The sequence below is a fragment of the Brevibacillus parabrevis genome (assembly GCF_003710905.1).
Taxonomy (GTDB): domain Bacteria; phylum Bacillota; class Bacilli; order Brevibacillales; family Brevibacillaceae; genus Brevibacillus; species Brevibacillus parabrevis.
The window spans coordinates 458,325-499,363 of the sequence record NZ_RHHV01000006.1; the positions used below are offsets into that span (position 1 = coordinate 458,325).

At 52.6% G+C, this 41,039-nt stretch carries 42 protein-coding genes and 2 pseudogenes (1 of these 44 only partly in view); 9 read left to right on the top strand and 35 right to left on the bottom strand.

Annotated features, from left to right (window positions below; translation table 11 throughout):
• The 4 genes and pseudogenes from ypeB to prsW form a co-directional block, all read right to left on the bottom strand.
• Positions 1-258, bottom strand: partial view of a germination protein YpeB gene (gene ypeB / locus EDM60_RS08650; protein WP_122963600.1) — the start only. It extends 1,110 nt beyond the left edge of the window; only the first 258 of its 1,368 coding nucleotides appear in the window; it begins with the start codon at positions 256-258; the stop codon falls past the left edge of the window.
• A 35-nt stretch (positions 259-293) separates the two neighbouring features.
• Positions 294-891: pseudogene (locus EDM60_RS08655) on the bottom strand (cell wall hydrolase).
• Positions 892-986: 95 nt separating this feature from the next.
• Positions 987-1,145, bottom strand: a complete 159-nt coding sequence (locus EDM60_RS28490) for a hypothetical protein (protein ID WP_005831362.1) — start codon at positions 1,143-1,145, stop codon at positions 987-989.
• Between the two features lie 21 nt (positions 1,146-1,166).
• A complete protein-coding gene (prsW, locus tag EDM60_RS08660; protein WP_063226921.1) occupies positions 1,167-1,841 on the bottom strand; it encodes a glutamic-type intramembrane protease PrsW in 675 nt (224 codons plus the stop codon).
• 82 nt (positions 1,842-1,923) lie between these two features.
• On the opposite strand from prsW, the gene EDM60_RS08665 reads away from it, so the two are divergent.
• Positions 1,924-2,895, top strand: coding sequence for an asparaginase (locus tag EDM60_RS08665; protein WP_122963602.1), 972 nt, complete (start codon positions 1,924-1,926; stop codon positions 2,893-2,895).
• A gap of 145 nt (positions 2,896-3,040) precedes the next feature.
• On the opposite strand, the gene EDM60_RS08670 is transcribed toward EDM60_RS08665, so the two are convergent.
• The gene (locus tag EDM60_RS08670; RefSeq protein ID WP_063226919.1) at positions 3,041-4,330 is read right to left on the bottom strand and encodes a Glu/Leu/Phe/Val family dehydrogenase; all 1,290 of its coding nucleotides are present in this window, start codon (positions 4,328-4,330) and stop codon (positions 3,041-3,043) included.
• Between the two features lie 313 nt (positions 4,331-4,643).
• Between EDM60_RS08670 and EDM60_RS08675 the strand changes: the two genes are divergently transcribed.
• Positions 4,644-5,396: a PIG-L deacetylase family protein gene (locus tag EDM60_RS08675; RefSeq protein WP_122963603.1), complete on the top strand. Its 753-nt coding sequence runs from the start codon at positions 4,644-4,646 to the stop codon at positions 5,394-5,396.
• An 80-nt stretch (positions 5,397-5,476) separates the two neighbouring features.
• Here EDM60_RS08675 and EDM60_RS08680 read toward each other — a convergent pair whose 3' ends face one another.
• From EDM60_RS08680 to EDM60_RS08710, 7 genes are all read right to left on the bottom strand, one after another.
• Positions 5,477-6,076, bottom strand: a complete 600-nt coding sequence (locus EDM60_RS08680) for a genetic competence negative regulator (protein ID WP_122963604.1) — start codon at positions 6,074-6,076, stop codon at positions 5,477-5,479.
• A 288-nt stretch (positions 6,077-6,364) separates the two neighbouring features.
• Complete coding sequence (locus EDM60_RS08685; RefSeq protein ID WP_122963605.1) at positions 6,365-6,730, bottom strand: hypothetical protein; 366 nt, start codon at positions 6,728-6,730, stop codon at positions 6,365-6,367.
• A gap of 185 nt (positions 6,731-6,915) precedes the next feature.
• Complete coding sequence (locus EDM60_RS08690; protein ID WP_122963606.1) at positions 6,916-7,827, bottom strand: NAD(P)/FAD-dependent oxidoreductase; 912 nt, start codon at positions 7,825-7,827, stop codon at positions 6,916-6,918.
• A gap of 60 nt (positions 7,828-7,887) precedes the next feature.
• Positions 7,888-8,595 (bottom strand): LysM peptidoglycan-binding domain-containing protein, encoded by a 708-nt coding sequence (locus EDM60_RS08695; protein WP_122963607.1) that lies wholly within the window; start codon positions 8,593-8,595, stop codon positions 7,888-7,890.
• Positions 8,592-9,173 (bottom strand): CPBP family intramembrane glutamic endopeptidase, encoded by a 582-nt coding sequence (locus EDM60_RS08700; protein ID WP_122963608.1) that lies wholly within the window; start codon positions 9,171-9,173, stop codon positions 8,592-8,594. Before EDM60_RS08700 ends, EDM60_RS08695 begins: the two co-directional genes overlap by 4 nt.
• An 18-nt stretch (positions 9,174-9,191) precedes the next feature.
• On the bottom strand, positions 9,192-10,700 hold the full coding sequence (locus EDM60_RS08705; RefSeq protein ID WP_122963609.1) for a RecQ family ATP-dependent DNA helicase: 1,509 nt from the start codon (positions 10,698-10,700) through the stop codon (positions 9,192-9,194).
• Positions 10,693-11,811, bottom strand: a complete 1,119-nt coding sequence (locus EDM60_RS08710; protein WP_122963610.1) for a YpbB family protein — start codon at positions 11,809-11,811, stop codon at positions 10,693-10,695. Before EDM60_RS08710 ends, EDM60_RS08705 begins: the two co-directional genes overlap by 8 nt.
• An 87-nt stretch (positions 11,812-11,898) precedes the next feature.
• On the opposite strand from EDM60_RS08710, the gene EDM60_RS08715 reads away from it, so the two are divergent.
• From EDM60_RS08715 to EDM60_RS08740, 6 genes are all read left to right on the top strand, one after another.
• A complete protein-coding gene (locus tag EDM60_RS08715; protein WP_122963611.1) occupies positions 11,899-12,816 on the top strand; it encodes a hypothetical protein in 918 nt (305 codons plus the stop codon).
• Positions 12,817-12,919: 103 nt separating this feature from the next.
• Positions 12,920-13,126: a ferredoxin gene (locus EDM60_RS08720; RefSeq protein ID WP_031305339.1), complete on the top strand. Its 207-nt coding sequence runs from the start codon at positions 12,920-12,922 to the stop codon at positions 13,124-13,126.
• Between the two features lie 680 nt (positions 13,127-13,806).
• Positions 13,807-14,961: a pyridoxal-phosphate-dependent aminotransferase family protein gene (locus EDM60_RS08725; protein WP_122963612.1), complete on the top strand. Its 1,155-nt coding sequence runs from the start codon at positions 13,807-13,809 to the stop codon at positions 14,959-14,961.
• Positions 14,954-16,537 carry a phosphoglycerate dehydrogenase gene (serA, locus tag EDM60_RS08730; RefSeq protein ID WP_122963613.1) on the top strand — a complete coding sequence of 528 codons (1,584 nt, stop codon included), beginning with the start codon at positions 14,954-14,956 and terminating at the stop codon, positions 16,535-16,537. The genes EDM60_RS08725 and serA overlap by 8 nt, the downstream gene beginning before the upstream one ends.
• 134 nt (positions 16,538-16,671) lie before the next feature.
• Positions 16,672-17,955, top strand: a complete 1,284-nt coding sequence (locus tag EDM60_RS08735) for an ArsB/NhaD family transporter (RefSeq protein ID WP_122963614.1) — start codon at positions 16,672-16,674, stop codon at positions 17,953-17,955.
• Positions 17,956-17,967: 12 nt separating this feature from the next.
• Positions 17,968-18,243, top strand: coding sequence for a hypothetical protein (locus tag EDM60_RS08740; protein ID WP_122963615.1), 276 nt, complete (start codon positions 17,968-17,970; stop codon positions 18,241-18,243).
• Positions 18,244-18,376: 133 nt separating this feature from the next.
• On the opposite strand, the gene EDM60_RS08745 is transcribed toward EDM60_RS08740, so the two are convergent.
• The 14 genes from EDM60_RS08745 to EDM60_RS08810 form a co-directional block, all read right to left on the bottom strand.
• Positions 18,377-19,516, bottom strand: coding sequence for an HAD family hydrolase (locus EDM60_RS08745; protein ID WP_122963616.1), 1,140 nt, complete (start codon positions 19,514-19,516; stop codon positions 18,377-18,379).
• A 15-nt stretch (positions 19,517-19,531) separates the two neighbouring features.
• Positions 19,532-21,322 carry an ATP-binding protein gene (locus tag EDM60_RS08750; RefSeq protein ID WP_122963617.1) on the bottom strand — a complete coding sequence of 597 codons (1,791 nt, stop codon included), beginning with the start codon at positions 21,320-21,322 and terminating at the stop codon, positions 19,532-19,534.
• A complete protein-coding gene (locus EDM60_RS08755; RefSeq protein ID WP_012686105.1) occupies positions 21,323-22,039 on the bottom strand; it encodes a response regulator transcription factor in 717 nt (238 codons plus the stop codon).
• A gap of 88 nt (positions 22,040-22,127) precedes the next feature.
• Positions 22,128-23,357 (bottom strand): cytochrome c biogenesis protein CcsA, encoded by a 1,230-nt coding sequence (gene ccsA / locus EDM60_RS08760; protein ID WP_122963618.1) that lies wholly within the window; start codon positions 23,355-23,357, stop codon positions 22,128-22,130.
• A 23-nt stretch (positions 23,358-23,380) separates the two neighbouring features.
• Positions 23,381-25,009, bottom strand: a complete 1,629-nt coding sequence (gene resB, locus EDM60_RS08765) for a cytochrome c biogenesis protein ResB (protein ID WP_122963619.1) — start codon at positions 25,007-25,009, stop codon at positions 23,381-23,383.
• 8 nt (positions 25,010-25,017) lie between these two features.
• Positions 25,018-25,545, bottom strand: coding sequence for a thiol-disulfide oxidoreductase ResA (resA, locus tag EDM60_RS08770; RefSeq protein ID WP_122963620.1), 528 nt, complete (start codon positions 25,543-25,545; stop codon positions 25,018-25,020).
• A 109-nt stretch (positions 25,546-25,654) separates the two neighbouring features.
• Entirely contained in the window at positions 25,655-26,404 is a 750-nt protein-coding gene (locus tag EDM60_RS08775) for a pseudouridine synthase (RefSeq protein ID WP_122963621.1), read from the bottom strand.
• Between the two features lie 114 nt (positions 26,405-26,518).
• Positions 26,519-27,052, bottom strand: coding sequence for a spore maturation protein (locus EDM60_RS08780; RefSeq protein WP_122963622.1), 534 nt, complete (start codon positions 27,050-27,052; stop codon positions 26,519-26,521).
• 11 nt (positions 27,053-27,063) lie between these two features.
• Positions 27,064-27,654 (bottom strand): nucleoside recognition domain-containing protein, encoded by a 591-nt coding sequence (locus EDM60_RS08785; RefSeq protein ID WP_122963623.1) that lies wholly within the window; start codon positions 27,652-27,654, stop codon positions 27,064-27,066.
• Positions 27,647-28,819: a D-alanyl-D-alanine carboxypeptidase family protein gene (locus EDM60_RS08790; protein WP_122963624.1), complete on the bottom strand. Its 1,173-nt coding sequence runs from the start codon at positions 28,817-28,819 to the stop codon at positions 27,647-27,649. Before EDM60_RS08790 ends, EDM60_RS08785 begins: the two co-directional genes overlap by 8 nt.
• Positions 28,820-28,916: 97 nt before the next feature.
• A complete protein-coding gene (gene scpB / locus EDM60_RS08795; protein ID WP_063226896.1) occupies positions 28,917-29,501 on the bottom strand; it encodes an SMC-Scp complex subunit ScpB in 585 nt (194 codons plus the stop codon).
• Positions 29,491-30,252, bottom strand: a complete 762-nt coding sequence (locus EDM60_RS08800) for a segregation/condensation protein A (RefSeq protein ID WP_122963625.1) — start codon at positions 30,250-30,252, stop codon at positions 29,491-29,493. The genes scpB and EDM60_RS08800 overlap by 11 nt, the downstream gene beginning before the upstream one ends.
• Before the next feature lie 20 nt (positions 30,253-30,272).
• Positions 30,273-30,941 (bottom strand): site-2 protease family protein, encoded by a 669-nt coding sequence (locus EDM60_RS08805; RefSeq protein ID WP_122963626.1) that lies wholly within the window; start codon positions 30,939-30,941, stop codon positions 30,273-30,275.
• A 278-nt stretch (positions 30,942-31,219) separates the two neighbouring features.
• Positions 31,220-31,642, bottom strand: coding sequence for a hypothetical protein (locus tag EDM60_RS08810; protein WP_122963627.1), 423 nt, complete (start codon positions 31,640-31,642; stop codon positions 31,220-31,222).
• A gap of 188 nt (positions 31,643-31,830) precedes the next feature.
• Here EDM60_RS08810 and EDM60_RS08815 point away from each other — a divergent pair, with 188 nt between their 5' ends.
• On the top strand, positions 31,831-32,265 hold the full coding sequence (locus EDM60_RS08815) for a peptidylprolyl isomerase (protein ID WP_122963628.1): 435 nt from the start codon (positions 31,831-31,833) through the stop codon (positions 32,263-32,265).
• A 62-nt stretch (positions 32,266-32,327) separates the two neighbouring features.
• On the opposite strand, the gene EDM60_RS08820 is transcribed toward EDM60_RS08815, so the two are convergent.
• The 9 genes and pseudogenes from EDM60_RS08820 to EDM60_RS08860 all read right to left on the bottom strand — a co-directional run.
• A complete protein-coding gene (locus EDM60_RS08820) occupies positions 32,328-34,607 on the bottom strand; it encodes a GGDEF domain-containing protein (protein ID WP_122963629.1) in 2,280 nt (759 codons plus the stop codon).
• 131 nt (positions 34,608-34,738) lie between these two features.
• Positions 34,739-36,061: a diaminopimelate decarboxylase gene (gene lysA, locus EDM60_RS08825; RefSeq protein WP_122963630.1), complete on the bottom strand. Its 1,323-nt coding sequence runs from the start codon at positions 36,059-36,061 to the stop codon at positions 34,739-34,741.
• A gap of 174 nt (positions 36,062-36,235) precedes the next feature.
• Positions 36,236-37,705, bottom strand: a complete 1,470-nt coding sequence (locus tag EDM60_RS08830; protein ID WP_122963631.1) for a spore germination protein — start codon at positions 37,703-37,705, stop codon at positions 36,236-36,238.
• Positions 37,659-38,273, bottom strand: coding sequence for a stage V sporulation protein SpoVABEA (gene spoVAEA, locus EDM60_RS08835; protein ID WP_122963632.1), 615 nt, complete (start codon positions 38,271-38,273; stop codon positions 37,659-37,661). Before spoVAEA ends, EDM60_RS08830 begins: the two co-directional genes overlap by 47 nt.
• Positions 38,274-38,304: 31 nt before the next feature.
• Positions 38,305-38,655 (bottom strand): stage V sporulation protein AE, encoded by a 351-nt coding sequence (spoVAE, locus tag EDM60_RS08840; protein ID WP_063226888.1) that lies wholly within the window; start codon positions 38,653-38,655, stop codon positions 38,305-38,307.
• On the bottom strand, positions 38,655-39,680 hold the full coding sequence (gene spoVAD / locus EDM60_RS08845) for a stage V sporulation protein AD (RefSeq protein WP_122963633.1): 1,026 nt from the start codon (positions 39,678-39,680) through the stop codon (positions 38,655-38,657). The genes spoVAE and spoVAD overlap by 1 nt, the downstream gene beginning before the upstream one ends.
• Positions 39,681-39,696: 16 nt before the next feature.
• On the bottom strand, positions 39,697-40,182 hold the full coding sequence (gene spoVAC, locus EDM60_RS08850; protein ID WP_122963634.1) for a stage V sporulation protein AC: 486 nt from the start codon (positions 40,180-40,182) through the stop codon (positions 39,697-39,699).
• Positions 40,183-40,287: 105 nt separating this feature from the next.
• On the bottom strand, positions 40,288-40,707 hold the full coding sequence (locus tag EDM60_RS08855; RefSeq protein WP_122963635.1) for a stage V sporulation protein AB: 420 nt from the start codon (positions 40,705-40,707) through the stop codon (positions 40,288-40,290).
• A pseudogene (locus EDM60_RS08860) lies at positions 40,704-41,039 on the bottom strand (stage V sporulation protein AA); the annotation flags it as partial. The gene EDM60_RS08855 and the pseudogene EDM60_RS08860, both read right to left, overlap by 4 nt.

Consider the following 41,039-nt stretch of genomic DNA (forward strand, 5'->3'; position numbering starts at 1 on the left):
TGCGTAGGCAAGTCGCCAAACGTTGGTCAAGGTCGGCGTCATTTGCCGGCGGGAATTGACGACCAATGACTTGCCCAGTTCGTCATGCAATTTGTCGATATGGTAAGTCAAGTCGTGAAAAGCCCGCTGATACGAGTTTTCCGCTTTGATCAAAACCGAGTTTTTTTCGTTGTGCTCCTGGTACCCCCACATCCCCGCGCCCACCAAGGCAACCAAGGCTATGGGTAACAAGACGCGCGCCGTTGCTCCATATACCATCCCTTGCCACTCCTTCTATTCTGATTGAAAAGCCTTTACCTGCAAAAAATATGCTTCCCGATTTTTTTGACTTGCGGCCTGCTCCAAATCCATTTGGACGTCGCTGTTACCGGGTTGAAGTAGTAGGTGCAGCCTCCCGATGGGTCCCACCCGTTCAATGCATTTTTGACAGCCTTGCGCGCACTCTCGTTCGGGGCCAGCCAGATTTGCCCGTCCGCCACTGCCGTGAATGCTCGCGGCTCAAAAATGACAGCCGATGGCGTATCGGGAAAGGACGGGCTTTTGACGCGGTTTAAAATGACGGCAGCAATCGCCACCTGGCCTTCAAACGGTTCTCCTCTGGCCTCTCCGTACACGGCATTCGCCATCAGCTTGAGGTCGTTCTCCGATATCCGCGAAGGATGAAAGCTCGCTTTGGACTTTGTCTGGCTTTGCTTTGCCGGTGCTGCCATCTGTGTCCCGCGTGCGGCCACCGCGCTGTTTTCATTGGAGAAAATCTCGTACCCGCAAAAGCCTGCCACCACGAACAAGATCAGCACACCTGCGATCCAGATTTTTTGCACGGCATAAGTCCTCCTTGGCATGAATTGAAATCTTTGCATAGTGTTAGTGGAGGAAGAATGGATTATGCATGAAAATGCGAGAGGAATCGCCAATCCAGAGGCTTCCAGCACAAAAAGACCGATACGCTTGGCATCGGTCTTTTTGTCTGGCTTGCTATTTGTTTTTTACGATTCGTCAATGCGAAAATGCTGGTCGTTGTCGCACAAGCATTGCTTGAATCCCGTTTCCACTTGCCCGCCTGGTTCCCTGCGACCGCGGAGGGTAAATTTTTCTCCACATACATTGCATTGAATGGTCACTTTTGCTCGTTCGGATTTCAGCACGTCTCGTCTCCTCCTTATCGTCTATTGTGGACGCGAAGAAAGATTTTTAGAACCGTATTCATGAGCGCGCTGCACCTTTTTCAAGCCTTGCCACCAAAGGATCAGCATGAATGGCACGATGACTACCAGCCAGTTTTGGATCGAAAGAAAAATGGCGTTGTACAAAGCGTGAAGTCCAATCGGCAGGACGATGGACAGCCAGAGAAACGTTTTTTCCTGCTTGCTGTTTTGCGAGAACTTGGCCCGCCCCAAATAATAGCCCATCCATACAGCGAAAAGCGCGTGGCTGGAGACAGGCAAAAAGGCGCGCCAGAAGGCAATATTCATCCCGTTGATGATCAAATAAAACAAGTTTTCCAAAGTGGCAAAACCGAGCGACACGGCGACTGCATACACAATTCCATCGTAAGGCTCATCAAATTCCACATGCTTGTAGACTGTGAAAAAGATGACCATCCATTTGAAAAACTCTTCTACTACAGCGGACTGGATGATTTCCGCGACAATTCCGCTCCGCCAGTTCCATTCATTCTGCATGATGTACTGGAGTACCATAATCGGAATCACCAGCAGCATCCCAAAGATAAACGACCGGATAACCATGGAAATCGGTTCCGGTTCGAGACTGTCACGCAGGTAAAAATAACTCATGATGGCGATACCGGGGGCAATTGCCGCGCCGATCATTGCGATCATCTTTTATTGCTCCTTTACACAAGGCTGTTATTCATCGTACCATGAATAATGGTTGATGAAAACCCGCTACAGGAGAGAGATCATGACAAAAAAAATATTGGTAGTCAATACTGGTGGCACGATCGCCATGTCCGTAGATGACACAGAAGGCGTCAAACCGCTGGATGACCAAGCTGTAAACAAAATCCTTCCTTTTTTAGAGCGTTACGCGGACGTCACCATGAAAAACGTACTGAATTTGCCAAGCCCGCACATGACTCCCAAGATCATGAACGACTTGCGTCTGCAAATCGAAGAAGAATTTCGCCAGGAGCAGTATGATGGGGTCGTCATCACGCACGGAACCGATACATTGGAAGAGACAGCGTATTTCCTTGACCTGACGCTTTCCGTCAATGTTCCGATCGTTGTTACCGGGGCTATGCGCAGCAGCAACGAGCTTGGCGCTGACGGTCCGGTCAATCTGATTTCCTCCGTTCGCGCTGCCGCTGATCCAGCCAGTCTGAACAAAGGCGTGATTGTCGTGTTCAACGATGAAATCCACGCCGCTTGCCATGTGACGAAAACCCATACGAGCAACGTCGCCACATTCCAATCGCCGCAATACGGCCCGATCGGAACAATCGCGAAAAAAAGCGTGCAGTATCATCACGCTCCATTGGATCGCGAGCATTACAACATCACCCACGCCGATGCGAATGTGCCGCTGATCAAGGCCGTTGCCGGCATGGAGCCAGCTTGGCTGCAATTTTTGCTGGAGCAACCGATTGACGGATTGGTCATCGAAGCATTCGGTCTCGGCAATCTGCCGCCAGCGATCATCCCGACGCTGCAGCAACTGCTGGATCGCGGAATCCCGATCGTTCTCGTGTCCCGCTGCTACAATGGACAAGTTCAGGACATTTACGACTACGAAGGCGGCGGCCGCAAGCTGAAAGAAATGGGCATTATTTTCTCTAACGGTCTGAATGGTCAAAAAGCTCGCCTCAAGCTGATCGTCACCTTGCAGACGACGCGCGACTTCCAGGAACTGCAAAAGTTGTTTGATCAATAAAAATGAAATGAACAAACCCCCTCTTTGCTTCGACAAGGAGGGGGTTTTCATTGCTTTTCCGCTTTTGTTCAACCAAAAAACAAAGGCTTCGCCCACATGAGGCGAAGCCTGTTTCTTCTCAATATATGGAGGGTCGTTTGTTTGATTAAACCCAGCCGCGGAAGCGAGAAGCTTCTGCCATTTTGCGTGCACCGACCATGTAAGCGGAAAGGCGCATGTCCACACGGCGCGTTTGCGACAGGGAATAAACACTTTCAAACGAGCGAACCATTACTTTTTCCAATTTCTCTTCTACTTCTTCTTCGCTCCAGTAGTAACCTTGGTTGTTCTGTACCCACTCGAAGTAAGAAACGGTTACACCACCAGCACTTGCCAGTACGTCTGGTACAAGCAGAATGCCGCGCTCAGTCAAAATCTTGGTTGCTTCGAGTGTAGTCGGGCCGTTAGCCGCTTCTACGACGATTTGCGCCTTGATGTTGTGAGCGTTTGCAGCAGTGATTTGGTTTTCGATAGCCGCTGGTACGAGAATGTCGCAATCCAGTTCAAGCAGCTCTTTGTTCGTGATGGTGTTGTTGAACAACTTCGTTACGGTACCGAAGGAATCGCGACGATCGAGCAAATAGTCGATATCCAAACCGTTTGGATCATGCAGAGCGCCGTAAGCATCGGAGATACCTACTACTTTTGCTCCTGCATCGTGCATGAATTTCGCCAGGTAGCTACCAGCGTTACCAAAACCTTGAACGACAACGCGTGCACCTTTTACATCGATGTTGCGGCGTTTTGCTGCTTCGCGAATGCAAATGGTAACCCCTTTGGCTGTTGCTGTTTCACGTCCATGCGAACCACCAAGTGCAATCGGTTTACCGGTAATGAAACCAGGCGAGTCAAATTCACGGATACGGCTATATTCGTCCATCATCCATGCCATGATTTGCGAGTTCGTGAAGACGTCCGGAGCCGGAATGTCTTTCGTTGGACCCACAAGTTGGCTGATTGCGCGAACGTAACCGCGGCTCAGTCTTTCCAGTTCACGGAAGGACATTTCACGCGGGTCGCAAATGATACCGCCTTTACCACCGCCATATGGCAGGTCGACGATACCGGCTTTGAGGCTCATCCAGATAGAAAGTGCTTTAACTTCATCCTCAGTAACTTCCGGGTGGAAACGAATGCCCCCCTTGGTCGGACCAACTGCATCGTTGTGCTGAGCACGATAGCCCGTAAACACCTTTACTTCGCCGTTATCCATGCGAACCGGAATGCGTACGGTCAAAACGCGTAGCGGCTCCTTCAAGAGTTCAAACATCGATTCTTGGTAACCTAGTTTATCCAGTGCTTCCTTGATCACCGTTTGAGTCGAGTGCAGCAAGTTCAATGTTTCTTGCTTTTCTTTCCCTTCGGTGCTTTCGGTTACCACGTCTTGATTACCCATTACTTACCACCTCAAAAATGTTATCGGTCAATGCAGCCTTTAGTATACACGCTTGTATCAGGTATGAGAAGCGAAAAAAAGTTTTTTTTCCATTTCGAAAACGTTTTCTTCTGTTTGCCTGCATATAAATACAACTATTTACCAGCCGCTTGTATCAGCAAACGAATGGCCCGGACGCGGCTTCCTGTCCCTAAAAACGCACACTGCTTGGTCGTTGTAGTGTTCCCAAAGTGCACACTTTCATTACCGAACCCATCGATTTATGTCATAATGGAAACAGTAATTCTGGAAGTTTATTCATGGAGGCGTTTTTATGAAAAAAAATAACATTTTGTTCGTTTACGCTCATCCAGACGACGAAACCTTCGCGTCCGGCATCACGATTTCCAAATACACCCAGGAAAACAAGGCAGAGTGCCACTTGCTTTGCGCCACGAGAGGCCAAGCTGGCAAGCCAGGCGATCCCCCGCTTTGCTCCATCGAACAATTGCCCGCATACCGCGAGCAGGAATTGCGAGAGGCTGCTTCCCTTCTCGGACTTGCGAGCGTGAAGCTGTGGGATTATCAGGATAAGCTGTTGAATACAGTGCCCGTCGACGAGCTGGTCAAGCGCATTCATCAAGCGATCGAGGTATTGCAGCCTGCTGTCCTCGTTACGTTTGCCCCGCATGGCATCTCGGGACACCCGGACCATCAGGCGATTTCCCAAGCCACAACCAAGGCTGTCCAGACGTTGGGTGCTGAGACGAGCGTGCGCAAGCTCTACTACGCGACACGCCCTTCCAATGGACCGTTCGGAGCGATCGAGCCGCCGTTTTCCGATCCGATCGAGAACATTACTACCATCATCAACGCTCCCGAGTACAAACCGCAAGTGGCAGCCGCCCTGCGTGCGCACAAAACGCAGCACCTCTCGGTAGAGCGCGTCTTCCCGGGTGTTCCTTCCGGCGGATTTGACGCGGTTCCGCCAAGCAACCACTACATTTTGGCCTGGCACAATCTGCCTAGCTATTCCGTTTCCGCTGACAAAAAAGAAGCCGACTTGTTCGAGGGCATGGGCGTCTGAAAATAATCGAGACAGCAAAAGCACCTAGTAGCCACTAGGTGCTGTTTATTCTCCCAGGCACTTCACCATTTCCTTGCGTCTCACGTGAAATGTCTGCATATTTCCTTGACAGCATCGTCGGCAACGACAACCTTGCCATATTCCTCCAGGACATAAATCGTTGTCGGCGTCGCTTCCCCGTACTCAGAGAGAATCGCAATCAATTTGTGGTATCGCTCCTGATCCAATTCCACCTCTTCTAACACCAGATGATATTTCCCCTGGTAGAAGTAGGCCGCCCCTCCATTGGTCAGCAAAGCATTGATACGGTGGGCAGCTTCAACCATATGCTCAAAGTCACGGAAGGCGTAAATGATTAGATCGCTTTCCTCTAGGGTGACTTCTAATTCATATACTTCCTCGTCCTCGAATTCTTCTTCTTTTCCGTCCTTTGAGCCTGTTTTGCCGCGAGTAACGATCACGACCATACCCTGAGCTGGCAAGGCGAACACTTCAACTGCAACAGGCCCTGACACTTCAAACCCTAACTCGTGATAAGCCTGCTCCATCATGTCGTTGAACAGTTCATGAACTTTAGGAATGTCACGCCACATGTCTTCTTTTTCTATCCCGCGCTCTGTTAGGTCGTCAAACGTTAAAAAGATTCGTATTTTGTCTTGACCAAGGCGTTCAACACGCATGACTGTCCCTCCTCGCCATCCAGTCGTACTACAAAATATGATGCTGAGCCTGTAAGAGTTCTCCGCATTTTCCGACGAATGCCTGCGCTGCATTCAACCATTTTTTTCGCATTTGGGAAAATCCGGGGTAGTCCTATCATATCACATTTAGTAGCGGGAACATAGCCACCTGACACTCTACGCGGCTCTTCGTGCACTTTCGCACACACGTGTCGATTCGGACGTTTGAAAAGCAAACTTTGTAGCAGCCTGTCATTTCCTGCGCTTTCCCAGGAAAAGCTGCTCGCGTTATCGCCATCCAATCATGAGCGCGACTGTGGCCGCCAGGAAGGTGGGAACGGGCATTTTGACAAATTGGATCAGCAGGACAAAAAAGGAGAAGAAGCATAACGGTCCATGGAGCCAGCCCGTTTGCAGCATGCGGCCGTACAGGTACTGACTGATGTGAAAATGCAACAGACCGAACAGCAAGGCAGTAGCTCCGATGAACAGGAACGCAGACAGAATGATCTCCACAGGCGAAAACAGAAACATCGACACCCAATCCCCGATTCGCTCTGCATGCAAATGTTTCGCAGGAAAAACCTGCTGGGCAGCACTTCCCAATAGCCATGCCAGAAGTCCGACAAACAAGCTCCTCCCCATGACCAGCATGATTTTTCGAAGCCTCCCGATTTTTATCTTCCCCCCATATATATTGAATCCCGCTCGTTCGGGTTCCGGGCGCGCCTAGTCCGAACAGAAAAAAAACGCCGCATGCTTGGGCGTTTGTTCTCGCGCAATCCTTTTTCGCTCTCCTGTTGCCCCTTCGCTTTGCCGTTTGTCTTTCTGCGTCCGCTTCACGCCTTGTTTTCCTGTTCGAGCAGCCGCTTGTGAATCCAGATAGCAGCCTGCGCGCCGTCTCCCATGGCGATTGCAACCTGCTGGGAGTGGCAAGCGATGTCCCCGACTGCCCAAACGTTGGGATGATCCGTCTCCTTTGTGCGCGGGTTCGTTCTTACGTGGCCTTTTTCATCAATATGTACAGAAAAGGCTTGCAACAGTCCGGTCTTGGCCGTCGCACCAGGAAAGGCCAAAAACGCCCGTGACACAGCCAGCTTTTCGCCGGAAGCAAGCTGCACGGTTTGCAGAAGGCCATCGGCTTGCACCAACTGCTCGACCCGCGCTTCATGGTAGTCGATCTTCAGACGGTTGAGGATGGCATGCTCCTGGTCGCTGACCGCGCTGCCCCCATGGTTGATCACGAGCAGACTGCGCGTGTAATACGACAGCTCCTCGGCCATCTGGACAGCGTGCTTGCCATCGCCGATAACCGCTGTTGTTTGCTCGACACATTCATACCCGTCACAATCCGGGCAAATGAATACCGATAGCCCAAGACAGTCGCCCAACTCGGCAATTGCCGGGAAAGGATCGGCCATTCCCGTTGCCATGACCAGCGTTTTCGCCTGCAGTTTATTGGCCTGACCCTTGACTGTCACGAAAAACTCTCCATTCGCAGCAACTGAAAGGTCCGTAACCTCATCCACGATGAACTCGGCACCAAACCGGGCCGCGTGCTTTTGCCCTTCCTGACGAAAAAAATCGCCACTGACCCCTTCGGAAAATCCGAGGATGTTCCGGTAGGCTTTGGCGACTGCTGATCGTCCTCCCGGCGCATCGATCACGACCACGCGCCGCAAGCTTCTGGCGAGCTGAATTGCCGTCTGGAGTCCTGCAATTCCGCCGCCTACAATGATGGTATCGTACATCGCAAGTCCCCCACTGCTCCAACGGTTTGCCATTAGCATAACCGCTGCGCTCCGAAACCATTACGGAGCGAGCGGGACAAGCACGACTTTTCCTTCTACAAGCTGTGCCTGCGTATGAAAGCCGTTATATCTAGCGATGCGCGAAACGTTGGAATTGTTGCCGAAGTACTTGCGAGACAACATGAACAGCGTCTCGCCTTTTTGCACGACATGCTTGACGACTCGCGGTTTTTGCGCCGTCTCTGCCGGCTTCTGCACAGGAGTTGCCGTCGCGGGCGCCGCTGGTGGCTTGGCTTGCGTCTGAACGGGCTTGTTTTCCTTTTTGGGAGTGGTTGCCGGAGTGCTGCTCGCGATCGGAGTGACCGGAGCAGGGGTGGCAGAAACGCCCGAAGTTGGCTCCACAGGGGCAGGAGCAGGCTTGCTGGTCGCTTCCTCTGTCCCTTTTTGCTCGGCTGCTGCTGATGTCTCGGCAGGCGTAGCCGGAAGAACAACCGAAGTCGGTTCGCTCTCTGATGTAGTTGGAGTGCTTTCCGCCTTCGCCACCGTCTCGTCGCTCTCGCTAACCGCTTGTGTCTCTACGGCTTCCGTGTTTCCTTCTGTGCTGCGGGCAACGTTCGCTTTATACAGTTCAAAGCCAATCAATCCGAAAAACAAAATCCCGAATACGAAGAGTCCTGATTTGACCCATGTTTTAAACCGTACCGACGACGTTTTTGTCCGATTATGCCGGGAGCGTCGAGGCGGCAATTGGTTCATTTCCAGATTCACTCTTCCTCCCCCTTTGCCTTTTTGAGTGTCCTTTGCAAATAAAACGCCAGCGAAACATCAATGACAATATGGGCGACAATCGGCGGCCATATTGTCATTTGCTGCTCCATCAGCATCCCCAACAGCCAGCTAGTGCCAAATACGCTTACGATCAGGAGCGGCTTTTTCAAATAGCGCACATGCACGAGCGTAAAAAGAAAGCTCGTCCAGCCATTTCCGGCAAACGGTTGGATCACGCCGCGAAACAGCCACTCCTCAGCAAATCCGACGATCACACAGATCATGACGGTCATGCCCGGAGACATGGCTCCAAAAATCTTCTCGTTCAAGCTGCCATCGTCCTGCCAGCGCTTGGGTAAAAAAATCTCCATGACCAGGTTAAGCACAACGATGCCTACTGCTACACAGCACGCAATCCCTATTCCCGGCCAGCCTTGAAAGCTGAACAGGCCGAGCGTGCCTTTCCATCCGTGGACCCAGAAGCTGCTTATCGCCGCTGCTGCCAAGACCAATCCTTGCGTCAGCCACAGATTCATGCGCAGCGTGGCTTCATCCACCTCTAGCCCACTTTCTTTCACTTGCGTAATCTCTCCTTCTTATTTTTTCGGCAAAAGCATGTCCAACGCCTGCCGCAAGTTCCAACTGTTTTGTACTTCTCTTTGCAAAAGCGCTGTCTGTCTGCCTTCGTAGCTTTCCCGCTGCAAGCCGCAGCGCGAGCAACAAAAGCGGGTAAAGCCGAGGTCGGATTCCCCGAAGTATTGATTCAAATGCTTGCGCAGACAACGATCCGTCAGTACGTACGATCTCATCTCAGCCAACTTTTTCTGTTTGACCGCTTTGCGTTTTTCCGTCTCCTGCCAAATGTCCTGCACAGGATTCGCCATTTCCGTCGTCGTGCTCACCTGCGCCTTGACCAGTGCTCTTTCGGTATAAAACGTGAGCATCGCTGCCATTTCCTCAGACATGTCAATCGAAGCCAGTGCTTTTGGATCGGGAGGCGCTCCCGCACCGTAAAGTTGGCAAAACTGCTGAATCTGCGCGGGTGTGGGATATTCTTTGTCCAGCATGTACTGATGAAGGTGGATATCGTCCTGGGAGTAAAGCAGCATCGCATAGCCAGGCTGGCCATCCCGCCCGATCCTGCCGATTTCCTGCGAATACGCCTCCAAGCTGGCGGGCAGCTGGTAGTGAATGACATAGCGGATGTCCGGCTTGTCAATGCCCATGCCAAAAGCGTTCGTGGCGATGATGACATCCAGCTCTCCCGCCAGAAACTGCGTCTGGATCAGCATTCGCTCCATGCTGTTCATGCCGCCGTGATAGCCGTCTACGTGCCGTTTTCCTTCGAGCTGGTAAGCTGCCACGAGCACCTCTACCGCCTGGCGCGTGCTGCAATAGACGATCCCCGGCCCCGCAAGCCGGTCAATCAGATCAAAAGTCAGCTGGCGGCGCTCGCTCTCGCCGCCGACTTCCGCCAAATCGTAGGCAATGTTGGCGCGGTTGAGCGTTTGCACCACTACATTTTCCCGGTCAATGCCAAACAGGGAGCAAATTTCGTCACGTACCGCAGTGGTAGCTGTCGCGGTCACCGCCAAAACGGGAGGGTTCCCCAGTTGTTTGACCGTATCAGGCAAGCGCAAGTAGTCCGTGCGAAAATCATGGCCCCACGCAGAGATGCAGTGGGCTTCATCGATGGCAAAAAGGGAGACAGTGGCGCGTTTGAGCGCTTGCTGGACATACGGCTGTTGCAGCTTTTCCGGCGAGATATACAACAGCTTGCACTGGCCGGACGCGATCTTTTGCAGCACTTCCCGCGCTTCTGCCGCTTCCTGTGTGCTGTTCAGATAGGCAGCCGGAATTTTTCTTTTCGTTCGCAGCTGCTGCACCTGATCGACCATCAGCGAGATCAACGGGGAAACGACCACCGTGATACCCGGCAACAACAACGCGGGAAGCTGATAGGTCACCGATTTTCCGCCGCCCGTTGCCATCAGGCCAAGCACGCTTTTTCCCGCCAGCACCCTCTTTATGATCGACTCTTGACCGGGTCGAAATTCCCCGTAGCCAAAATGCTGTTGCAACTGCTGCTGCCATTCGTTATTCATTCGACTCCTCCTGCCTGCGGGCCAAAGCCAGCCGGATTTGCAAGTAACTGACAGTCGGGCCGACACGATCCTTGATGAGTCTGAGTCTGCTCGTTTGCAGCTGCTCGCTGGCGGCCATAATCGCCGCGCGCGTTTCCGAAGACAAGTAATCCGCATCGTCCCACTCCGGGCAGTGCAAGGCGATCTCCACCAAATGATCCTCGACGGTGCTCTCTTTCACTTGTCTTTGCGCAGCAATCTCTGCTTTGTGTATTCCTCGCTGGACCAAAGCATACGTGCGGGCCGCGCTGTCGCTCAGCCGTGGATCGAGCTTGTTTTCCTGGACGACGAGCCGTGAAAGCAGGGGAAATGCCTGCTTCTCCTCGCTCAGTCGCAAAATGGAGGCAGCCAGCCCGTACCGAAACAGCAGCGTGAGATACACTTTGGACGATTGCTTTTGCTTCGCCAGCTGTCCGAGCGTCTTCCCCACTTGCGAGACGCCAGATAGCTGAGCGACCAACAATTCCTGCACTTGCGGCTGCAACGGCTCCCACAGGCGGAAAAGCTCCTCTGACAGCCCCGCTTCCCATGCTTCCCGCAACCTCGCTGGCCCGACCTGTTCTTTTACCCACTGCTGGACGGACTTGTCCATCACGACCGGCACGAATCCAAGATCTTTTCCAAGCAATTGCGATACAGTTTGCACAAGCAAGTGCAGCCGCTGCCAGAACGATTCGATGCGGGCTGCCAAATCAAAGCGGGTAAACGGCGCGAACCAGACAGCAAAACCGTACTTCTCATAAGCATGCTCGGCAAACTGGCGTCCGTTCGCCGTGACCAAAAACGTCGGTTTGGGACTTGGTCCCTCCCCTTCGCACGGTTGCAAATAGTCGTTTTGAAACAAAGTTGCAACAATTTTATCCCAATCCTCTTTTGAAAAACCCGGAAACATCCGATAATACGGATAAAGGTTGTACAAATGCACATCCTGAAGAGTCTGGTTTGCTTTTCTGCCGCGAAGGATGTAGTAAGCTGCCTGAAGCGTTCTTTCGTTCGCCAGAGGAAGCATCGCATTCAGAGCGACAGCGCATAAAAGCTCTCGTTCCTCTGCCACACTGTTTTGACTGTTCATGTGTACTCCTTGCTATTGTTCTTTTATTCTTTTTGCGGCCCTAACGACTGCACACTTTTCACTGGATTGGATTTGGAGGATTTCTTTATGACAAAACGATTGAAAAAGTCAGAATTTATGATGGCGTACATGATCATCATAACACTTGCATGTACCGTTGGTGGATTTTTTTTCGGCGCACATTATATGAAGACATCCATTGAGGCCGAGCAAGCGGCAGCTATGGAAGCCAAACAAAAAGAAGCCGAAAAGGAAAAGATGCTGCGCGAACAAAAGCTTTACAGTGAACAGGACTTCATCCGGTTTTATTATGCGGTTTACGCTCCCGTGCTTGAACTGAAGCAGGCGCATTTCGAAACGATGGCGAACTGGGGCAGCCTCGATCAAAAAGCGCGCACGGATGCGCTCAAGCAATTGGAGAAACAAGCCGATCAGACGATCAAAGACCTGGACAAAACCGTGCCGCTCCCGACCTCCCCACTGCTGGCACAAGCCCACACGCAATTTACGAACAGTGTACGGGCTTATTTGGATAGTATGGAGAATATCCGATCCGCTCAGAATAGTAATGCCTCAACGCCTGCCGTCATCGCTTCCGGCTTGACGCTTGCCCAAAACAGCTGGCTGACGGCCCAGGAAATGGTCTACCATTCGGTTGCTGCCTGGGAATCGGCCTACGTCGAGAAAAAGCCGATGCCAAAAGCGGCGCCTGCGACCGTTTCTGTGGAACAGTGGAAGCAGTATCCGTTCCACTACCGGACCTATCTGGCTGCTTTGTTTATGTCGGCGAACAAACAATGGGGCAGCTACAATCCGGAAGACTTGACCGCGCGTCTGGATCTGCTCCTGGCCTCTACTGAGTCGCAAACGCTGGGAATCAAGGACGTGGCCGCGGCAGTGAAGGTTTTGAACGCAACAGATGCTGTCCATGCTGGTGATTTCAAAAAGTTGAATGGCAAGCTTTATTCTGTCCTAAGTACCCCTGAAATTCCGCTTTACAAGTAGTCGTACATTTTTAGACTGATTCAATCTTGAAATCTTGTGAACAAGAGCATACAATGGTCTATGATAGTGGACGTACCACTTCGCAACGGGAGGTGAAACCACGATGACTACATGGGTAGATAAAGACACTTGTATTGCTTGCGGTGCTTGTGGCGCCACGGCTCCTGACGTCTTTGATTACGACGACGAGGGCCTTGCGTTCAACAAGTTGGATGACAACGCAAACAGCGTTGAAATCCCGGATATCCTTCAAGACGACGTTCGCGACGCTGCAGAAGGATGCCCGACCGATTCTATCAAAGTGGAATAGTATTCCAGCAACCAAACCTCTTACGTACTTTGTATGTAAGAGGTTTTTCAGTTTTTTTCCACTACTCCGCCATTCTGAACGGACAGTCGGCATTTTCCCGTTTCTTATTTTTTGATTTTTCGGTAAGATAAAATCATGCAGAAAAACCGAACATTCTCGCGCGTTTTTCCCATTTTTTGTGAGACTAATATCCTAACGTTCGGTTTTAGGTTGTTTTTGTCCATTAACTACACTCCAATCAACTAATATTCACGAACGATAAATCTATTTTTCTTGGCATCGTTCATTTTTTCTTGTTTTTCTGCTTGACGCTGTCATTTTGCCGTGATATCTTAAGTACAAATCTTAGGAAACACCACATCACCAACAGCGATGACGAAGAAATGCTGTGCCAAAGAAATCCTCAGAGAGCCGATGAATTGCTGCGAATCGGCGGTTTCTTCCACAGATAAGCACTTCTGAGCTGCTGCGTCGAACAGGCGATGAAGTCGTCACAAGTAGGCGCGAACGGTAGATCCGTTATCTCTACAGGTCATGTACCTGCCAAGGCTCTTTTTTGAGAAAAGAAGAGCGAATGAGGGTGGCACCGCGAAGCAAGCCTCTCGTCCCTCACTGTTCTGTAATAGGAGCAGTGTGAGAACGGGAGGTTTTTTTATTGATTTATTTAGGAGGAGAGAGACATGTTCACTGACAAATTGATTTTGCGCATTCCAGGCCCTACCCCCATCCCCCCTCGCGTGCAGTTGGCGATGAGCCAGCCGATGATTGGGCACCGCAGCGGCAAATTCTCTGCTCTGTTCGCACGCACGGCGGAAAGACTGAAACCTTATTTCGGCACGACCCAAGACGTGTACATCCTCGCAGGCAGCGGAACCAGCGCGCTGGAGACAGGCGTGGTCAACACGCTGCAACCCGGAGATGAAGCTGCCGTGCTCATCAGCGGCGCTTTCGGCGAACGCTTTGCGAAAATATGCGAACGTTACGGCGTGATTGCCCATCGCCTGGAAGTACCGTGGGGCGAAGCGGTTACACCGGAGCTGGTCGAAGCTTTTCTCAAAGAAAAGCCGCAAGTAAAAGCTGTTTTCGCAACGTACTGTGAGACTTCTACCGGGGTGCAAAATCCGATTGCCGAGCTGGCGAAAACGATCCGCACTCATTCCGATGCCCTGTTTATCGTAGATGCAGTCAGCTGCCTGGGCGCAGTGGCTTGCGAAATGGATGCCTGGGGCGTCGACATCGTCGTAACGGGCTCGCAAAAAGCGTTCATGCTGCCGACAGGTCTCGCCTTCCTCGCTGCAAGCGAACGAGCCTGGAAAGTCATTGAGGCAAACAAGCCGCTCGCTTTCTACCTCGACCTGAAAGCGTACCGGAAAAGCCTCGCCGATCAGACAACACCGTACACTCCGGCCGTTTCCCTGATTTTTGGTCTGGCCGAGGTACTCGATATACTCGATGAGGAAGGGCTGCCTGCGATCATCAAGCGCCACGAGCTGATGCGCGACATGACCCGCGCTGCCATGCGCGCACTGAACGTCAACCTGATGGCCGAAGACGCCTATGCCGCTGCCACCGTCACCTCCTGCGACCCACAGGGCGCTTTTGACGCGGAGGCGCTGCGCAAAGTATTGACGAAGCAGTACAACATCACCATCGCTGGCGGACAACAGCACATGAAGGGGAAAATTTTCCGCATCGGACACATGGGCTACTGCGAACCGCTCGACGTTCTGCAAGTGATCTCTGCCATTGAAATGTCGCTTCACCAAATCGGTGCCCCAGTCGAGCTGGGTGCCGGTGTCAAAGCTGCCCAGGAGGTGCTCATCGCACATGTATAAAGTTCTGATTACTGACCCACTTAGCGAATTTGGTATTCAACAATTGCTGGACGCCGAGGACGTGGAAGTCGTCCGCAAAACCAGCCTCTCCCCTGCCGAGCTTTTGGAAATCATCGGCGATTACGATGCTTTGCTCGTCCGCAGCCAGACACAAGTGACAGCGGAAGTTCTCCAGGCCGGAAAAAATTTGAAGGCGGTAGGACGCGCCGGGGTCGGCGTAGACAACATCGATATCGCCGCAGCTACGCAAGCTGGTATTCCGGTCATCAATGCCCCGGACGGCAATACGATTTCTACGGCGGAGCATTCCTTTGCCATGCTGATGGCGGTCGCCCGCAACATCCCGCAAGCACACAAAAAGCTCGTGGACGGAACATGGGATCGCAAAAGCTTCCAAGGGGTCGAGCTGAACAAAAAAGTGCTCGGCGTAGTCGGAATGGGCCGGATCGGTTCTGAAGTTGCCAAGCGCGCCAAAGCATTCGGCATGAGCGTCATGGGCTTCGACCCGTTCATGACCGAGGAACGCGCGCAAAAAATGGGCGTCATCCACGCCACTGTCGATGACATTTGCCGTCAAGCTGATTTCATCACGGTGCATACCCCATTGACAAAAGAAACCCGCCACATCATCAGCACGCGCGAATTTGCCAAAATGAAAGAAGGCGTCCGCCTGATCAACTGCGCACGCGGCGGGATCATCGACGAAAAGGCGCTGTACGAAGCGATCACAAGCGGCAAAGTTGCCGGAGCCGCCCTGGACGTGTTTGAGGAAGAGCCGCCAGTAGACAACCCGCTCGTAGGTTTGCCGCAAGTCGTTACCACTCCTCACCTGGGAGCATCGACAGTCGAAGCGCAAGAAAACGTGGCGGTCGATGTGTCCGAAGAAATCTTGAAGGTGCTGCGCGGCGAGCCGTTCAAAAACGCGGTGAACTTGCCGTCCATCCCTGCGCACGTCATGGAAAAGGTGCAACCGTACTTCCAACTGGGCGAAAAGCTGGGGCATTTCCTCGCACAAGTCACGGTTGGCTCGATCTCCGAGGTCGCGATCAAGTACAGCGGCGAGCTGACCGATGTGGATACTTCGCCGCTGACCCGCACCGTCTTGAAAGGCGTTTTGTCCTTCCGCCTGGGCGAGGTTGCAAACTACGTGAATGCACCGCTTCTGGCAAAAGTCCGGGACATCACCGTTACGGAGCAAAAAACGGCGCAAAACAAAGGCTTTACCAACCTGCTGACCGTCAGCCTGAAAACGACGCAGGAAACTCGCACCGTTGCTGGTACGCGCCTCAACGGATACGGCGCGCGCATCGTCAAAATCGACGACTTTGCGATCGACGTGGCTCCAGAAGGCTACTTGCTCTACATTCACCACAACGACCGCCCTGGTGTAATCGGACGCGTCGGTTCCATTTTGGGTGAAAACAGCGTGAACATCGCGACGATGCAAGTGGGCCGCCGCGACATTGGCGGAGACGCGATTATGATGCTTTCCGTTGACAAGCCGCTTACGCCTGAGCTGCTCGACACGATGGGCGAGCTGGCTGAAGTGAAAAGCGTTACGCAAATCGAACTGTAGACAGGGGCCCTCCCCTTTTGCTCCTGATCGCCAAAAAGACCTGGCTATTCATCTGCCGGGTCTTTTCCTTTACCCTTATTTTTGTTAGCGCTATAATGGGACGAGATGATTTTACACCAAGAAAGGAGTTTCTTATGACGAACCAGGCGTTGTTCGCCATCGGCATCTTTTTAGTTACCTACGCATTTATTATCAGCGAAAAATTGCACAGGACGATCGTCGCCATGTGCGGCGGTATTTTGATGGTTCTGTTTGGCATCGTCTCGCAGGAGCAAGCGATACATCACATTGATTTCAACACGTTGGGCCTGTTGATCGGGATGATGATCCTCGTGACGGTGACGGCTAAAACCGGGGTGTTCAAATACGTGGCGATTCGCGCCGCCAAGCTGGCAAAAGGCAAGCCCGTTCGCATCCTCGTGTACTTGAGCATCATCACGGCTGTTGCTTCCGCCTTTTTGGACAACGTGACAACCGTGCTGCTGATCGTTCCGGTTACTTTCAGCATCGCCAGACAGCTGGAACTGAATCCGATCCCGTTTTTGATCAGCGAAATTATCGCATCGAACGCGGGTGGTACAGCGACATTGATTGGTGACCCGCCCAATATCATGATCGGCAGTTCGGTTCCAGAACTGGATTTCATGGCGTTTCTCGTCAATTTAAGCCCGGTCATTGTCATCATCATGGCGCTGACGATCTTGTGTCTCGTGTTCATTTATCGCAAGCAACTACATACGTCGCCTGAGTTGAGTGCGCGAATCATGCAGCTCAATGAGCGCGACGAAATCACGGATTCGGTCTTGCTGAAAAAATCGCTGACGGTAATGGCTCTGACGATTGTCGGCTTCATGCTGCACGGCGCGCTCCATCTCGAATCGGCCACGATTGCGCTCACTGGCGCTTTCCTGCTTCTCCTCATCACCGGAGAGCATTACTTGGAGGAAGCGATCAGCAAAGTGGAGTGGAATACGATCTTCTTTTTCATCGGCTTGTTTGTCCTCGTGTCGGGGCTGGTGGAAACAGGCGTGATTGCCAAGCTGGCGAGTCAGGCGATCCAGCTGACAGGCGGCGATTCGTTGAAGACCTCCCTGCTGATTTTGTGGATGAGCGCCATTGCCTCCGCTTTTGTCGACAACATCCCGTTTGTCGCCACGATGATCCCGATGATCAAAGAAATGGGCGCTTTGGGCATCACCAATCTGGAGCCGCTTTGGTGGAGCCTTGCTCTCGGCGCCTGCCTGGGTGGAAACGGAACGCTCATCGGAGCCAGCGCCAACGTCATCGTCGCAGGGCTGGCAGCCAAGGAAGGCCATCACATCGGCTTTGTCAGCTTCATGAAGGTGGCTTTCCCGCTGATGATCATGTCGATCGTCGTCTCGCATTTGTACGTCTACTTGCGCTATTTTATTTGGTGAGGAGGGCTATGCTTGCTCCAATACACATTTGATGAAAAAATGATCAGTATTCAGGAACGTGCCTCGCAGCAGGATACGACTTATGTCATCGAAGTAAAATCGGAAGAAATGCGAGCGCGGCTAAAGCAGGTTCGCCAATTTTTCGATGAGAACCGCGATTATACCGATGTCATGTTTTACTCGCGGGAGGACGGCACTTATGAAGCTATCGTTCGTGAGGATATGAAAAACGCGTTTCTCATCCACGCCTTCCGTTTTCAATGCCTGACATCGTTGCGCTGGGCTTGATTCCTGAGCAATGGCAAAAAGACTCCACCGGGATGAAGTGCGGTGGAGTCTTTTTCTATGGGAACCTTTTGGACGATTGTTGAGAGAGCAACGTTACAACTTGCTTACGCCAAGCCGTCTCAGCCATCCTTATTTACTTTTCGTTCAAGACCGTCAGCAGACCGCGAATGTCATCCAAAATGTAGTCGGCCTTTTCTTCCGCAAACTTGCTGCGCGCCTTTTGACCAGACAATCCCGTCAGCGTGGCGGCGAACTGGCAGCCCATGGAGCGCGCCGCAAGCAGATCGGCCAGGGAATCTCCCACTACCAATACTTCCGCTCCATTCTCGATCGGCAGAGGATGACGAAGCACATCGCTATGCGGCGTCTCCAGACCGAGCAAGCCTTTTACGTACGAAAAAGGATGCGGCTTGGACAAGGGCACATAGTCGGGGTGTGCCTCTTCTGCTTCGAGAACATGCGAGGCTGTCACAACCCGATTCGGATCAAACCATTCCAGCAGGTTCATCGCCCGCAGCGGGACATGCGTCTCAATCGTCGGACGCCCCGTGCCAATTCCCAATGTGTACCCGCGTTCATTCAACACGCGGAACAGCTCCGCCATCTCTGTCGGGGGAACAATGGGAATCTCGTCGGTCAAAAAACCTTTCTTGCCTGGCTGCATCGTCTCACGGCCAATGGAAGCCGCTACGCGCTCATCGCCGAGGTACCATTCTTGAAACGTTTCCTGCACTAGCTGCCACAGCGCGCAGTTTGCCGAAAACTTGTCCGTCTCGACCCCGCAGCGCTCTTTTGCCAATCGATTCACATACAGCAGCAAATCCGCCTTTTGCGCTGAGCTTTTGGCGAAATCAGGGAGAAATGCTGCGTAATCGACTGCAAAATCAGGAGTGTAGTCGTTTGCCCACTGCCGCAGACGGGCAAGCTCTTGCCGACCAAGCTCGTCAGCAAGCAAACTTGCCGCTTCCGGCACATGCGGCACAAGCCTTTCGATCAATCGGACCAACTGGTAGGAAACAGCGAGAAAGACCATATCCCAGTTTGAGTTGATGCCACGAGATTTGATGAAGTTCAGCACTTCATCCTGCACAAACACTTGCTCGCGAACGCGTCGGATAACCGCTTCCGCTGGCGCCGGATGAAACGACTCGCCTTGCAAACCGGCATACTGCGGGCTGAACAAAAGCTCCCAAACCGTGAGAGCGGAAGCATCGAAATAGCGTTCTTCGCTGAGCATAACCCCATCCACATCAAACAAGATCGTTTTGATCATTTTCTCTCTACACTCCTATTTATTTTTCGCCTGCAACGCCAAGGCAATCGTAAATGTCGTGCCCTCTCCCAATTTGCTTTGCACGCCAATCGTACCTCCATGTGCCTCGACGATGTTTCTCGCAATCGCCAGGCCCAGACCTGTGCCGCCGACTCGCCCGCGCGTACGCGCCTTGTCGGCTTTGTAAAACCGCTCGAACACAAACGGCAAGTCCTCTTGCGGGATGCCGCTGCCCGTATCGCTGACCTCGATCAGCAATGTCTTGTCTCCGCGAGCGCGAATCGTGACACTGCCGCCGCTTGGCGTGTGTCTGAGCGCGTTGTCGATCAGGTTGGTAAGCACCTGCTCCATCCGATCCGGATCGATATTCACATCGGTGTGTGTCGTCGTTACTTCCAGCAACAGCGTAATTCCGCGTTCCCGGGCCAATCCGGTAAACTTGCGGTGGATTCGCTCCATGTACGGGCGCAGCTCCAACACTTCCTGGAACAGCTCCACGTGTCCTGCTTCCATCCGCGCCAGACTGAGCAGCTCGTTGACCAGCTTCGTCATGCGCACGGACTCGTCGTAAATGATCTGCGCCAGCTCTTTGTGCTCTTCAGGCGACGTCGCAATATCGTCGACGATCGCTTCGCTGTAGCCTTGCAGCATCGACAGCGGTGTGCGCAGCTCGTGCGAGACATTGGCGACAAAGTCGTTGCGCATTTTGTCCAGCTTGCGCTCCTGGGTAATATCGCGCAGCACCGCAACCGCCCCGCGGATTTGTTCCCGGTCATTCAGCGGCACCATCACCAACGCCCAAATGCGCCCTTGGACAGGAATGTCCTCGATGACCTCCTGCCCTGTCTGCACCACCTGCTGGTAAAACGTAAACAACGGCACAGGCTCGTCCTGGTGTTCATATTCCCAGTCCCGCAAAAAGCGTTCGGCTGGCGGATTCGTCACCGCAACCTTTCCGTTCGCGTCGATCATGACAACCCCGTCCACCATCGAGCGCAATACGCTTGCCAACTGTTCCTTTTCTTTGGACAAGGCATCGACCAGCTGGTTCAGCTTGCTCGCCATCGTATTGAACGATGCGGCCAGCTCACCTGTCTCATCCGCGGTTTTAATCGGAACTTCCGCATGGAAATCGCCTTCCGCGATCCGATGGGCCGTCTCTTTCATTTGCCGCAGCGGAATCGTAATCCGCGACGACAGGAAGAAAGCAAACACGGTGGTAGCAACGAAGGCGATAACTCCGACGACAAAAATTAAAAATCTCACTTCGTTTACGGTATCATCAAAGTCTTCGATGGCCTGGTACATCACGACCGCCCCTTGCTTGCCAGGGCTTTCCTCAAGCGGGACGGCGACTGCGAGCATTTGCACGCTGCTCATGTGATCGTTCGGGTTGTTCGAGGCCACCTGCAAATAAATGCGTTGCGGAGCGGGATGCTTGCCAGCCAATGCATCAGCCAGGTGTAAAGTCTGGTCTTTCAACAGTTGCTCAACCGGAATGTTCGGCAGGCCCGTTCCTTCGCTTTTGCCAATCACCTGGCCTTGGTCGTTCAAGACCAGCATTCCGGTATGGTGAACGAGACTAAACGTCGAAGCCATCTCCAGCGCCCCGCGCTTGTCGGTACTGGCCGCCAGTCCTGTCGACAGCCCTTCCGCCAACTCTTGCAGATTTTTCGTCTGGCGGTTGCTGTAGAAGCTGTCAAAAGACTGCACCAGCAACAGGCTAAATATCGTCAAAACGAGTGCAAACAAAGCAATAATCGTCATCCATAGCTTTCCGACAACGCTGCGAAAAATAACGTCCACTTATTTCGGCACCTCAAGCTTGTAGCCGACTCCCCAGACAGTGGCGATCATGTTGGCCGCTTGCGGAGAAACCCGGTTCAATTTTTCGCGCAGACGCTTGATGTGCGTATCCACCGTGCGCAAATCACCGAAAAATTCGTAGTGCCACACGTCTTTGAGCAGTTCTTCGCGCGTGAACACTTTGTCCGGCGACAGAGCGAGATAGTGCAACAGCTCGTACTCTTTCGGCGTCAGGCTGACTTCCTGTCCGCTCGCAATGACTTTGTGCGCGTCGTGATCAATCGTCAGTTCAGGGAAGACGAGCACAGAATGGCTGTTGAACGTCTCCGTCTTGAGGTAGGCGGTAGCCGAGGAACGACGTAAAATCGCCTTTACCCGATACATGACCTCTCGCGGGCTGAACGGTTTGACCACGTAGTCATCCACGCCTGCTTCAAAGCCATGGACGCGGTTTGTCTCTTCGCCTTTTGCCGTCAGCATGATGATCGGAGTCGCCTTGAACTCGCGCACGCGCTGGCATACCTCAATCCCGTCCATCCCGGGAAGCATCAAGTCGAGCAAAATAATATCGTAATCGCTGCCAACAGCCATTTCTACTGCTTGCTCGCCGTTGTCAGCCTCGTCAATCAGAAAGTTCTCTCTTTCCAGATACATTTTAAGCAAGCGGCGGATGCGCTCCTCATCGTCTACTACCAAAATTCGTGCCATTTTTTCCATTCAAAACACCTCTTGGCCTCATGTTATCGTACTCATTTGAATATAGTCCAAAAAGCTGGCAAAATCACCAGCTTTTTGAAGGGGTATGTTACACGCCTGCATAGGAGTGCAAACCGGCAATGACCAGGTTGACCACGACCAGCGTAATTAAAATGATAACGAATCCGATGACAGACATCCAGGCCGATTTCGCGCCGATCCACCCGCGCGAAAGGCGCAGATGGAGGTACGCGCTGTAAAACAGCCAGACGATCAATGCCCATACCTCTTTCGGGTCCCAGCCCCAGAATCGTCCCCATGCTTCCTGTGCCCAAATCATGGCGAAAATCAAAGCGCCGAGCGTGAAGACAGGATAGCCGATGCTGATCGCCCGGTAGCTGATCTCATCCAGCAAATCCGGCTCGATTCCTTCTACAGAAGGCTGGATCAAGGCACCCAGACGCTTGCGGAAAATCAGGCGCAGTCCGCCGTACAAAATCACACCCGTGATGACCGACCACAGCATCGTATTCAGTTTGCGGGCAGCGTCTTTTCCTTCCATCCAGCTCGGTGCAGCAAACCACGGATTCATCGGTCCGGCTTGCACGATTTTGGAATCGGCAGGAGCGACAATCGCAGGCATCGTGTATTCTACCCGCACTTTTTCCATCGTCCCGACCGGGTTCATCTGCTCTTTGTTCATTTCAAAAATCGTCTTGTGATCCATTCTCGCAAAGGTCGATTCCATCAAAATGAATCCGACAAGCATCAAAACAACCGCGAGTACAAATTCCAGCCACTTGGTGCTGCGTGCCGATACGTGCTGCGGCACAGTGCGGATCAAATACATCAGCCCGGCTGCGAAACCGACTGCCAAAATCCCTTCCCCGAGCGCTGCTGTCGTCACGTGAATGTGCAGCCAGTAGCTTTGCAGCGAAGGAATCAGCGGGGTTACCTCTTTCGGGAAGACGTACGAATACGCCAGCATGATGACCCCGAGCGGAAGCACAAACGCCCCGATTACGTTCAGCTTGTAAATCCGGTAAATGATCAAATAGGCCAGGATAATACAGTAATCCAAAAAGGCCATGAACTCAAACATGTTGCTCGTCGGGCTGTGTCCTCCCCCAACCCAGCGAGCCACGACATAGCCCGTCTGCGCCAAAAAGCCAACCACCGCGAGCCAGTACGCGATCCTGCCGTAACGTTGTTCATGTTGCTTTGGATCGCGTCCCGCCCAGTTTTTCCCCGTCATCGCTACGACAAACACAATCGAAGAGATTACGTACAGCAAAAACGCGATATCTAGTAACCAGTCACTCAATTGTATGAGCTGCACGTCGAGTGTACCCCCTTGGAGCTTTACGCCTTCGTTTTTTCTTCAACCGTTACAGGAAGCTTGAGCTGTTCCACCAGTCCGTCGACCTCCCTGCGAAGCCCGAACCAGTTTTTGTTTGTATGCGCTGCCAGAAGAACCGTTCCTTCCTGCGTCTGCACCCAGACCCGACGGTGCTGCCAGAAGAAGCCCATTACGACCCCGATCATAAAAATGAAGGCTCCGAAGTAGATGAGCGGCACAGCTTTGTCGATCCGTACGTTCAAACCGGAAATATCGATCAGATCAGGCTTTTTGAAAACCAGCCCGAAGCGGCCATCGGATTTTTGCGTCAAAACCGAACCTTGCAGGTAGACCAGCTTCTCGTTCTGGTTCGTGGACTCGTCCGCAATTTCCAGTGCGACCATCGGATTTTTCGGCAAATTGGTTTGCGTAGCAGGCTTGCCGTCTTTGCCCATGACGAAATCCGGGAAGTAATCCAGAACGCGCACTTTGATGCCCGCCGCAATCTCTTGCTCCGCCGCCGGATTGTACAAGTCAATCTTGATTGGCCCAAGTTCCTTGTTCCCTTGTTTCACATCGACCAGCACAAAATTGAGAGCGCCAAGCTGCATTTCCTGAACGCCAGACTGATAAATCGCGAGGTCCCCCTCCATCATCGGATGGTTCACGATAATAGGGCCTTTCTGCACTTCGATCAAATCAGGCTTTTTCCCCGGCACTTCTGCATTTTTGTTTACGTACAGGATGGCGTCCGTCTGGAAGCTTTTTGGAATGACGCCTCCATTCAACTCCAGCTTTGCCGGCATCTCTTCTTCCGACCAATACTCGGTATGGTAGTTTTCGCTTTTTATGTAATAAGGCGTATCCGGTATCGCGACCGTCTGCCCTTCCCGCACCCACACAAACTCGTCCATGTAAAATCCCGGAATGTTGCGCATGAGTACGCCGATCAGAAACAGAATCAGACCGATGTGGTTCACATAAGGCCCCCAGCGGCTGAAGCGGCCTTTTTCCGCCATGATCGCACGCTCTGCCCGGAAAATCCGGTACCCTTTTTTCTTCAGAGCCAGTGCGGAGCTGTCCAAAAGCTCGGCCTGATCGACATCCGGGGCAAGCTCTCCTTCGGCAAACAGCTTTTGCCCCTTCAAAAAGGACTTGTGCTGATTGAGACGCGGTTTGCTGAGCGCCTTGTAGAGCGGAATGACCCGGTCGAGACTACAGATGACAAGCGATGTTCCCAAAAGCACGAGCAGAGTCACGAACCACCAGGAAGAGTACAGATTGTGAAAGCCAAGTCCGTAGTAAACCGTCCCGAGCACTCCGTATGTATCCGTGTAGAATCGCGCCACATCCGCTTCTGTCGGAACCGGAACGGGGATGTATTGCTGCTGCGGGAAGATCGTTCCGACCGCCGAAGCAACCAGAATGACAATAATGATACCGATTGCAATTTTGACCGAGGAAAAATAATTCCAGATCCGGTCAATCCATTTTTTCGTATACGTCTGGGAACGCCGTGCCATCCCTTCGTAGCGCATGTCAGGAAATGCCGTCTGCTCGTATACTTCGACGTTCAACGGCTTCCCGCACGACTCACAGAGCAGCGTCCCTACCGGATTCGTGTGCCCACATTCACATTTTCGCTGATCCATAATGCTCCTCACTTGGGCAAGATTTTGGACATTTTGTCCGCAATCATTGCTTCATTTAGTTGCCCGATGAAAATCTCCTTCACTTCTCCATCCGGCGCAATAAAAAACGTCGTAGGAATAGGACCGATCCGGTACAACTTCGTAATTTGCGATTGGCGATCCAGCAAAATCGGGAAGTCGACACCGAACTGCTTCACAAACGGCTCTACGGCAACGGGAGCTTCTCCAATGTTCACACCGACGACAACCAGTCCCTTGTCCTTGAACTTGTTGTACTGCTCCTGCAAGGCTGGCATTTCCTTTTTACAGGGCTCGCACCATGTGCCCCAGAAATTGAGCACGACGCCCTTCCCTTTCAAATCGTCAAGCGCCAGTTCTGGTCCGTTCAGCTGCTCCAAACTGAAATTCGGAGCATCGCCCCCTACTTTGACAGCATTCGGGTCCTTCACGAAGCTGGAATAGAGAGCAAAAACCAGAGCGACAAGCAAAAGACCCAGTACCGCGACCCTGACATATGTACGGTTGGTTTTGTTCATGATGCCCATACTCCCATCTACTACTTGTAAATTGCAAGCATTATCCATTCTATTATAGCGTTCCTAGATTTTCCGCCAGCGCATAACTTATGAACAGATTTTGAACGAATCACGCTTTTGGCCCTTTGCTCCGTCTGTTTTGCACCAATCCTTGCTTCAGCTTGTCTACTTCCTGCTTGCTCAGCGCTCGAAACTGGCCTGCGCGCAGTCCTTCCAGCGTCAAAAATCCTAAGCGAACACGCTCCAGCGTCAGCACCGGATGCCCGATCGCCGCGCACATTCGCCGCACCTGGCGATTGCGTCCTTCGTGAATCGTCAGCTCGATCAGCGCCTTGGCGTTCCCTTGCTCGGTTTTGAGCAATTTGGACGCCCCCGGCGAAGTCATGCCATCTTCCAGGAGAATGCCCGTTGCGAGCTTTTTCAGCTTGTCCTGGCTAGGTACGCCTTTTACCCAGGCGCGGTATACTTTGTCGATTTCGTAGCTCGGGTGGGCAAGCTTGTTGGCCAGATCGCCGTCATTGGTCAACAGCAGCAAGCCGGATGTGTCGTAGTCAAGCCGTCCTACCGGATAGACGCGTTCTTTTACCCCCACGAGCAGTTCCGTGACCACTTTGCGTCCTTGAGGGTCGCTTGCGCTCGTAATCACACCTGTCGGCTTGTACAGCAAATAGTAGACGTGCTGCTCCAGCACGATTTCCCGGCCTTTTACCGTAATCTTGTCTGTCGCAGGGTCGACCTTGATTCCCTGCTCGTGAACAACCTTGCCGTTTACCTGCACATGTCCCTGTGCGATCAATTCCTCACAATGCCGGCGAGAGGCGACTCCAGCATGCGCCAATACCTTTTGCAATCGTTCCATCGTTGGATCACCTCTACAACATCATACCCATTCTTACCAGTGTGGACAAGAAAAAGGGAAAAACTTCCCCATGTTTCGAGGAAGTTTTCCCTGCGTATTTGACAATTCTTGCGTTCAGGAAAAAACGTACGAGACGATCAGCAAGGAGAAAATGACCCCCGCCAGATCAGACCATAGCCCGACCTTCAAGGCGTAGCCGGAGTTGCGAATGCCGACAGCCCCAAAATAAACAGTCAGGACGTACAAGGTCGTGTCCGTACTCCCTTGCATCGTAGCCGCCAGTCTTCCGAAAAACGAGTCCGGCCCGTACTGCGCGATCAAATCGGTAGCGATGGCAAGCGACCCCGTCCCGGTGAGCGGACGCAACAGAGCGAGCGGCACCAGCTCCTCGGGAAAGTGGAGAAAGTCTAGCACAGGCTTTATGCCGCGCAACAGCATGTCAAGTGCCCCAGACTCGCGGAACATGCTGACCGCCACCATCATCGCAATCAGATGGGGCAAAATGCGAATCGTCGTCGAAAGCCCGCCTTTTGCTCCCTCGACAAATGTCTCGTATACAGGAACTTGTCGGCGCCATCCGTACAAGAGGACAAACGCAATCGTAACGGGAATCGCCCAGAGCGAGATCAGGGATACCCATTGATACATACGGTTTCCCCCTAATTGTGACGTCGTAAGTGACGATAGCGATACCAGCGATCAATCAACAAGGCCACGATCGTTGCCGCAAAGGAAGAGACGAGCGTCGTCCCGACAATCTCCACCGGATTGACGGAGCCGTACTGCATGCGAATCGCAATCATGGTTGTCGGAATGATCGTGATGCTCGCCGTGTTGATCGCCAGCAGCGTGCACATCGCCGGGGAAGCTTTTTGCTTGTCTGGATTCAGCTTCTGCAATTCCTCCATCGCTTTCAGCCCCATCGGCGTTGCGGCATTGCCAAGACCGAGCAGATTGGCACTCATGTTCGACAAAATATAGCCCATGGCTGGATGGCCTTTTGGCACATCGGGAAACAGCAGCTGAATAAGCGGAGACAGCACTTTGGACAACAGCGCAAGCAACCCGGATTTTTCCGCTACGCGCATAATGCCCAGCCAAAAGGCGAGGACGCTGAGCAAACCGAAGCATACGGTGACGCCTGTCTTCGCGCCTTCAAAAGCTGCGGCGTTGATTGCCTCCATGCGACCTGTGAAGGCGGCGACGACGATTGAGATGACGATCAAAGCGAGCCAGATGACATTAAGCACGCCACAGCCCCCCTGCCACAATGTCCCAGAACTGCTTCCAGAACAAGTGCTCACCGCTCGCAGGCTGACTTGCCGTCGGAGCGTCGGCGCGCACGACGAGCGGCACTTGTCCGATCATGTTTTCCTTCATGTACACCTGCAAGAAACCGACGAGCTGCCCTTCCATCTGGGGGGTGATTGTCGACTGTCCCATCACAACGCGTTGTTTGATCGCTGCCTCTTCCGCAGACTGGAGCGGGTAGCGAAAAGCGTTTTGTGTCACCAAATGGGCGCCCGCTTCCATCGTAACCGGAGTTTCTGGCTGGATGTCCTGGCCTTCACCGACCAACTGCTTGACCGGAAAGTTGGCAAAGCCGTAGTCCAAAAGCTTTGCAGAATCATTCCAGTCGTCCGAAGCATTTAAAGTGATGGTCGCGAGCTGCCTTCCTTCGCGGGTAGCCGAGGCGGCGAGACAACGCTTCGCCAGCTTCGTGTAGCCTGTTTTCACCCCGTCTGCTCCGTTGTACAGATGCAGCATCTTGTTTTTGTTGAGCAGCCGTCTGTCCCACTGCTCCCCTTCCCAGGAGATGTCTTTGACCTTGGTGGAAACAATTTGCCGAAAAACCGGATTGCGCAAAGCATAGGCGGACAGCTTCGCCATATCTTCGGCCGTAGAATAGTGCTGGTTGCTGTCATCCAGTCCGTGCGGGTTAGTAAAATTCGTATGCTCCATTCCGATCATGGCTGCCTTTTCGTTCATCATATAAGTGAAGCCCGGAACCGAGCCGCCAATGTGGGTGGCAATCGTAACGGCAGCATCATTGCCTGAGCGCAGCATGAGACCGTAGAGCAGCTCTTCCAACGTCAGCTTTTCGGATCGCTTCAAGTAGATGGACGAGCCTTCGACCCCGACAGCTTCTGGCGGTACGGTCACCTGGTCGTCGAGCTTCCCCATCTCAATGGCGACAATCGCCGTCATCGTCTTCGTCAGGCTGGCGATCCGCATCTTTTTCGTGCCGTTTTTCGAATACAGAATCCGCCCGCTCGCCACATCAATCAAGGCAGCGCCTTCGGCCGAGAGGCTTGGCTGCGCCGTTTGCGCCTGTGCTGCGGGTGGCCCAGCCAGCAATAGCTGTATAAAAAGAAAAACGACGAGTCCGCCGGACAGAAGTTTTCGTACGTTCATACACGTCCTCCCCATCCCCAAAAGTACAACGATACACAGGTTTGTACATATATATGGGGACGAGTCGGGCGGTAGTACGAAAAACTGTCCGGAGCGACTAATCGTTTGCTTTTTCTTCCTGTCTGCCAAAAAGAGCAGAGGCTTCCATGCGGACTTCCTCGATATCCAGGTTGACAGGCGGTTCGGGTAGATCGGCAATTTCGCGCAGTCCGAAATGCTCGAGAAACTCTTTGGTGGTCGCGTACAAAATCGGGCGTCCAATCCCTTCGGCTCTCCCCGCTTCGCGAATCAACTGTTTCGACAAAAGCGTATTGAGTGCCTTTTCGCATTTTACACCGCGTATTTCTTCGATTTCCGAGCGCGTCAACGGCTGCTTGTAGGCAATGATGGCAAGCGTCTCCAGTGCTGCCTGGGACAGCGTCGATTGCCCAGGCGAAGTGGCTAGTCGCTCGAAATAAGGAACATGCTCGGGCAAGGTCGTCAACTGATACGCTTTGGCCACTTCGACGATTTGCACGCCGCGCCCTGCCCGGCGAAAGTCCGCTTTCATGTCCTCGATCAAGTCAACGACCTCTTCTTCCGATACCTCGACGATTTCACTAATCTCCTTGGCATCGATTCCTTCATCTCCCGAGATGAACAGCAAGCCTTCGATCACGCCTTTGAGCTTGTCATAGTCCATCGTTGTGGGCTCCTTCCGCATCACAGATCATGATGTCTTGAAACAGTTGATTTTGCACACACGTAATATGCTTTGCCTTCATCAGCTCCAGCAAAGCGAGAAACGTCGTGACGATTTCCGAGCGGGTCGCTCCCTGGGCAAAAAGCTGGGAGAAGCGCACCATGCCCCCTCCGACGCGAACCAGCTGGCGAATCTGCGTCATCCGGTCCTTGATGGAGATTTCATCGCGGGAAACCTTTGTCATCGGTTCCTTGTCTTTCGCTTTTTGCACGAGTTTTTCCAGCGCATTGACCAGATCGTACAACGTCACGTTTTTGACGGTCGTATCTTCCTCGCGCGCATACGGAGCCAAATTTTCCGCAGGGCGGGTAAACACCTGGTTGCGGCCGATCTCCATCTCGCGCAGTTGCTCAGCCAGCAGCTTGTAGCGCTTGTATTCCAACAGTCGCGCCACCAGCTCTTCCCGCGGATCGACCTCGTCGACGTCCATGTCGAGAAAAGGCTGGAACACGTGCTCTTCTTTTCGCGGCAAAAGCATTTTGCTTTTGATCGAAAGAAGGGTCGCCGCCATCACGACAAACTCGCTGGCCACATCGAGTTGCAGCTCTTGCATGCGATCGATCGTCGCGAGGTATTGCTCGGTAATTTCCGCAATCGGAATGTCGTAAATGTCTACTTCTGCCTTGTCGATCAGATGAAGCAAAAGGTCAAGGGGCCCTTCAAATGAATCAAGTTTGATGCTGTAGGCCAAAAGACGTCCCCTCGTTTCCTTTAAATGAACACGCTGATGATGCTTCCGGCAACTTTTTGCACCCACATCACCATTAATCCCATAGGTATACCGAAAATGGTTGCGCTAACACCCGGGATGAAAATCAGCAGAAGCAACAACCAAGGACCATAGATTTCGAAATTGTAAAAGGCTCCATCCCATCTGCGCGGAGACAGGAAGCGCAAAATCTTATACCCGTCGAGCGGGGGAACTGGCAGCAGGTTGAACACAAACAAGCCCACATTGATGAAGACACAGTATTCCAGTGTTGTTTTCAATGCGAATGCAGCTTTTTCGCTCATTCCGTCCATCACGCCGTAATAACGTGTGAGTATGTAAATGATACAGAACAGAATCGCCAGCACCAGGTTGATCAATGGCCCAGCAGCCGACACATACACGATACCGAGTCGCTTGTTCCCGCGAAATTGCAGCGGATTGATCGGCACAGGCTTGGCCCAGCCGAACGGTCCAAACAAAATGAGAATCAACCCGAACGGATCGATGTGCGGGATCGGATTTATCGTTAAGCGGCCCTCGTTTTTGGCGGTATTGTCGCCCAGTTTCCAGGCGACAAAGGCGTGCGCCCATTCGTGCAAGCTGAAAGCGATAACGAATGCAATCATGCGAAACGGTACCGTTTTCCAATCAAAATGAAATAGATCCATTGGTTCCCCCTTAACAGCTTCGCAAAAAACCCAGCGCCATTCCCTAAGCTTTGCTCGGCAAAAAATCGTCTACCTTCTAGGATACCAGCAGATGGATAGGCTTACAAGTCTCTTCAAGACTGGCGTTTGGGGCTGAAAGAGCCGGGCGTGATGCTCGTGAGGCATTGGCTTTTCCGATGTGCGAAAAGAAAAGCACCGACAAGCAAAAGCCTGTCGGTGCCGCAAATCGTTGATTAATAGAGTAATAGAGTAGCCAAAATTGATTCGAAGGCTAAGTCCTATTCTCTGTCATTCACTGCAATTAAAGTACCCAACATAGTGAATAGGAAACCAACCAAAGCAATGAAGCTGTTATCACCGTTACTGATTTCCCCAAACTGAAACAATCGAAATAAGAACCAAATAACAAAGAGTGTATAGCCTACTACCGCCCAATTTAAAAACACTTTTAAGAGCTTCTTTTTGGCTCTCTTTTCTACAATATCAATCCCTTTTCCAGTTATTCTCACTACATATTCACTTTGATTTACCTCATTTATTGCAAGCCATCCATGATCCTCCAAATACAAGTAGGCTGTATATTTTAATAGCGAACTTTTATCGTTGCAATTTAATGTCTCATGCGTAAACTTTCCCTCTGTCTGTTGATTTTTGTACACTTCTTTCAATAAATCAAGTCTACCTCTTTGCGTTATAGCCACTCTCTTCTCCCCCTCCTGATTACAACCGATTCGACAGAATCTAACAGTTTCCTGTATAACTTTTGCTTAAAATGGCAGTGTTGTGGGGAATAAGCTGAAATAACTAAACCAGCGGGATGTAATTGGACGACAACCATGACGCGTGGTAAAATAGGAACGTTAACTTTACAAGGTCTGGAGGCTCATCCATGAAAAAAGCGCACATCACCATGGAAAATGGTAATCAAATCGAGCTGGAGCTGTTCGATCAAGAAGCTCCAGGAACTGTCGGCAACTTTGAAAAGCTGGCAAACGAAGGTTTCTACAATGGTCTGTCTTTCCACCGTGTCATCCCTGGCTTCGTAGCACAAGGCGGTTGCCCATACGGAACTGGCACTGGCGGTCCTGGTTACACTATCAAATGTGAAACCAAAGGAAACCCGCACAAACACCAACGCGGTGCCCTCTCGATGGCGCACGCAGGAAAAGACACAGGCGGCAGCCAGTTCTTCATCTGCTACGACGCGTTCCCTCACCTCGATGGCGTACATACTGTATTTGGCCGCGTGACTTCCGGTTTGGAGCATGTTGACGCGATCAAGCAAGGCGATAAAATGAAAGAAGTCAAGGTATTGGGAGAATAAGACTCACCTAGTACAAAAAGACACTAGCAGTAATTTGCTAGTGTCTTTTTTATTTGATTTTTTCAACATCCACCCGCAGTCTCCACACTCGCCTGCTCTTCCCTCTCGCGGTCGCGAACAAACACCGTTCCCGGATACGATTTCGCCCACTTTTTCACATCGGCCGCCCGGCGCGCCACGGCTTCCGCGCTCGTAAACATGCCTGGCCCCAAGTCCACGCCTGCCATGGACATCGACAATTGCACATCGTCTCCCATCCGGCATTTTTCGTAGATGTCCGTAAAATAGGAGGAAAACGAGTCAATCAAATACGTGACAAGCGCATCCACATGATCTGCCGCGGTGATGAGGATAAAGTCGTCGCCGCCGATATGCCCGATGAAGTCATTGCCGCTTCCAAAGCGCCGGGAGGCATCCCGAAGCAAATTCGCCGTCCGCACGATGATTTGATCGCCCACTTCAAAGCCGTAGCGGTCATTAAACCATTTGAAGCGGTCGAGATCGCAGTAAATCACCATCTGCGCCTCTCGCTGCTTGATCCGCCCGTTCAGTTCGCGCTCGATTTGCACGTTGCCTGGAAGCCCTGTCAGCGGATTGGCGGAACTGGCCATCTCCAGCTTGATCGAAGCCATCTTGTCGAGCAAATTTTGCACGGTCACAATGCCCAAATACTCGTTCTGCTCCCCGACGATGATCACGACGTCATAGAGATGATAGGCGTCGCGCGCCATGGCTCGTTTCGCTACCTCGTCCAGCCGGTCGTTTTTGCTGGCCTTCAGCGGGTTCGTGTTCATGATGTGGGAAACAGGCCGCTCGTAATAGAGGGCGATGCCGTACTGGCCGCCAAGAATTTGATAGAGCGAAAAGCGCATGACCAACCCGATCGGTCTGCCCTCTTCCAGGACGACTACGCTTTCAATTCGCTGGTTTTGCTCGAAAATTTCATGGACGCGCCGCACCCTGACGTGCTTTTCCACGCAAATCGTCTTGGCCAAAATCTCCGTCATGTCTGGTGCGACGATGATCGTCTCTTTCGCACCGTCTCTTTGCTTCTCCTGCATATAGCGCAAAAAGTTCATCGCCTGACCCGATACTTGCGCCATCCCTTTGTCCGGCTTGCCCAAATAGTAGCCTTGGCCGTAGACCACCCCTACGTCCATCAGCGTCTCCAGCTCGCGCTCCGTCTCGATGCCTTCCGCAATAATCTTGCAATTGACCTTCTCGGCGAATGAGACGAACGTTTCCAGCAGCGCCTGCTTGATCGGGTCGACATCGATATTGCGGATGAGCGACATGTCCAGTTTGATGAAATCGGGGTAAATCTCCGTAATCGATTCCAGGCTGGAATAGCCCGCACCTGCATCATCGACGGCGATCAAATAGCCTTTTTTCCGGTACTCTTCGATAATTTTGCGAAACACCGCGTAGTTCGTAATCGCGTGACGCTCCGTTATTTCAAAGACGATGTTATGCGGGTTCAGGCCGTAATTGGCGAGCAAGCTCTGAACCTTTCCCCTCAGCAAAAAGGGATCGTCTATCGCCCTTGGATCAAGGTTAATGAACAACTTTTCATTCGGATTTAAATAGCGCAGCTGTTCCAATGCTCGCTTGCGGCAAATATGCTCCAGCCGAAACACGGTATCCGTCTCCTCCGCATAGCTGAACAATGTCGCGGGCGTCGCAAACGGACTGTTTTGCGGGCCGCGAGCAAGCGCCTCCCACCCTAACGCCTGGCCGTCTGGCAGGTGAATGATCGGCATAAAATGCATGTTCACATTTTCTTCCGCAAGCAGCTTGTGAAATTGGGTCATGTGCGTGTACTTTTCCGATGTAATCCCGTACTTCGCCATGTGGACGGCGTGTTTCACCGACGTGTACATTTCCCGGACGATATCATGACCCGCGATGGTAGCATAGCCGATATGCACCCGCAAGTCTTCCCGGTTGACGAAGCTGACCTGACGATTCAGCTGCCGCTCCGCCAGCTCCTGAAAATGGATGGAAAGCATGCGGCAATCTTCATCGCTTACCTGTCCGCCAAAAGACACATAAATGGCGAAATCGTCGCCCCACAGCTTCTGAATCGCCAAAATCTTGCCTTTTATTTCGAATGCCTGGCGAGCTACTCCCGGCAATATTCCTTCAAAAATGTGCAGCACGCGTTTGGCGCTCGTATCGCCGTAGCGCTGCTCCACTTCCGTCATTTTGACAATATCGACATAAAACATGACGACGTTGCGGCCTTTCTCGATTTCCTGCCGAATGACGTTCTTCATCCATTGACGCTTATCCAGGGAAAAATAGGGAAAGCGCCGAAACTTTTTGATGAGAGTCGACAACATGCTGTATCTGTCCTCCTCGCCACCTCCATTATGGCAGGGAAGATTTAATTTTTCGTGAATGCCAGATGAAGGAAATATAAAGACCCTTCCTGTGCTTTTCGGAAGGGTCTTGGTCTGCTTTTTTGGATCGCTTAGCGCTGCAATTGCGCCCGTTTCGGCAAAAGATCGTGGCCGACGACATCTGCGTACGTCTCGCGTTTTACTACCAGCTCGGCTTCTCCCTCTTTGACGAACACAACAGCAGGACGAGCGATGCGGTTGTAGTTGTTGGACATGGAATATCCGTATGCGCCCGTGCTGGTTACGGCCAAAATGTCGCCAGCCGCAGCAGGAGGAAGCTTCACGTCCCAGATCAGCATATCGCCAGACTCACAGCATTTTCCGGCGATGGAGACGACTTCTGTGGCACTCTCGTTCATTTTGTTGGCAATCGCCGCTTCGTATTGCGCGTTGTACAGCGCCGGACGCAAGTTGTCCGTCATTCCGCCGTCAACGGCAACGTATTTGCGCACATTCGGAATTTCTTTATGCGAACCGATTCGGTACAAAGTGGTGCCTGCATCTCCGACAATGCTGCGGCCCGGCTCGATCCACAGCTCAGGCAGCGGGATTTCACGCGCTGTCAGCTCCTCGCGCACGAGATCGGTAATCGCCTTGATGTACGTCTCGGCTGGCTGTGGCGTATCGCCCTCTACGTAGCGGATTCCGAAGCCGCCGCCGACATTCAGTACCTCTGGAAGGAAGCCATGCTTGTCTTTTGCGTCACCAAGCAACTCAGTCAACCGCTTCACCGCAACAAGGAAACCGTCTGTCTCAAAAATTTGCGAGCCGATATGGCTATGAACGCCCAATAAGTGCAGATGATTGCTCTCGTGCGCATAGCGGATCGCTTTCAGAGCTTGCCCGTTTTGCACATCGAAGCCGAATTTCGAGTCGATTTGCCCGGTGGAAATATATTCGTGCGTATGAGCTTCTACGCCAGGCGTTACGCGCAAGAGGACGGCAACCTTTTCGCCGCGCTCCTTCGCAACTTCTGCCAGCGTGTGCAGCTCATAAAAGTTGTCTACCACAAAACAGCCGATCTTCGCATCCAAAGCCATGTTGATTTCGTCCAGCGACTTGTTGTTGCCGTGGAAGTGAATGCGATCAGCAGGAAAGCCCGCTTGCAAGGCTGTGTACAGCTCCCCGCCCGATACGACGTCGAGCGAAAGCCCTTCCTCCTCGATCAGCTTGCACATCGCCATCGTACAGAAAGCTTTGCTTGCGTAAGCTACCTGAAAAGAGAATCCCGTCTGGCTGAACGCCTCCACAAAGCTGCGGCATTTCGCGCGAATTTGCGCCTCGTCATAGACGTACAGCGGTGTTCCGTACGTAGCCGCCAGACTTGTTGTGTCACAGCCCCCGATTTCAAGATGCCCCTGCTCGTTTACTCGACTTGTCCCGTGTAAAAACATATTTGGCTCCTCCCAGTCTGATCACGCCGATCCTAATAGCCCAGATCCTATAGAGAAAGGCAACCGACAAAAAGCGTCAGTTGCCAAACATAACAAGCATCGTAAGGCTTCCCCATTCAATGTACTACAAGGCTGTGCGTTTGACAATGGGTGTTGGCATCCGTTTTCAGAATATTATTGCCGCGAGGAATTTTGGGAGCGAACGATGCTGGGCCGATTATTTTTGCTAGGAACGGCAAGCCGGACGACCACATCCTTCATCGCCTTGTAGTTGAAAGGGATGAACGGCCACAAATACGGCGTGTTGAGGGAACGCGTCGCAGCGAGTCCGACCAGCACAGCCAAAAAGCCGATCATCAAGCCAGGTGTGGAGAAGAAGCCCACCATCAGAATCAAAAAGATGCGGACGAGCCGATTCGCCAGTCCCAACTCATAGCTAGGCGTCGCAAACATCCCGATGGCCGCCACGGCCAGATAGAGAATGACTTCGGGCGCAAACAGTCCGACCTTGATCGCAACGTCACCGACCAGAATCGCAGCTAACAGGCCCATGGCCACTGACAGCGGCGCAGGCGTATGAATCGCCGCCATCCGCATGAGATCAAGTCCCACCTCTGCGAGCAGAAACTGCACCAGCAGCGGGATACTGCCCTTGTCCTTCATTCCGATAAAATCAAGCTGCTCCGGAATCATCGATGGGTGCATCACCATGAGCAGCCAGATTGGCAGGACGAAGACGGAAGCGAAAATCCCGAAAAAGCGCACCCACCGCAAGTAGGCACCGACCACAGGGGTTTGCCGATACTCCTCCGCGTGCTGAACGTGATGAAAGTAAGTCGCTGGTGTAATCATTACGCTCGGAGACGTATCCACATAGATCAGGACGTGCCCCTCCAAAAGGTGGACAGCGGCTACGTCTGGCCGTTCCGTGTAGCGAACGAGCGGAAACGGATTCAACGTTTTTCCGATAATAAACTCCTCAATCGTCTTTTCCGCCATCGGAATCCCGTCGATCTGGATATTTTGCAGCCGTTCTTTCAACTCATCGACAAGCTGCGGGTTCGCCACATCTTGCAAATAGGCGACCGCTACATCCGTTTTGGTGCGCTCCCCCACTTGCATGATTTCAAACCGCAATCGCTCGTCGCGGATTCTTCTGCGCGTCAAAACCGTGTTGATGACAAGCGTCTCCGTGAAACCGTCATGCGCCCCGCGCACGATCCGCTCGGTGTCTGGCTCTTGCGGGGAACGCGTCGGCAAAATTTTCGTATCCATGATGATCGCGTGATTCGAGCGATCGAGGATCAGGCCAACTTGCCCGACGAGCAGCTTGTCCATAAATTCGTCTGTCGTATCGACCTTGGCAAGCTGGTAGAAAGGAATGAATTTGTAAAACAGCGTTTCAAACAGGCTATCTGTGATGTCCCGGCCGCGCAAGTCGTTGATTTCGCGCATGATTTGCGAGACGAGCATACTCTCGGCAAAACCGTTTATGTAGTACATGAGCAGCTTCGTATTGCCCACAAAAAATTCGTGAACTCCGATGTCGAAGCTTTTTCCTACGCCAAGCCTGTCGTTCAAATACTCCTTGTTTTCCTCAATCCGCTCTGAGATCGGCCGTCTTTTCTCTGTGACTGTCGTCATAGGCGCCGCTCCTTTCCATGATCCACTGCACTGCTCTCTTGGTGATCGGGCAGCCATTTTGCAAGCTGTCACGGCCGTCCATTTTCCCGATGTCTCCGATTCCGATGACATTCGGCAGCTTCAACGTGTTCAAAATGTCAACAGTATCGCCGTAAATGCGATGCTGGAGCTGCCCGTCTGCATATCCGTCCTTATCCACCGCTTCTTCTACGATCTGTCCCTGGTTGTCGACTGAATAGGCCACAGTCGCTCCATGAACCCATTTCGTATTGGAAGCAACGGCAATGACGCCGATTACTTCAATGTCAGGATGCAAAGCGACGTACTCAATCGCCCGCTCCCCGCGCCCTTTGCCGTAATCGCCGTTGTCATCAAACATGACGATGACCGGATCATGCGGAGTCATTTTGATCAGCTCTACCACCTGTTCGCCCCTTACAGGAGTCGGGTTTCCGGCCGAAAGCGAGATGCATCTGCCTCCCAGCTCTCGCGCGACGCTTTCTACAGCTTTTTGTGCGATATGATCGCCATCTGTTACCAAAATGACCTTGCGCCGCATTTGCTCCATCGTTTGCTCACCGCCTCTGCTCGCCTAGACGTCAGCCTTTTGGTTTGAAGACGAGTGAAGCCAGAAAACCGAACGCGATCGCCGCCGATATCCCTGCACTGGTGACCTCGAAAATGCCGGTCGTCACCCCGATCAGGCCATGTTGCTCCGCCTCGCTGATCGCTCCGTGATACAGCGCATGGCCGAAGCTTGTGATCGGCACCGTAGCACCCGCTCCGGCGAAGTCGATGAATTTGTCGTAAACGCCAACAAAATCAAGCACGACACCTGCGACAACCAACGTACTCATGACATGGGCTGGCGTGAGCTTGCCGACGTCGAGCAAAAGCTGTCCGACGACGCATACAAGCCCGCCCACGACAAAAGCAATCACATATTCCATCATTGTCCTCCTTCGAGCGCGACCGCGTGCGCGATGCACGGAATCGAATTGCCTTGCTGGGTGCTGACCGGGCTTAACAGCGCGCCTGTCGCGCATACGAGCACTTTTTTCAGCAACCCGCGGTTCAGCTGATCCACAATATGGCTGTAGGTCACGACTGCGCTGCTTGCACAGCCGCTGCCGCCAGCGAACACATCCTGATCGGGCGTGTAGATCATCAGGCCGCAATCGTTGTACACCTGATCCATGTCGTAGCCTTCCGCCAGCATCAGCTCTTTTACGATCGGATAGCCGACCGATGCGAGATCGCCCGTCACGATCAAATCGTAGTCTTGTGGCTTTCTGCCCGTGTCCTGAAAATGAGCCAAAAAAGTCGAGACGGCTGCTGGCGCCATCGCTGAGCCCATATCCAGCGGGTCTTTGATTCCCATGTCCACTACTTTGCCCATCGTCGCATACGTGATGCGCGGTCCCGTCCCTCCGATGCCAACCAGCCCAGCCCCTGCGCCCGTGACCGTCCATTGCGCCGTGGGCGGCTTTTGTCCGCCGTATTCCGTCGGATAGCGATATTGGCGCTCGGCTGTGGCGTTGTGGCTGCTGCAAGCGGCAATCGCTCTGTTGGCATATCCGGCATTCACCAGAGCGGCAGCCGTAGCCAAAGTGAGCATGGACGTCGAGCACGCCCCGTACATGCCCAGAAGCGGGATCTCCAGCTTTTCGGCAGTGAAATTGGTCGTGATGTTTTGATTCAGCAAATCGCCCGCCAAAATGGCATCGACTTCGCTGCCCGCGATCCCCGCTTTTTTCAGCGCAGCCGAAACAGCGTCCTCCAGCAGCTGCCGCTCGGCGTTCTCCCACGTATTCTGCCCGGCGTACATGTCGTCGTGAATGACGTCAAACAAAGAGGCGAGCGGTCCTTCCCCTTCCTTGGGGCCGACAGCTACCGCCGAGCTTTGCAAGCGGACATTCTGGTCGAAGTGCCAGGTTTGGCGGCTCACCCGTTTCAGATGTGGATTGCTCGACACAGCCAGCCCTCCCGTCTTAGAAAAACATGTTGATCAAGCTTTTTAAAATGCCTGCGACAAAGGCTGCCACTACCCCAAACACAATGACCGAGCCTGCCAGCTTGAACATGTTGCCGCCCACTCCGAGGACAAGTCCTTCGCTGCGATGCTCGATGGCAGCCGAAGCGATGGAGTTGGCAAACCCTGTTACCGGAACAGCCGAGCCTGCCCCGGCATACTGGCCGATGTTGTCATAGACGCCAAGCCCCGTCAGCAAAACCGATAAAAAGATCAGCGTGGCAACCGTCGGATTGCTCGCCGTCTTCTCTGTAAAGCCGAAGAAATGGATGTACATGTTTTGTACGGCCTGTCCGAGAAGGCAGATCGTACCTCCTACCCAAAACGCCCGCAACGAGTTCAGGAGGACATTACGCTTGGGCTGAAATTTGGAAGCCTGCTGCTGGTATAGCTGCTTCGTCATCTGCAACGATCCAGCCGGCTTCGATTTCGTTTTGGTTGCCATGCCCTTTCACTCCTTTGTGAGTCCATATTTCCTGCGAGGTAAGACGTCTCATACCTCTATCTTTCCTTTTTCAAACTTTGCCTATGAATAGCGGTATTTACCAATTCACAGATGCAACAGCCATTGCAAGAGTGATCCGGTCACTTTGCCAAACACGACTGCCATCAACAGAAACAACAGGCTGCCGTCCATGCTGAGCCGTTTTGCCAGGATCGGAAAGACGTTCAGCACTTCCGTCAGTCCGGCTGCCAATGTCCCGACGAAGATTCCCGCAAACAGGCCGTAAACAGCCGTAACCACATTCGGCCAATGAGCACCGAGATGAAAAAAGTCGATCAACGTAAAAAAAAGCGCCCCCATCACCAAGGCCCATTCGAAAGCGCGGATGTGACGGTGAGCATTGGTCAGTTGCGTCAGCCTCGGAATAATGTCCAGCACGGCGATGAAAGCGACAAGCCCGCTCCCGACCGCAAGCCCGCCCCCTAGTCCAATCAAGACCAGCAAACCGCATTCCCATACACTCATAGCTTCGTCCGCTGGTTTTCTTTATTCTCGTTTTGAATGTAGTATTGATCGAGGCTTTGCTGGTACATGAACAGCTCCACTTCCAGGGGGCTTGGTTCTTCGTTGATTTTTTTCTGGAAAATGTGATTGAAAAACAGGATCATCCCCATGCCGATCCCGATGGAGTACGGAATTTGCAACCATAGCGGCTGCTCGCTTCGCTCTCCTGTGATCAAATAAAAAATGCGTTCGTGCACCTCGCGCATGCTGACATCGGTGTGAAAGTTCATGATCGCAAGGCCAGAGCCGATAAACAAAAGCACCCAGACGAGAGCGGGACTGACCCCGTAATG

What these genes read in the sequence shown, in the direction of transcription:
- prsW (WP_063226921.1), bottom strand. Translation starts at nt 1,841, where the DNA reads ATGATCGCAATGATCGGCGCGGCAATTGCCCCCGGTATCGCCATCATG.
- EDM60_RS08665 (WP_122963602.1), top strand. Translation starts at nt 1,924, where the DNA reads ATGACAAAAAAAATATTGGTAGTCAATACTGGTGGCACGATCGCCATG.
- EDM60_RS08670 (WP_063226919.1), bottom strand. Translation starts at nt 4,330, where the DNA reads ATGGGTAATCAAGACGTGGTAACCGAAAGCACCGAAGGGAAAGAAAAG.
- EDM60_RS08675 (WP_122963603.1), top strand. Translation starts at nt 4,644, where the DNA reads ATGAAAAAAAATAACATTTTGTTCGTTTACGCTCATCCAGACGACGAA.
- EDM60_RS08680 (WP_122963604.1), bottom strand. Translation starts at nt 6,076, where the DNA reads ATGCGTGTTGAACGCCTTGGTCAAGACAAAATACGAATCTTTTTAACG.
- EDM60_RS08685 (WP_122963605.1), bottom strand. Translation starts at nt 6,730, where the DNA reads ATGCTGGTCATGGGGAGGAGCTTGTTTGTCGGACTTCTGGCATGGCTA.
- EDM60_RS08690 (WP_122963606.1), bottom strand. Translation starts at nt 7,827, where the DNA reads ATGTACGATACCATCATTGTAGGCGGCGGAATTGCAGGACTCCAGACG.
- EDM60_RS08705 (WP_122963609.1), bottom strand. Translation starts at nt 10,700, where the DNA reads ATGAATAACGAATGGCAGCAGCAGTTGCAACAGCATTTTGGCTACGGG.
- EDM60_RS08710 (WP_122963610.1), bottom strand. Translation starts at nt 11,811, where the DNA reads ATGAACAGTCAAAACAGTGTGGCAGAGGAACGAGAGCTTTTATGCGCT.
- EDM60_RS08715 (WP_122963611.1), top strand. Translation starts at nt 11,899, where the DNA reads ATGACAAAACGATTGAAAAAGTCAGAATTTATGATGGCGTACATGATC.
- EDM60_RS08720 (WP_031305339.1), top strand. Translation starts at nt 12,920, where the DNA reads ATGACTACATGGGTAGATAAAGACACTTGTATTGCTTGCGGTGCTTGT.
- EDM60_RS08725 (WP_122963612.1), top strand. Translation starts at nt 13,807, where the DNA reads ATGTTCACTGACAAATTGATTTTGCGCATTCCAGGCCCTACCCCCATC.
- serA (WP_122963613.1), top strand. Translation starts at nt 14,954, where the DNA reads ATGTATAAAGTTCTGATTACTGACCCACTTAGCGAATTTGGTATTCAA.
- EDM60_RS08735 (WP_122963614.1), top strand. Translation starts at nt 16,672, where the DNA reads ATGACGAACCAGGCGTTGTTCGCCATCGGCATCTTTTTAGTTACCTAC.
- EDM60_RS08745 (WP_122963616.1), bottom strand. Translation starts at nt 19,516, where the DNA reads ATGATCAAAACGATCTTGTTTGATGTGGATGGGGTTATGCTCAGCGAA.
- EDM60_RS08755 (WP_012686105.1), bottom strand. Translation starts at nt 22,039, where the DNA reads ATGGAAAAAATGGCACGAATTTTGGTAGTAGACGATGAGGAGCGCATC.
- resB (WP_122963619.1), bottom strand. Translation starts at nt 25,009, where the DNA reads ATGGATCAGCGAAAATGTGAATGTGGGCACACGAATCCGGTAGGGACG.
- resA (WP_122963620.1), bottom strand. Translation starts at nt 25,545, where the DNA reads ATGAACAAAACCAACCGTACATATGTCAGGGTCGCGGTACTGGGTCTT.
- EDM60_RS08775 (WP_122963621.1), bottom strand. Translation starts at nt 26,404, where the DNA reads ATGGAACGATTGCAAAAGGTATTGGCGCATGCTGGAGTCGCCTCTCGC.
- EDM60_RS08780 (WP_122963622.1), bottom strand. Translation starts at nt 27,052, where the DNA reads ATGTATCAATGGGTATCCCTGATCTCGCTCTGGGCGATTCCCGTTACG.
- EDM60_RS08790 (WP_122963624.1), bottom strand. Translation starts at nt 28,819, where the DNA reads ATGAACGTACGAAAACTTCTGTCCGGCGGACTCGTCGTTTTTCTTTTT.
- scpB (WP_063226896.1), bottom strand. Translation starts at nt 29,501, where the DNA reads ATGGACTATGACAAGCTCAAAGGCGTGATCGAAGGCTTGCTGTTCATC.
- EDM60_RS08805 (WP_122963626.1), bottom strand. Translation starts at nt 30,941, where the DNA reads ATGGATCTATTTCATTTTGATTGGAAAACGGTACCGTTTCGCATGATT.
- EDM60_RS08815 (WP_122963628.1), top strand. Translation starts at nt 31,831, where the DNA reads ATGAAAAAAGCGCACATCACCATGGAAAATGGTAATCAAATCGAGCTG.
- EDM60_RS08820 (WP_122963629.1), bottom strand. Translation starts at nt 34,607, where the DNA reads ATGTTGTCGACTCTCATCAAAAAGTTTCGGCGCTTTCCCTATTTTTCC.
- lysA (WP_122963630.1), bottom strand. Translation starts at nt 36,061, where the DNA reads ATGTTTTTACACGGGACAAGTCGAGTAAACGAGCAGGGGCATCTTGAA.
- EDM60_RS08830 (WP_122963631.1), bottom strand. Translation starts at nt 37,705, where the DNA reads ATGACGACAGTCACAGAGAAAAGACGGCCGATCTCAGAGCGGATTGAG.
- spoVAEA (WP_122963632.1), bottom strand. Translation starts at nt 38,273, where the DNA reads ATGGAGCAAATGCGGCGCAAGGTCATTTTGGTAACAGATGGCGATCAT.
- spoVAE (WP_063226888.1), bottom strand. Translation starts at nt 38,655, where the DNA reads ATGGAATATGTGATTGCTTTTGTCGTGGGCGGGCTTGTATGCGTCGTC.
- spoVAC (WP_122963634.1), bottom strand. Translation starts at nt 40,182, where the DNA reads ATGGCAACCAAAACGAAATCGAAGCCGGCTGGATCGTTGCAGATGACG.
- EDM60_RS08855 (WP_122963635.1), bottom strand. Translation starts at nt 40,707, where the DNA reads ATGAGTGTATGGGAATGCGGTTTGCTGGTCTTGATTGGACTAGGGGGC.